Annotated in this window: 54 protein-coding genes and 1 pseudogene (2 of these 55 running past the window's edge); 32 read left to right on the plus strand and 23 right to left on the minus strand. The window is 71.6% G+C overall.

Annotated elements, in window-relative coordinates; genetic code table 11:
- Together ligD and ACFYO9_RS02170 are read left to right on the plus strand one after the other, a co-directional pair.
- Positions 1-65, plus strand: partial view of a non-homologous end-joining DNA ligase gene (ligD, locus tag ACFYO9_RS02165; protein ID WP_358776831.1) — the end only. 820 nt of this gene lie to the left of the window's left edge; 65 of the gene's 885 nt are visible here — the last part of the coding sequence; the start codon falls outside the window, past its left edge; the stop codon is at positions 63-65.
- Positions 66-181: 116 nt separating this feature from the next.
- Positions 182-610: a DUF4440 domain-containing protein gene (locus ACFYO9_RS02170; protein WP_358776832.1), complete on the plus strand. Its 429-nt coding sequence runs from the start codon at positions 182-184 to the stop codon at positions 608-610.
- A 24-nt stretch (positions 611-634) separates the two neighbouring features.
- Here the strand turns inward: ACFYO9_RS02170 and ACFYO9_RS02175 are convergent, their stop codons facing one another.
- Positions 635-1,444, minus strand: coding sequence for a nuclease-related domain-containing protein (locus tag ACFYO9_RS02175; protein ID WP_358776833.1), 810 nt, complete (start codon positions 1,442-1,444; stop codon positions 635-637).
- A gap of 277 nt (positions 1,445-1,721) precedes the next feature.
- Between ACFYO9_RS02175 and ACFYO9_RS02180 the strand changes: the two genes are divergently transcribed.
- From ACFYO9_RS02180 to ACFYO9_RS02210, 7 genes are all read left to right on the plus strand, one after another.
- Positions 1,722-2,108 carry a sortase-dependent protein gene (locus ACFYO9_RS02180; RefSeq protein ID WP_358776834.1) on the plus strand — a complete coding sequence of 129 codons (387 nt, stop codon included), beginning with the start codon at positions 1,722-1,724 and terminating at the stop codon, positions 2,106-2,108.
- Positions 2,109-2,225: 117 nt separating this feature from the next.
- Positions 2,226-2,816, plus strand: a complete 591-nt coding sequence (locus ACFYO9_RS02185) for a class F sortase (protein WP_388665991.1) — start codon at positions 2,226-2,228, stop codon at positions 2,814-2,816.
- 68 nt (positions 2,817-2,884) lie between these two features.
- Positions 2,885-3,679, plus strand: coding sequence for a hypothetical protein (locus tag ACFYO9_RS02190; RefSeq protein WP_358776836.1), 795 nt, complete (start codon positions 2,885-2,887; stop codon positions 3,677-3,679).
- 80 nt (positions 3,680-3,759) lie between these two features.
- The gene (locus tag ACFYO9_RS02195) at positions 3,760-5,013 is read left to right on the plus strand and encodes a HAMP domain-containing sensor histidine kinase (RefSeq protein WP_358776869.1); all 1,254 of its coding nucleotides are present in this window, start codon (positions 3,760-3,762) and stop codon (positions 5,011-5,013) included.
- A 94-nt stretch (positions 5,014-5,107) separates the two neighbouring features.
- The gene (locus ACFYO9_RS02200) at positions 5,108-5,455 is read left to right on the plus strand and encodes an SH3 domain-containing protein (RefSeq protein WP_355802835.1); all 348 of its coding nucleotides are present in this window, start codon (positions 5,108-5,110) and stop codon (positions 5,453-5,455) included.
- A 75-nt stretch (positions 5,456-5,530) separates the two neighbouring features.
- Positions 5,531-6,895, plus strand: coding sequence for an FtsW/RodA/SpoVE family cell cycle protein (locus ACFYO9_RS02205; RefSeq protein ID WP_358776837.1), 1,365 nt, complete (start codon positions 5,531-5,533; stop codon positions 6,893-6,895).
- Between the two features lie 25 nt (positions 6,896-6,920).
- A complete protein-coding gene (locus ACFYO9_RS02210; RefSeq protein WP_358776838.1) occupies positions 6,921-8,381 on the plus strand; it encodes a penicillin-binding transpeptidase domain-containing protein in 1,461 nt (486 codons plus the stop codon).
- Between the two features lie 20 nt (positions 8,382-8,401).
- On the opposite strand, the gene ACFYO9_RS02215 is transcribed toward ACFYO9_RS02210, so the two are convergent.
- Positions 8,402-9,508 carry a ferritin-like domain-containing protein gene (locus ACFYO9_RS02215; protein WP_355802839.1) on the minus strand — a complete coding sequence of 369 codons (1,107 nt, stop codon included), beginning with the start codon at positions 9,506-9,508 and terminating at the stop codon, positions 8,402-8,404.
- Positions 9,509-9,633: 125 nt separating this feature from the next.
- On the opposite strand from ACFYO9_RS02215, the gene ACFYO9_RS02220 reads away from it, so the two are divergent.
- The 4 genes from ACFYO9_RS02220 to ACFYO9_RS02235 all read left to right on the plus strand — a co-directional run bounded on the left by ACFYO9_RS02220 (position 9,634) and on the right by ACFYO9_RS02235 (position 13,197).
- Positions 9,634-10,572, plus strand: coding sequence for a diiron oxygenase (locus ACFYO9_RS02220; RefSeq protein WP_355802841.1), 939 nt, complete (start codon positions 9,634-9,636; stop codon positions 10,570-10,572).
- Positions 10,573-10,655: 83 nt separating this feature from the next.
- Entirely contained in the window at positions 10,656-11,381 is a 726-nt protein-coding gene (locus ACFYO9_RS02225) for a TetR/AcrR family transcriptional regulator (protein WP_355802843.1), read from the plus strand.
- A 35-nt stretch (positions 11,382-11,416) separates the two neighbouring features.
- A complete protein-coding gene (locus ACFYO9_RS02230; protein ID WP_358776839.1) occupies positions 11,417-11,689 on the plus strand; it encodes a hypothetical protein in 273 nt (90 codons plus the stop codon).
- A gap of 350 nt (positions 11,690-12,039) precedes the next feature.
- Positions 12,040-13,197 (plus strand): C40 family peptidase, encoded by a 1,158-nt coding sequence (locus tag ACFYO9_RS02235; RefSeq protein WP_358776840.1) that lies wholly within the window; start codon positions 12,040-12,042, stop codon positions 13,195-13,197.
- Here ACFYO9_RS02235 and ACFYO9_RS02240 read toward each other — a convergent pair.
- From ACFYO9_RS02240 to ACFYO9_RS02260, 5 genes are read right to left on the minus strand one after another with little or no spacing between them, the layout of a single operon-like run.
- Positions 13,167-14,405: a styrene monooxygenase/indole monooxygenase family protein gene (locus ACFYO9_RS02240; protein ID WP_358776841.1), complete on the minus strand. Its 1,239-nt coding sequence runs from the start codon at positions 14,403-14,405 to the stop codon at positions 13,167-13,169. The two genes, ACFYO9_RS02235 and ACFYO9_RS02240, sit on opposite strands and share 31 nt — an antisense overlap.
- Before the next feature lie 58 nt (positions 14,406-14,463).
- On the minus strand, positions 14,464-15,081 hold the full coding sequence (locus ACFYO9_RS02245; RefSeq protein WP_358776842.1) for an ATP/GTP-binding protein: 618 nt from the start codon (positions 15,079-15,081) through the stop codon (positions 14,464-14,466).
- The gene (locus tag ACFYO9_RS02250) at positions 15,062-15,475 is read right to left on the minus strand and encodes a DUF742 domain-containing protein (protein WP_355802852.1); all 414 of its coding nucleotides are present in this window, start codon (positions 15,473-15,475) and stop codon (positions 15,062-15,064) included. Before ACFYO9_RS02250 ends, ACFYO9_RS02245 begins: the two co-directional genes overlap by 20 nt.
- Positions 15,472-16,005, minus strand: coding sequence for a roadblock/LC7 domain-containing protein (locus tag ACFYO9_RS02255; protein WP_355802854.1), 534 nt, complete (start codon positions 16,003-16,005; stop codon positions 15,472-15,474). Before ACFYO9_RS02255 ends, ACFYO9_RS02250 begins: the two co-directional genes overlap by 4 nt.
- Positions 16,006-16,013: 8 nt before the next feature.
- The gene (locus ACFYO9_RS02260; protein WP_355804138.1) at positions 16,014-18,734 is read right to left on the minus strand and encodes a nitrate- and nitrite sensing domain-containing protein; all 2,721 of its coding nucleotides are present in this window, start codon (positions 18,732-18,734) and stop codon (positions 16,014-16,016) included.
- Positions 18,735-19,418: 684 nt separating this feature from the next.
- On the opposite strand from ACFYO9_RS02260, the gene ACFYO9_RS02265 reads away from it, so the two are divergent.
- On the plus strand, positions 19,419-20,264 hold the full coding sequence (locus ACFYO9_RS02265; RefSeq protein WP_355802856.1) for a protein phosphatase 2C domain-containing protein: 846 nt from the start codon (positions 19,419-19,421) through the stop codon (positions 20,262-20,264).
- A gap of 97 nt (positions 20,265-20,361) precedes the next feature.
- Here the strand turns inward: ACFYO9_RS02265 and ACFYO9_RS02270 are convergent, their stop codons facing one another.
- Positions 20,362-20,895 (minus strand): MarR family transcriptional regulator, encoded by a 534-nt coding sequence (locus tag ACFYO9_RS02270; RefSeq protein WP_358776843.1) that lies wholly within the window; start codon positions 20,893-20,895, stop codon positions 20,362-20,364.
- 258 nt (positions 20,896-21,153) lie between these two features.
- Here ACFYO9_RS02270 and ACFYO9_RS02275 point away from each other — a divergent pair, with 258 nt between their 5' ends.
- On the plus strand, positions 21,154-21,990 hold the full coding sequence (locus ACFYO9_RS02275; RefSeq protein WP_355802860.1) for a lysozyme: 837 nt from the start codon (positions 21,154-21,156) through the stop codon (positions 21,988-21,990).
- Positions 21,991-22,065: 75 nt separating this feature from the next.
- Here ACFYO9_RS02275 and lon read toward each other — a convergent pair whose 3' ends face one another.
- Positions 22,066-24,486, minus strand: a complete 2,421-nt coding sequence (gene lon, locus ACFYO9_RS02280) for an endopeptidase La (RefSeq protein WP_358776844.1) — start codon at positions 24,484-24,486, stop codon at positions 22,066-22,068.
- A 174-nt stretch (positions 24,487-24,660) separates the two neighbouring features.
- Between lon and ACFYO9_RS02285 the strand changes: the two genes are divergently transcribed.
- Complete coding sequence (locus ACFYO9_RS02285; protein ID WP_358776845.1) at positions 24,661-25,554, plus strand: oxidoreductase; 894 nt, start codon at positions 24,661-24,663, stop codon at positions 25,552-25,554.
- 133 nt (positions 25,555-25,687) lie between these two features.
- Entirely contained in the window at positions 25,688-26,734 is a 1,047-nt protein-coding gene (locus ACFYO9_RS02290; RefSeq protein WP_355802865.1) for a methyltransferase, read from the plus strand.
- Here the strand turns inward: ACFYO9_RS02290 and ACFYO9_RS02295 are convergent.
- On the minus strand, positions 26,652-27,707 hold the full coding sequence (locus tag ACFYO9_RS02295) for a rhomboid-like protein (protein WP_358776846.1): 1,056 nt from the start codon (positions 27,705-27,707) through the stop codon (positions 26,652-26,654). The two genes, ACFYO9_RS02290 and ACFYO9_RS02295, sit on opposite strands and share 83 nt — an antisense overlap.
- A gap of 211 nt (positions 27,708-27,918) precedes the next feature.
- On the opposite strand from ACFYO9_RS02295, the gene ACFYO9_RS02300 reads away from it, so the two are divergent.
- The 5 genes from ACFYO9_RS02300 to ACFYO9_RS02320 all read left to right on the plus strand — a co-directional run bounded on the left by ACFYO9_RS02300 (position 27,919) and on the right by ACFYO9_RS02320 (position 34,877).
- Complete coding sequence (locus ACFYO9_RS02300) at positions 27,919-28,596, plus strand: spermidine synthase (RefSeq protein ID WP_355802868.1); 678 nt, start codon at positions 27,919-27,921, stop codon at positions 28,594-28,596.
- A 65-nt stretch (positions 28,597-28,661) separates the two neighbouring features.
- On the plus strand, positions 28,662-29,402 hold the full coding sequence (locus ACFYO9_RS02305; protein ID WP_055701842.1) for a response regulator transcription factor: 741 nt from the start codon (positions 28,662-28,664) through the stop codon (positions 29,400-29,402).
- A gap of 13 nt (positions 29,403-29,415) precedes the next feature.
- Positions 29,416-30,501, plus strand: a complete 1,086-nt coding sequence (locus ACFYO9_RS02310; protein ID WP_358711667.1) for a HAMP domain-containing sensor histidine kinase — start codon at positions 29,416-29,418, stop codon at positions 30,499-30,501.
- A 268-nt stretch (positions 30,502-30,769) separates the two neighbouring features.
- Complete coding sequence (locus tag ACFYO9_RS02315) at positions 30,770-34,576, plus strand: multifunctional oxoglutarate decarboxylase/oxoglutarate dehydrogenase thiamine pyrophosphate-binding subunit/dihydrolipoyllysine-residue succinyltransferase subunit (RefSeq protein WP_358776847.1); 3,807 nt, start codon at positions 30,770-30,772, stop codon at positions 34,574-34,576.
- Positions 34,577-34,694: 118 nt separating this feature from the next.
- A complete protein-coding gene (locus ACFYO9_RS02320) occupies positions 34,695-34,877 on the plus strand; it encodes a DUF6104 family protein (protein WP_003961784.1) in 183 nt (60 codons plus the stop codon).
- A gap of 89 nt (positions 34,878-34,966) precedes the next feature.
- Here ACFYO9_RS02320 and ACFYO9_RS02325 read toward each other — a convergent pair whose 3' ends face one another.
- Positions 34,967-35,851 carry a hypothetical protein gene (locus ACFYO9_RS02325; RefSeq protein ID WP_388665917.1) on the minus strand — a complete coding sequence of 295 codons (885 nt, stop codon included), beginning with the start codon at positions 35,849-35,851 and terminating at the stop codon, positions 34,967-34,969.
- Positions 35,852-36,068: 217 nt separating this feature from the next.
- Here ACFYO9_RS02325 and ACFYO9_RS02330 point away from each other — a divergent pair, with 217 nt between their 5' ends.
- Positions 36,069-36,998, plus strand: coding sequence for a DUF4097 family beta strand repeat-containing protein (locus tag ACFYO9_RS02330; protein ID WP_358776849.1), 930 nt, complete (start codon positions 36,069-36,071; stop codon positions 36,996-36,998).
- A 1-nt stretch (position 36,999) separates the two neighbouring features.
- Positions 37,000-38,226 (plus strand): helix-turn-helix transcriptional regulator, encoded by a 1,227-nt coding sequence (locus tag ACFYO9_RS02335; protein ID WP_358776850.1) that lies wholly within the window; start codon positions 37,000-37,002, stop codon positions 38,224-38,226.
- A 226-nt stretch (positions 38,227-38,452) separates the two neighbouring features.
- Here ACFYO9_RS02335 and ACFYO9_RS02340 read toward each other — a convergent pair whose 3' ends face one another.
- The 4 genes from ACFYO9_RS02340 to ACFYO9_RS02355 all read right to left on the minus strand — a co-directional run bounded on the left by ACFYO9_RS02340 (position 38,453) and on the right by ACFYO9_RS02355 (position 41,767).
- Positions 38,453-39,145, minus strand: a complete 693-nt coding sequence (locus tag ACFYO9_RS02340; protein WP_358776851.1) for a Clp protease N-terminal domain-containing protein — start codon at positions 39,143-39,145, stop codon at positions 38,453-38,455.
- On the minus strand, positions 39,145-39,354 hold the full coding sequence (locus tag ACFYO9_RS02345; RefSeq protein ID WP_355802881.1) for a sigma factor-like helix-turn-helix DNA-binding protein: 210 nt from the start codon (positions 39,352-39,354) through the stop codon (positions 39,145-39,147). Before ACFYO9_RS02345 ends, ACFYO9_RS02340 begins: the two co-directional genes overlap by 1 nt.
- Before the next feature lie 72 nt (positions 39,355-39,426).
- A complete protein-coding gene (locus ACFYO9_RS02350) occupies positions 39,427-40,389 on the minus strand; it encodes a zinc-binding dehydrogenase (RefSeq protein WP_355802883.1) in 963 nt (320 codons plus the stop codon).
- A 154-nt stretch (positions 40,390-40,543) separates the two neighbouring features.
- Positions 40,544-41,767, minus strand: a complete 1,224-nt coding sequence (locus tag ACFYO9_RS02355) for an NADP-dependent malic enzyme (protein ID WP_358711653.1) — start codon at positions 41,765-41,767, stop codon at positions 40,544-40,546.
- A 669-nt stretch (positions 41,768-42,436) separates the two neighbouring features.
- Here ACFYO9_RS02355 and ACFYO9_RS02360 point away from each other — a divergent pair.
- From ACFYO9_RS02360 to ACFYO9_RS02370, 3 genes are read left to right on the plus strand one after another with little or no spacing between them, the layout of a single operon-like run.
- A complete protein-coding gene (locus ACFYO9_RS02360; protein ID WP_355802887.1) occupies positions 42,437-43,393 on the plus strand; it encodes an ABC transporter substrate-binding protein in 957 nt (318 codons plus the stop codon).
- 41 nt (positions 43,394-43,434) lie between these two features.
- The gene (locus tag ACFYO9_RS02365) at positions 43,435-44,376 is read left to right on the plus strand and encodes an amino acid ABC transporter permease (RefSeq protein WP_355802888.1); all 942 of its coding nucleotides are present in this window, start codon (positions 43,435-43,437) and stop codon (positions 44,374-44,376) included.
- Complete coding sequence (locus ACFYO9_RS02370; RefSeq protein WP_358776852.1) at positions 44,373-45,134, plus strand: amino acid ABC transporter ATP-binding protein; 762 nt, start codon at positions 44,373-44,375, stop codon at positions 45,132-45,134. The genes ACFYO9_RS02365 and ACFYO9_RS02370 overlap by 4 nt, the downstream gene beginning before the upstream one ends.
- Before the next feature lie 115 nt (positions 45,135-45,249).
- On the opposite strand, the gene ACFYO9_RS02375 is transcribed toward ACFYO9_RS02370, so the two are convergent.
- On the minus strand, positions 45,250-46,035 hold the full coding sequence (locus tag ACFYO9_RS02375) for a class I SAM-dependent methyltransferase (RefSeq protein ID WP_358776853.1): 786 nt from the start codon (positions 46,033-46,035) through the stop codon (positions 45,250-45,252).
- A 92-nt stretch (positions 46,036-46,127) separates the two neighbouring features.
- On the opposite strand from ACFYO9_RS02375, the gene ACFYO9_RS02380 reads away from it, so the two are divergent.
- Positions 46,128-46,778, plus strand: coding sequence for a CGNR zinc finger domain-containing protein (locus ACFYO9_RS02380; RefSeq protein WP_355802894.1), 651 nt, complete (start codon positions 46,128-46,130; stop codon positions 46,776-46,778).
- On the opposite strand, the gene sodX is transcribed toward ACFYO9_RS02380, so the two are convergent.
- On the minus strand, positions 46,661-47,095 hold the full coding sequence (sodX, locus tag ACFYO9_RS02385; RefSeq protein WP_355804140.1) for a nickel-type superoxide dismutase maturation protease: 435 nt from the start codon (positions 47,093-47,095) through the stop codon (positions 46,661-46,663). The genes ACFYO9_RS02380 and sodX overlap by 118 nt on opposite strands.
- A 144-nt stretch (positions 47,096-47,239) precedes the next feature.
- On the opposite strand from sodX, the gene sodN reads away from it, so the two are divergent.
- Positions 47,240-47,635, plus strand: a complete 396-nt coding sequence (sodN, locus tag ACFYO9_RS02390; protein WP_164560667.1) for a superoxide dismutase, Ni — start codon at positions 47,240-47,242, stop codon at positions 47,633-47,635.
- A 7-nt stretch (positions 47,636-47,642) separates the two neighbouring features.
- On the opposite strand, the gene ACFYO9_RS02395 is transcribed toward sodN, so the two are convergent.
- Both ACFYO9_RS02395 and ACFYO9_RS02400 read right to left on the minus strand, forming a co-directional pair.
- Positions 47,643-48,797 (minus strand): site-specific integrase, encoded by a 1,155-nt coding sequence (locus tag ACFYO9_RS02395; protein ID WP_358776854.1) that lies wholly within the window; start codon positions 48,795-48,797, stop codon positions 47,643-47,645.
- Between the two features lie 21 nt (positions 48,798-48,818).
- Positions 48,819-49,322, minus strand: a complete 504-nt coding sequence (locus ACFYO9_RS02400; RefSeq protein ID WP_358776855.1) for a helix-turn-helix transcriptional regulator — start codon at positions 49,320-49,322, stop codon at positions 48,819-48,821.
- A gap of 119 nt (positions 49,323-49,441) precedes the next feature.
- On the opposite strand from ACFYO9_RS02400, the gene ACFYO9_RS02405 reads away from it, so the two are divergent.
- Positions 49,442-49,636, plus strand: coding sequence for an AlpA family transcriptional regulator (locus ACFYO9_RS02405; RefSeq protein ID WP_019889361.1), 195 nt, complete (start codon positions 49,442-49,444; stop codon positions 49,634-49,636).
- Between the two features lie 966 nt (positions 49,637-50,602).
- On the opposite strand, the gene ACFYO9_RS02410 is transcribed toward ACFYO9_RS02405, so the two are convergent.
- Entirely contained in the window at positions 50,603-51,112 is a 510-nt protein-coding gene (locus tag ACFYO9_RS02410; RefSeq protein ID WP_388665994.1) for a TIGR02265 family protein, read from the minus strand.
- 601 nt (positions 51,113-51,713) lie between these two features.
- On the opposite strand from ACFYO9_RS02410, the gene ACFYO9_RS02415 reads away from it, so the two are divergent.
- A complete protein-coding gene (locus ACFYO9_RS02415; protein ID WP_358776871.1) occupies positions 51,714-52,319 on the plus strand; it encodes a hypothetical protein in 606 nt (201 codons plus the stop codon).
- Positions 52,309-54,002: pseudogene (locus ACFYO9_RS02420) on the plus strand (relaxase/mobilization nuclease domain-containing protein). Before ACFYO9_RS02415 ends, ACFYO9_RS02420 begins: the two are co-directional and overlap by 11 nt.
- Before the next feature lie 50 nt (positions 54,003-54,052).
- Here ACFYO9_RS02420 and ACFYO9_RS02425 read toward each other — a convergent pair.
- The 3 genes in view from ACFYO9_RS02425 to ACFYO9_RS02435 are tightly spaced (at most 27 nt apart) and all read right to left on the minus strand, a layout consistent with a single transcriptional unit that may run on beyond the window.
- The gene (locus ACFYO9_RS02425; RefSeq protein ID WP_358776856.1) at positions 54,053-54,631 is read right to left on the minus strand and encodes a hypothetical protein; all 579 of its coding nucleotides are present in this window, start codon (positions 54,629-54,631) and stop codon (positions 54,053-54,055) included.
- Positions 54,632-54,658: 27 nt separating this feature from the next.
- On the minus strand, positions 54,659-55,351 hold the full coding sequence (locus ACFYO9_RS02430) for a class I SAM-dependent methyltransferase (RefSeq protein WP_358776857.1): 693 nt from the start codon (positions 55,349-55,351) through the stop codon (positions 54,659-54,661).
- 1 nt (position 55,352) lies between these two features.
- A protein-coding gene (locus ACFYO9_RS02435) for an aminoglycoside phosphotransferase family protein (protein WP_358776858.1) crosses the window boundary here: on the minus strand, positions 55,353-55,665 show its 3' end. It continues 599 nt past the right edge of the window; the window shows 313 of its 912 coding nt (coding positions 600-912); the start codon falls outside the window, past its right edge; the stop codon is at positions 55,353-55,355.

The following is a 55,665-nucleotide window of genomic DNA, read 5'->3' on the forward strand; positions in this document are numbered from 1 at the left end:
GGCGCCACGGCGATCTGCTCGAACCGCTCCTCGACCCGGAGCTGGCCCGGCCGCTGCCCGCCTGAACCACCGCGTCCCGGTGCCGCAATGTGACCGGCGTCACCGCTAATCAAGTTTGACTAGAGGTTCGCGGAGGCATACCTTCTTCGCCAGTAGTCAAACTTGATGACAAGGAGATCGCGTGACCTTCCTTCCCGACACCGGATACGTCCCCACCGCCGAGGACCGCGCGAGCCTGACCGCCTGGTTCGCCGAGTACGACGCGCACAGCGCACGGCGTGACGTGGAGCGCATGGCCGACCTGGCCGTCTTCCCGCTCAACCTGGTCAGCGACGACGCGGCGGGGGACGGGCGCTCCGCGCAGTGGGACCGGGAGCAATTCGTGGCGACCATGACGCACGTGATGGGGAGCGGCGGCGACGACATCACCTTCGAGTCGACGCGCACGCCCGTCTTCCTCTCCCCCGCGATGGCCGTCGTCTTCACCGACTCGGTGATGACGGCGAACGGCGAGACGCAACAGCTGCGCTACGCCGACGTCCTGATCCGGCGCGGCGGGTCCTGGGCCTTCCAGACCATGATCCAGGGCGGCTGGGGCGACAACCTCTGAGCCGGCTCCGCACCGGCGGCAGGCTCAGACCTGCAGCCAGGTGCGGCGGTCCCTGGCCAGTGCGTGCAGCGCCTCCACGTCGGCCGGTTTCAGCACCCCGCCGAGGCGGGCGAGCCCCGGCAGGTCCGCCTCGCGCAGCACCCGTACGTCACGCGGGGGCGCCGCCCCGTCCGGGTCGGCGGCGCCGGTCCCGGTCAGCGCGAGGACCGGGCGCACCTCGGCCGTCAGCGCGAAGGAGGCCCGGCCCGCGTCGGAGCGGATCGAGCGCAGCAGCGGGACCGGTGCGGCGCGGCCGACGGTGACCATCGGGTCGGCGATGCGCACCCGCTGTCTGCGGACGGCGAGGGCGCCCACACAGAACAGGCCGCCGGGGCCGATCAGCAGATGGTGGATGCGGGCGCCGCCGGGCAGCGGCACGGAGTGCAGCACCCGCCAGCCGCCGCTCTCCAGGGCATCCAGGGCGTCGCCGACCGCCTGTTCCGCGGCGAGCGCGCGGTGCCGGGCGTCGGCGCGCAGTCTGCGGGCGGGCGGCGGGTCGCGGTCGAGGGAGATCCGCAGGGCCTCGCCGGGGCGGTTGGGGGCGAGGTCGTCGTCCGGGTGGAGGGCGAGCCTGGCCAGCTCGACGGGGGTCGGCACGGGCGGCGGGCCCACCGTGAACTCGCCGGTCAGAAAGGGTGCGAGGGCGTCGAGCACGTCCTCTTCGTGGTCCTCGCCGAGCAGATGGACACGGGACGCGTCGCGGTCGTACCAGGCCACGCTCCTGCCGTCCGCGAGACACACGTACAGCCGCTCCTGACCGTGCCGCCAGGCCGGTACGACGCGCAGTCCGCTCATGCGCCATCACCCCCCTCGACCATGGGAACAGCCCGTGGGCTCCCCCGGCAAGAACCTCGCGGCGGCGGCGGAGAAGTCGCGTCGTCTTTGCGCCGGGTCCGCCCGGTCCGGGTGCGTCCGGGGGCGGCGTCCCGTCGGTCCCGTAACGGCACCGCCCGCACAGCTATGGGCCGTTGTTACATAGCCGACGAATTGCCGCAATAGCGGACATCTAACGTCGTGGCTGTCCGCCCGAACGCACCGGAGCGACCAGCCGACCGACCGTAAGGAACGACCCGTGAGCACCGAACGCCGCCCCACCTTCCTCCGCACCGCCGCCCTCTCCACCGTCGTCGGCGGGGCTCTGCTCGTACCGGCCGCGAGCGCCCTGGCCGACGCGCCGGCCGTGGGCCCGACGGCCGTGCGGAGCCAGGCGCCGACACCGGACAGCGGTCCCTCCCAGCGACCGACGGAGAAGCCCACGGAGAAGCCCACGCAGCGGCCCGAGCAGGAAAAGAAGCCGCACGGCACGTCCGGCTCCCCCAAGGGCGGTGTGGCGGCCGGCGCGCAGGGCGTACGGGACGCCGGCGATCCCGTCTTCCTGGCGGCCGGCGGCGGGATGGCCGCGGCCGGTGCCGCGGGGCTCGGCTACGCGATGATGCGCCGCGGCCGCACCGGCTCCTGAACCCGTCCCCACACCCCTCCCTCTTCCCTGCCCCCTGGAGTCCCCGTGACCACTCCCACCGGCTCCGAGCCCGACGCGGCGCGGACCCCCGCCCCCCGGCGCCCGTACACCGCCCGCATCGCGGCCGCCGCCGCGCTCACCGCCGCGCTCGGCATCGGTCTGATCGCCTGTGGTCAGGGCGGCAAGGGCGACCCGGCCCCCGACGTCACGGTGAACAACGCGGCCACCGCCCCCGCCAAGCGCGCCGTCGCCCCGCTGAAGGCGTCCGAGCCGACCGGTCTGCGCATCCCCGCCGCCGGTGTCGACGCGCACTCGATGCTCGACCTGAACATCGGCGCGGACCAGGAGCTGGAGGTGCCGCCCGCGGACAAGGCCGACGAGCCCGGCTGGTGGGCCGGCGGGGTGACCCCGGGCGAGAAGGGCGCCGCGGTGATCGTCGCGCACTACGACACGGCGAACGGTCCCGCGCTGATGAAGAACGTCGCCGAGGTCAAGGTCGGCGACACTGTCGAGGTCCCGCGCGCGGACGGCAGCACGGCGACGTTCGAGGTCCGCGAGATCCAACAGGTCGACAAGGAGGACTTCCCCACCAATAAGGTGTACGGGACGACCGACCGACCCGAGCTGCGGCTGCTGACCTGCGGCGGGCCCATCGTCGGCGGTCACCGGTCGGACAACATCATCCTCTACGCCGATCTGGTGTCGTGACAGCCCGCCTGTCGTGACAGCAGGCCTGGTGCCACGACAGGCCGCGCCCCGCGGCAGGCAGGAGTGCAGTGAACCGCAGCCGGCGCGCGGCCGCCGCCTTCGCCGTCCTCGCCGCGCTCGCCGTGGCGGGTTGCGGCGACCCCGGCGGGCTGCGGGACGCCGGCGCGACGCCGACCGCCGAGGGCCCCACCCACCTCTGGCCCGACCTGCCCTCCCCCTCGGTGCCCGCCGAGGACTACGGCGACATAGAGAGCGTCAAGGTCAAGGGCGTCGACGTGCCCAAGGGCGACCTGCACAAGGTGGACCCGGTCGACGTCGTGCGCGCGGACTTCACCGAGAACCCGGGGTCGTACGAGCGCTCCGACCGCGCGTACAAGGAGACCGTCGAGCGGCTCGACGACTGCGCCGCGGACGACTCCGCGCCCCAGGGCCGCTGCCCGGTCCTCAAGGCCTACTACCGCGATCTGACCGGTGACGGCAGGGACGACCTGGTCGTCGGCGTCTCGACGCCCGACGACAACCTCGACATCCGCGTCTACGCCGAGGAGGGCCGGCAGCTGACGCAGATCATGGAGATGACCGACGCGGTGCTCGGCGTCGAGCTCGCCGGGCGCGACCTGATCATCCGCGCCATCTCCAGCCTCGCCGGGTACGAGTACCACACGGTCTGGTCCTGGGACTCCCACCAGAAGGCGATGCTGCCCACGAGCGACGAGATCGTCCGGGCCACCGGCGCGCCCCGGCCCAAGTCGCCCCGCCCCTCGCCGGGCAGGCCCTCGCACAGCCCGGCGCCCTCGCGCGGCGGCACGCCCTCCGGTGACGCGTCGCCCTCCGGCTCGCCCGCGGCGGGCGGCGGACGGTGAGCCGCCGTCAGCCGCGCGGGCCGCGGCTCCCCGCCTGGACGGCGACCCTCACCTGGAAGGCCGCCGTCTTCATCACCGTCATGTGCTGTGCGCTCGCCGCGCTGCTCGGCGCGCTCGTCCATGTCTCGGTGACCAACCAGACCGTGGGCCAGGCCCGCGAGCGCGCCCTGTCCCGCCTGAAGGAGGTCACCGAGCGGTACGAGGCGGGCGACCGGCTCGGCCCCGGCGCGGGCGTCGACCCGGCGGGCCTGCCCGACCGGCTGCACGACCTCGCGGCGAACGGGCGGCGCGGCACGATGGTCGCCGCCCACGAGTCCCGGCCCACCATGTGGGCGGCCGGCCCGGCCGACGGTGAGCGCGTCATCGCCGTCCAGGTCGACTACGCCCAGGGCGCCCGCACCATCGACGGCCTCGACCGGGCGATCCTCGGCTCGTCGGTGCTGGCCATCGGCGCGACGCTGCTGGTCGGCGCGTTCGCCGTGACCCGGGTGACGCGGCGGCTGCACCAGACGGCGCAGGTGGCGCGGCGGATCAGCGCGGGCGACCTGGACGCGCGGGTGCGGGACCCGCACTCCCGGCCGAGCGACACGGGGGCGCCGCGTCACCAGGACGAGGTGGCCGCGGTCGCCGGCGCCCTGGACACCATGGCGTCCACCCTGCAGGGCAAGCTCCTGAGCGAGCAGCGGTTCACCGCGGACGTGGCGCACGAGCTGCGCACACCGCTGACCGGGCTGCACGCGGCGGCCGAACTGCTGCCGCCGGGGCGGCCGACGGAGCTGGTGCGCGACCGGGTCGCCGCGCTGCGCACGCTGACCGAGGACCTGTTGGAGATCTCCCGGCTCGACGCGAAGAGCGAACGGGTGGACCTCGACGCCCACCTGCTCGCCCCTTTGGCGGAGCGGGTGGTGCGCTCTTCCGGTGAGGGCACGGAGCTCGTCGTCGTGACCGACGTCTGTGTGGAGACCGACCGGCGGCGCCTGGAGCGGGTGCTCGGCAACCTCGTCGCCAACGCGCACAAACACGGGCGCCCGCCGGTCCTGGTGACCGTCGACGGGCCGGTCGTGACGGTGCGGGACCACGGCGACGGGTTCCCCGACTACCTGGTGGAGCACGGGCCGCAGCGGTTCCGCACCGAGGGCACCTCGTCGAAGGGGCACGGTCTCGGGCTGACCATCGCGCTCGGCCAGGCGGCGGTGCTGGGCGCGCGCCTCACCTTCTCCGACGCCGTCGACGGGGGCGCGGTGGCCACCCTGCGGCTGCCGTTCGAGGAGTCCGCCGACGACGACGGCCGGCAAGGGCGGGACGAGCGGGGCGGGCCACCCGGCGCAACGTGAGCTTGCGAGGGGACAAAGGGCCGTTTTTAGTGGGAATCGCGGCATCTGAGCATCCGCCAGGCCGCACCGACCCACCCTTCCCTGAGGAGGCCTCATGTCCCCGCGGACCACCGCCACCCGGCTCGGCATAATCGCCGCCGGCGGCGCCCTCGCCGCTCTCACCGTCACCGGCCCGGCCGCCGCCCTCGACGACACCCACAACCCGCCCGTCTACAAGGGCCGCGTCACCGCCAAGAACGGGCTGCTGCTGCGCAACGCACCGACCCGCGGCAGCAAGGTGATCCGCACCGTCCCGCGCGGCAAGGTCGTCACGATCTTCTGCAAGACGCGCGGCGACCGGGTGGTCAACAACAACATCTGGTACCTGCTCACCGACGGGACCTGGGCCTGGGGCTCCGCGAAGTACATCGACAACATCGGCAAGGTCCCGCGCTGGTGCTGACACCCCGTCACTCCGCCCGGCCGACATAGTCGACATAAGCGGACTTCCGGCTGATTTGCTTGCTACGTTCCCGGCATGGCCGGAACGCGCACGGGCACCGCACCCCCCGCGGTTCCCGCTGTTCGCGTCCCCCGGCGCCGCGGCACGGAACTCGCCCTGCTGGTCGTCGCCGTCCTGCTGTCCGTGTACGGATACTGCGACGTCGGCCTCGCGAAGAACGGCACCGTCCCGCCCGGCGCCGCCGGTTACGGCGCCGGGCTCGGTGTGCTCGCCCTCCTCGCGCACCTCGCCGTCCGCTTCCGCGCCCCGTACGCCGATCCGCTGCTGCTGCCCATCGCGGTGCTCCTCAACGGCCTCGGCCTGGTGCTCATCTACCGGCTCGACCTGGAGACGCCGAGCGACGAGGCCGCGCCCGCACAGCTGATCTGGTCGACCATCGGCGTGGGCCTCTTCATCGCCGCCGTCCTCTTCCTGCGCGACCACCGCGTCCTGCAGCGTTACGCCTATCTCTCCGTCGTCGCCGCGCTGGTCCTGATGATCGTGCCGATCTTCTTCCCCGCCGTGAACGGCGCCCGGATCTGGATCAGGGTCGGCGCCTTCTCCATCCAGCCCGGCGAGTTCGCCAAGATCCTGCTCGCCGTCTTCTTCGCCAGCTACCTCGCCGCCAACCGCAACGCGCTCGCCTACACCGGACGCACCCTGTGGCGGTTCAAGCGCCTCCAACTGCCCACCGGGCGCGTCCTCGGCCCGATCGTGGCGATCTGGCTGCTGAGCGTCGGCGTCCTGGTCCTGGAGCGCGACCTCGGCACCTCGCTGCTCTTCTTCGGGCTCTTCGTGATCCTGCTGTACGTGGCGACGGGCCGCACCGGCTGGATCGCGGTCGGCCTGCTGCTCGCCGCCCTCGGCGCGTTCGCGGTCGGCTCGCTGGAGCCGCACGTGCACAGCCGGGTGGAGGACTGGCTGCACCCCTTCGCCTCCATCGACGCGGGGCAGGGGCCCAACCAACTCGCCCAGTCCCTCTTCGCGTTCGCGGCCGGCGGGATGCTCGGCGCGGGGCTCGGGCTCGGCCACTCCATCCTCATCGGCTTCGCCGCGAAGTCCGACTTCATCCTGGCGACGGCCGGCGAGGAGCTGGGGCTCGCCGGGCTCTGCGCCATCTTCCTGCTCTACGCGCTGCTCGTGGAGCGCGGTTTCCGCTCCGGGCTCGCGCTGCGCGAACCCTTCGGACGGCTGCTCGCGATCGGGCTCGCCTCCATCGTCGCGCTGCAGGTCTTCGTCATCGCGGGCGGCGTCACCGGGCTCATCCCGCTCACCGGCATGGCGATGCCCTTCCTCGCGCAGGGCGGCTCCTCGGTCGTCACCAACTGGATCATCGTGGCGCTGCTCATCCGGATCAGCGACTCGGCGCGCAGCCAGCCCGTCGGCGAGGAGGCCGTGTGACCGGGCACGCCCGCGAGGAGGCCGTGTGACCAGGTACATCCGGCACGCCGCCGCCTTCTGCGCGCTGCTGCTCGTGGCCCTGCTCGTCAACGCGACCCGCGTCCAGGTCGTCCAGTCCGCGTCCCTCGACGCCAACCAGGCCAACCGCCGCAACACCATCGTCCGGTTCGCCCAGCCGCGCGGCGACATCCTGGTCGACGGCCGGCCCGTCACCGGCTCCAAGGACACCGGCGAGCAGCTCCGCTACGAACGCACGTACAGCAACGGCCCGTTGTACGCCCCGGTGACCGGCTTCGCCTCGCAGGTGTACGGCACGACGTTCCTGGAGCACGCCGAGGACGCCATCCTCTCCGGCACCGACCCGATGCTCGCGCCCTTCCCCCTGTGGAACGACATCACGCGTACGCAGAACCCCGGCGGCGCCGTGCGGACCACCCTCAAGGCGGCGGTGCAGCGGGCCGCCTTCGCGGGCCTGGGCGGGAAGCGGGGCGCGGTCGTCGCCCTGGAGCCGTCGAGCGGCCGGATCCTCGCGCTGGTCAGCGCCCCCTCGTACGATCCGGAGCGGCTCTCGGGGACCAGCCGGGGGGTCACGGGCGCCTGGGCGGAGCTGAACCGCGCCCCGACCAAGCCGATGCTGAACCGGGCGATCCGCCAGACCTATCCGCCGGGGTCGGCGTTCAAGGTGGTCACGGCGGCGGCGGCGCTCGACGCGGGCACGGTGACGGACCTGGACGCGCCGACCAAGTCGCCCAGCCCGTACACGCTGCCCGGCACCACCACCCAGCTGACCAACGAGGTGGACGGCTGCACCAACGCCTCGCTGCGCTACGCCTTCCAGTGGTCGTGCAACACGGTCTTCGCGAAGCTCGGGGTCGACACCGGGCTCGGGCCCGTCTCCGGGACGGCGCGCGGCTTCGGCTTCAACGACCGCGATCTGCGGATCCCCTCGTCCGTCGCGGCGAGCAACTTCGACACCTCGATGGACAAGGCGCAGCTCGCGCTCTCCTCCATCGGGCAGTACGACACCCGGGCGACGCCGCTGCAGATGGCGATGGTCTCGGCGGCGGTGGCCAACGGCGGCTCGGTCAAGTCCCCGCACCTGGTGGACCGTACGACGACCGACGACGGCGACGTGCTCGACACCTCGGGGGCCAAGTCCCTCGGCCAGGCGATGAATCCGGCCACGGCGATGCAGCTGCGGGAGATGATGACGGACGTCGTGGAGAAGGGCACCGGCACGAACGCCGCGATCCCCGGCGTGACCGTGGGCGGCAAGACGGGCACGGCCCAGCACGGCATCGACAACAACGGTACGCCGTACGCCTGGTTCATCTCCTGGGCTCAGCCCGCGGGTGAGGCGGAGCCCTCGGTGGCGGTCGCGGTGGTCGTCGAGGACGCGTCAGCGGACCGCGGGGACATCAGTGGCGGCGGCAGCGCGGCGCCGATCGCGAAGGCCGTGATGGAGGCGGCGATCGGCGCCCGCTGAGTTGCCCGTGGGGGCGGCGCTCAGCCCGTACCGCCGGACGCGATGGCGTCCCCCACCTCCGCCACCCGCTCCCGCTCCTCGGCCGCGAACCGCTCCGCGTCCAGCTTCTCGGCGATCTCCTCGTCCTGCGCCATGAGCTGGTCGAGGTTGGCATCGCCGAGCTCGAAGACGCCCATGTCGACGTAGGCCTCCTGAAGGCGCTTGCCCCACAGGCCGATGTCCTTGACGCACGGCACGATGCGCGAGAAGAGCAACTGCCGGAAGAGCGCCAGGTATTCGGACTGCTCGCTGTACTCCTCGGCCTGCGCCGTGGGGATGCCGAAGTTCTCCAGGACCTCGACGCCGCGCAGCCGGTCGCGCATCAAGTAGCAGCCCTCGATGACGAATTCCTCGCGCTCGCGCCGTTCGGCGTCGGTGAGCTGCTTGTAGTAGTCGCGCAGCGCCATCCGGCCGAAGGCCACGTGCCGGGCCTCGTCCTGCATGATGTAGGCGAGGATCTGCTGGGGCAGCGGCTTGTCCGTGGTGTCGCGGATCATGCCGAACGCGGCGAGCGCGAGGCCCTCGATGAGTACCTGCATGCCGAGGTAGGGCATGTCCCAGCGGGAGTCGCGCAGGGTGTCGCCGAGCAGCGCCTGCAGGTTGTCGTTGACCGGGTAGAGCATCCCGATCTTCTCGTGCAGGAAGCGGCCGTAGATCTCCGCGTGCCGCGCCTCGTCCATGGTCTGGGTCGCGGAGTAGAACTTCGCGTCCAGGTCGGGGGCCGACTCGACGATGCGGGCCGCGCACACCATCGCGCCCTGTTCGCCGTGGAGGAACTGGCTGAACTGCCAGGAGGCGTAGTGCTTGCGCAGTTCGCCCCGGTCCCGTTCGGTCATCTTCGCCCAGTGCGGGGTGCCGTAGAGCGTCATCGCCTCGTCGGGGGTGCCGAGGGGGTCGAGCGGGTCGACCTCGAGGTCCCAGTCGATGCGTTTCGCGCCGTCCCACTGCTTGTCCTTGCCCTTCTGGTAGAGGGCGAGGAGGCGCTCGCGTCCCTCGTCGTACTCCCAGCTGAAACGGGCCGAACCGGCGGACGGGACTTGCCAGTTGAGACCATTCGGTGGACTGGTGTAAAGCTCACTCGTCGCCATGACGGCAGGCTCACACGCTCCTGGACAAGGGGTCAACAAGTCGTGCGCAAGGGATTGACGGCCTTGCTGACAAGCAGTCTCATAAGAGGTGACCGCCGGTAACCCGCGACAAGGCAGGAACAGTCATGACGACCGTGACGGAAGACGTTTCGCTGGACGGCCTGCGGGACGCGCTCGGACTGCTCAAGGACCGGGAGCAGGTCGCCGCGCGGCTCCTGGAGTCGTCCGCCAAGCACTCCTTCGACCCGGACAAGGAACTCGACTGGGCGGCCCCGGTCGAGGAGGGCAAGTGGTTCTGGCCGCCCGAGCTCGTCTCCCTCTACGACACCCCGCTGTGGAAGCGGATGTCGCAGGAGCAGCGGTTCGACCTGGCCCGGCACGAGGCCGCCTCGCTCGCCTCGCTCGGCATCTGGTTCGAGATCATCCTGATGCAGCTCCTGGTCCGGCACATCTACGACAAGTCGGTGACCAGCAACCACGTGCGGTACGCGCTGACCGAGATAGCCGACGAGTGCCGGCACTCGATGATGTTCGCGCGGATGATCGAGAAGGGCGGGGCGCCGACCTACCCGGTCACGCGCCTCAACCACAACCTCGCGCGCGTCCTGAAGACGGTCTCCACCACCCCCGGCTCGTTCGCCTGCACCCTGCTCGGCGAGGAGATCCTCGACTGGATGCAGCGCCTCACGTTCCCGGACGAGCGGGTGCAGACGCTGGTGCGCGGGGTGACCCGCATCCACGTCGTCGAGGAGGCCCGCCATGTGCGGTACGCGCGGGAGGAGTTGCGGCGCCAGATGGTGACGGCCCCCGCGTGGGAGCGGGCGCTGACGCGGGTCAGTTGCGGGGAGGCGGCCAGGGTCTTCTCCCTCGCCTTCGTCAACCCCGAGGTGTACACGAACGTCGGCCTGGACCGCCGGGAGGCCGTCGCCCAGGTGCAGGCGAGCGGGCACCGCCGTGAGGTCATGCAGACCGGGGCGAAGCGGCTCACGGACTTCCTGGACGACATCGGGGTCATGCGAGGGGTCGGGCGACGGCTTTGGCGGAGTTCGGGGTTGTTGGCCTAGTTCTTCTCGGGCGCGGGTCGCCTGTGGCCGGTCGCGCAACTCCCCGCGCCCCTTACGGGCGCTGCCCAAGTACGCTGCGAGGCATGACCTCGCCAGCCACCACCCCCGCGTACCGCCGCCTGAGCGTCGAAGCGCGGCGGCGACAGCTGCTCGACTCCGCGCTCACCCTCTTCGCGCACCGCGCGCCCGAGGAGGTCAACCTCGACGACGTCGCGGAGGCGGCCGGGGTCTCGCGGCCGCTCGTCTACCGCTACTTCCCCGGTGGCAAGCAGCAGCTGTACGAGGCCGCGCTGCGCTCCGCCGCCGACGACCTGGAGCAGTGCTTCGCCGAGCCACCGCAGGGCCCGCTCACCCGGCGGCTCTCCCGCGCGCTCGACCGCTACCTGGCCTTCGTCGATCAGCACGACACCGGGTTCAGCGCGCTGCTGCAGGGCGGCAGCGTGGTCGAGACCTCGCGGACCACCGCCATCGTGGACGGGGTGCGCAGGGCCGCCGCCGAGCACATCCTGATCCACCTGGGCGTGACGGAGCCGGGTCCGCGGCTGCGGATGACCGTACGGATGTGGATCACCGCGGTCGAGGCGGCCTCGCTGATCTGGCTCGACGGGGACAAGCACCCGCCGCTGGACGAGCTGCGGGACATGCTGGTGGAGCAGTTCATGGCGGTGCTCGTGGCGACGGCGGGGCGTGATCCGCAGACGGCGGACGTGGTGCGGTGGGCGCTCACCCTGGAGACCCCGGACGGTCCGGTCGGCGACCTCGCGCGGCACGTGCTGCCCGTGGTGGCCGACGCGGCACACCTGCTCTGATGCCGCGCTGACCTGCGCGGTGTGACACTGGGGGCGTGAAGAGCCAAGACACTCCCTTCGTGGGCGGCCCCCTGGACGGCCGGGTGCTGCCGGTCCTGCTCGGGCCGACCGGACACCCGCCGAAGGTGTACCGCGTGCCCGTCCCGGACGACGCGGGCGGCCCGCCGACCGTCCTGGTCTACCGGCGGGTGGACGCGAGGCCCGGCGGGCGGCTCACGCTGACCCCTCAGTGGCAGTACGAGTTCTCGCCGGGGGGCGACACGGGGGGCGGCTTGAAGTGGCCCTGGTCTAAGCCGGGGGCCCGCTGACCGTCCATAGGTGCGGGCTCGTCGTGGCTGGTCGCGCCCACGCGGCGGAGCCGCCCATGAATGACACAGTCCCGCGCCCCTGAAACGCCCCTGCGGGGCGCTCAGGGCCGCGTGTCTCGCCGTGCCCTTGGGATGCCCCCGCAGGGGGCGACTCAAGGGGCGCGGGGAACTGCGCGCCCCGCCCCCACCGGCCCGCAGACGGGGACCCCGCGACGCAACCCACCACGCCGACACCCCCTGCAAGGGGGACTCAAGTTGCGCCGACCGCCCCCGCCGGGAGGCGGCCCCGCGCGGCGCGTCGGATGCTCACCCTGCGCGCAGGAGAGCCCTCGCGCACCGGAGGTGATGACATGTCAGCCACGCTGCTGCGGTGGGTCTGCACAGGGGCCGCCCTCGGCACCCTGTGCACCATCGCACCCCCCGCCCACGCGGCACCCGAGGCCCCGGGGCCGGAAGCCCGCCCCGTTGCCCGTCTCCTGACGGACCTTCAGCGGCTGTACCGGTCGGCGGAGGAGGCCACGGAGACGTACAACGCCACTGCGGAGAAGCTGAAGGCGCAGCGCGCGAAGGCGGCGGAGCTGGACCGGAGGCTGGCCGGGGCCCGGGCGTCGGTGCGGGACAGCCGGGGCGACGCCGGACTGTTCGCCCGGCGGCAGTACCAGGGCACCAGCGACCTCTCGCCGTATCTGCGGCTGCTGCTCGCCCGCGATCCGCAGCGCGCCCTGGAACAGGGCCACGTCATCCAGCGGGTGGCCGCGGGGCGGGCCGCCACGATGCGGCGCCTCGTCGGCGGCGAGCGGCAGGCGGACGGCCTCGCGCGCGCGGCGAAGAAGGCCCTGGACACCCAACGCGCCCTCGCGGCACGGCAGAAGAAGCAGCGGGACAAGGTCGACGGACGGCTGCGCGAGGTCGAGCAGCTGCTCTCCGCCCTCACCCCCGACCAGCTCACCGCGTTGCGGGACGCGGAGACGGCCGACACCGAGCAGGCGCAGCGGCAGTTCATGGCGTCCGGCGCGCTCGGCGGCAGCCCCGCAACGCGGCCGCCCTCCCGGCAGGGCGACAAGGCCCTCGACTACGCGGTGCGGCAGATCGGGCGGCCCTACCGCTGGGGCGCCGAGGGCCCCAAGGCGTTCGACTGCTCGGGGCTGACCCAGCGGGCCTGGGCGCACGCGGGCCGGGAGATCCCGCGGACCAGCCAGGAGCAGTGGGCCGAGCTGCGCCGCATCCCCCTGGCGAAGCTGCGCCCCGGCGACCTGGTCGTGTACTTCCCCAAGGCGACCCACGTGGCGATGTATCTGGGCGACGGCAAGGTCGTCCAGGCGCCGCGCCCCGGCGCCCGCGTCAAGGTCTCCCCGATCGCGGCGAACCCGGTGCTCGGCGCCGTGCGGCCCGACCCCCGGGGCCGGGCCATGCGCGGCTACACGCCGCCGAGGCTGCCCGCGGGCGCCACCTCGGGCAGCGACCTCGGGTACGACGGTCAGGCGCCCGGCGCGACCGACTCCAGGTAGGCGGCCGTTTTGTCCGGGTCGAAGAAGAAGTTCTCCAGGTCGGCCGGGTCGTCGAAGCCGTTGACGAACCGGTCGGCGACCTCCTGGAACTGGCCCGCCGCTCCCAGGAGGTTCAGGACGTGCTCCGGCGGCGGGCCCAGCATCGCGTTGGTCCACTTGGTGACGTGCTGCGCCGTGTTCCAGTAGCGGTCGAAGGCCGACTGCATCCACTCCTCGTCGAACGGCTTGTCGCCGTGCTCGACGATGGAGGAGAGGTAGGAAGCGGCGCACTTGGACGCCGAGTTGGAGCCCTGCCCGGTGATCGGGTCGTTGGCGACGACCACGTCGGCGACGCCGAGGACCAGACCGCCGCCGGGCAGCCGGCCGATGGGCTTGCGGACCGTGGGGGTGTAGCGCCCGGCCAGCGTGCCGCCCGCGTCGGTCAGTTCGACCTTGGTGGCGCGCGCGTACTCCCAGGGCAGGTAGCGCTCCAGGAGTTCGAGGGTGAGCGCCAGGTGCTCCGAGGGGTCCTTGACGCCCTGGAAGACGTCGAGAGGACCACCGGGCAGGCCCTCCCAGAAGAGGATGTCCGCGCGGCCGGAGAGGGTGAGCGTCGGCATGACGAACAGCTCGCCGACCCCGGGCACGAGGTTGCAGCGCACCGCGTCGAACTCGGGGTGCTCGGGGCGCGGCCCGAGGCCGTGCACGTACGCCACCGCGAGCGCCCGCTGCGGCTCGGTGAACGGGGAGCGGGACGCGTCGCGCTCGAACATCGAGACGAGCTCGCCCTTGCCCGCGGAGACCAGGACCAGGTCGTAGGTGCGCGCGAAGTAGTCGAGGTCGCCGACCGCCGCGCCGTGGATGACCAGCTGACCGCCGCGCTGCGCGAAGGTGTCCATCCAGCCGGCCATCTTCACGCGCTGGTCGACGGATTGCGCGTACCCGTCGAGCTTGCCGACCCAGTCGATGACCCGGGAGGAGTCGGGTCCCGCGACGGAGATGCCGACGCCCTCGATCCTCGGGGCCTGCGGCTCCCAGAAGTTGACCTCGATGTCCCGCTCGTGCTGGAGCGCGGTGTGGAACATGCACTGGGTGGACATGACCCGGCCGGACCGGATCTCGTCCGCCGTGCGGTTGGACATCAGGGTGACCTCGTACCCCTGTCCCTGCAGGCCGAGGGCGATCTGGAGACCGGACTGACCGGCTCCGACGACAAGTATCTTCCGCATGGGGGCACTTCTCCTACGTACGTTCTTGAGCGGCCGGAGCCGTGGGGGATGGCGTCGGCTATTCGGGGGTGACGTCCAGCGCGTGGCCGACCAGGGCGAGCAGCGACTCGACCACCGAGATCCGCTGCCGGGCGTCCATGATCAGCACCGGGATGTGCGGAGGCACCGTCAGGGCCTCGCGCACGTCGGCCGCCTCGAACCGCTCGCTGCCGTCGAAGTGGTTCACGGCCACCACGTACGGCAGGCCGCAGCTCTCGAAGTAGTCGAGCGCCGGGAAGCAGTCGGGGAGGCGGCGGGTGTCGGCGAGCACGACGGCGCCGATCGCACCGCGCACCAGGTCGTCCCACATGAACCAGAACCGCTGCTGGCCCGGGGTGCCGAAGAGGTAGAGCACGAGGTCGTCGTCGAGCGTGATGCGCCCGAAGTCCATGGCGACCGTGGTGGTCGTCTTCTCCGGGGTGTCGCTCAGGTCGTCGGTGTCGGCGCTCGCCTGCGTCATCAGCGCCTCCGTCTGGAGGGGCGTGATCTCGGAGACGGCGGTCACCAGCGTCGTCTTGCCGACGCCGAAACCGCCCGCCACCACTATCTTCGTGGCGATCGGGGCACGTGACCTGTCCGTCTGCCAGGCCTGCAACTGACCCTCGTTCTCGAGGAGTTCAGAGACGGCGGAGTCCACTCAGCACCCTTTCCAGCAGTGCGCGGTCGGGCTGGCCCGGGCCGTGGCCCGTTCCGTACACCCGGATCTTTCCCTGGTCGGCGAGGTCGCTGAGCAGTACGCGGACCACGCCCAGCGGCATCTTGAGGAGCGCGGCGATCTCCGCGACGGTGCGCATGCGGCGGCAGATCTCGACGATCGCCCGCATCTCCGGCATGACCTTCGACAGCGTGCCCTTGGGCAGTTCGAGGCGCTCCTCGGGCGCTTCGAGCGCGGCCACGAACGTCTCGACGAGCAGCACGTGCCCGAACCTCGTGCGGCCGCCGGTCAGCGAGTAGGGGCGGACGCGGGCGGGTTTCCCGGCGCCGCGCTGCGGGAGCTTCGGCGTCGTACGGCTGCTGCTCCTGCTGCTCATCGGGGGCTCTCCATCGACTGACGCAGTTCGCTGCGGAGTTCGGGGGTGAGGACGTGCCCGGCGCGGCCGACGAAGAGCGCCATGTGGTACGCGACGACGCTCATGTCGCAGTCCGGCGTTGCGTGCACGCCGAGCAGCGAACCGTCGCTGATCGACATGACGAAGAGGCTGCCCTCCTCCATCGCGACCATGGTCTGCTTGACCGCGCCGCCGTCCATGAGCTTGGCGGCGCCGATGGTGAGGGAGCCGAGCCCCGACACGATGGTGGCGAGATCGGCGCTGGAGCCCCTGGGACCGGTGGGGTTCGCGGCCGGGCGCTCGGCGTTCCTGCCGGGGTCGGAGGAGAGCAGCAGGAGCCCGTCGGAGGAGACCACCGCGACCGAGAGGAGGCCGGGCACCTCCTCCACGAGGTTCGTCAGCAGCCAGTGCAGGTTGCGGGCCTCGCTGCTGAGTGCGTGCGCGGCGGGTCCGGCGGATGCAGCGGGTTCGGCGGATGCGGTGGGTTCGGCGGAAGAACTGGGCGTGCGCATGGGCGCAGTCAACTGCTTGCCTCCTCGACTGAGTCCCCCATTACTTCTGCGGCTTGTGTGTTCTTTTCGTTACGTTGCGGCGTTTCCCCCGGCCCCCCGGGGACGGCGTCGGCGGCGAGCTCCGCCTCCACATCCCGGCGGCCGCTCTGCGCGCCCTGGTGGAACCCGCCGAGGCGGCGGCGGAGCGCGTCGGCGTCCACGGATCCGCTGCGCGGCTTGGGCGGCGCGGCCGGCGCGGTGATCTTCGGCGTCCGCTTCGGCAGCCCCTTGTCGGTGACACGCTCCCACTTGGGCGGGGCGGGGGCGGAGGCGGCGGGGGCCTCGGGTGCGGGTGCGGGCTCCGCCTTCGCTGCGGGTTCGGGTTCCGTCAGCTCGGGCTCGGTGGCCTCGGGCTCGGTGGCCTCCGGCTCCGTGGGCTCCGGCTCCGTCGGCTCGGGCTCCGTGGGCTCCGGTTCCGGTGCGGACGGTGTGGGCGGCGCGGCCAGCTCCATCGTCCGCTCGGCCGCGGCGATCAGCGGATCCGGGTGCTCACCCTCGCCGGAGGCGGAGGCGGACGCGGACACGGCCCCGGAAGACCCGGCGCCCGTCAACCGCCCCGGAATGACGTTGGAGTTGGCCTCGGCCTCGGAGCCCGGCAGGTGGACGAGGCCGGTGTCCCCGCCCCGCCCCGGGGCCACCGTGGCGGCCGGCACCCCCGGCGAAGGCGCCTCGGCGAGCAGCCCGGCGGGCAGCACCACGACCGCGGCGACGCCGCCCTGCTTCTGCTCCCGCAGCCGTACCCGCACCCCGTGCCGGGCCGCGAGCCGCGCGACGACGTAGAGGCCGAGGCCGAGCCCGTCCCCGCTCTCCTGGTCGTACGTGTCGTCCGGGTCGAAGTCCGCGAGGCGGGCGTTGAGCTCGCGCATCCGGTCCTGGGTGACCCCTATCCCCTCGTCCTGGACGGAGAGCATGACCTCGCCGTTCTCCAGGAGCCAGCCGGAGACCTCGACCGCGGCGTCCGGCGGCGAGAACGAGGTGGCGTTCTCCAGGAGTTCGGCGGTGAGGTGGCTGAGGTCGTCCGCGACGAACCCCGCGACGTGCGCGTGCGGCGGCAGGGTGGCGATGCGGACCCGCTCGTACCGCTCGATCTCGGAGACGGCCGCGCGCACGACGTCCACGAGCGGGACCGCGCCGGGGTGCTGGTGGCCGTGTTCGGCGCCGGCGAGGACCAGGAGGTTCTCGCTGTGCCGGCGCATGACGGTGGCCAGGTGGTCGAGCTTGAAGAGGGTGGCGAGCCGGTCGGGGTCCTGCTCGCGGTCCTCCAGGTTCTCGATGACGGCAAGCTGGCGCTCCACCAGGCCGAGCGTGCGCAGGGCGAGGTTGACGAAGGTGCCGTGGATGGACCGGCGGACCCGCTCCAGGTGTGCGGATGCCTCGGCGAGCTCCTCGCGCAGCGCCGCGCGCTCGTCGGCCATCGACTGCCGCTGCCCGATGAGGTGCTTGCGGTCGGTCTCGAGGGTGCCGAGGCGCTCGGTGAGGGCGGCCGCGTGGCCGTGCAGCGCGTTGACGGAGCGGACGACCTGGGCGAACTCGTCGTCGCGGCCCGTGAAGCGGATCGGCTCCTGGGGCGCGGGCTCGCCGGCCAGGCGGGCCGAGCCGAGGCGCAGGACGGCGAGCGGGCGGGTCAGCGAGCGGGCCGCGCCCATGGCGACGCCGACCGCGACGAGCAGACAGACGCCGACGAGGGCGATCCGGATCTCCAGCGCCGTGACGTCGTCGTCGCGCAGCTGGGCGAGGTGCTTGGTGCGCTCGACGCCGAGCGCGGACTCGGCGCCGCGCATCGTCTCGATGCGGGCGGAGAGCGCGGCGTCGACCTTCTTCCGGTCGTAGCGCCGCTCGGCCGCGGAGAGCGTGGGCCGGTCGGTGAGGCGCTCCAGGTACTTCTCCGCCGCGGTGACCTCGGCGCCGGTGACGGTCGACACGTAGGTGGCGCGGGCGGGGTCGTCCGCCGCGTCCCGGAAGTCGGCGAGGGCGGCGAGCTCGCGGACGCGGGCCTGCTGGGCGGCGCCGCTCAGCTCGTCACGGCGCCTGGTAGCGGCCGGTGACTCCTCGGTGCCGGTGGCGGGCAGGCCGGTGATCGGGTCGACGGCGGGGGTGCCGGTGGTGGGGTCGGGCAGGGCGAGGGCGGCGAGAAGGAGGCCGCGGGTGGCGGCGGCCTGCTCGACGGCGTGGTCGAGGTCGGTGAGGGCGAGCGCGCCCCGGTTGGCCTCGGGGGGCAGCTTCTCGGCCAGGTCGCGGGTCAGGCCGTGCAGTTCGGCGATGACCTTGCTGTACGCCTCGTGGGCCTGGAGAGCACTGCTCTTGCCGGTGAGCGCCGCTCTGCGGACGGCGGCGACGTCGGCGAGGTCGTGGCGCAGCGCGGCGGGCGCGTCGGCGTCGCGGAGCTCGTCGATCTGCCGGTCCACGCGGGCGCTGCGGCTCTGCGAGAGGCCCTTGTCCTGGGGGCGTCCCGCGGCGATGAACGAGGTGACCTCGTCGCGCTCGTCGGCGAGCGAGTGGCCGAGGGAGACCGCCTGCTGGGTCTGTTCGGCGAGCGTCACCAGGCTCTGGGTGTCGCCGAGGCGGTCGGACGCGGCGATGACGGCGGGGGCGCCCGCGCCGAGGACGGCGGCGGCGACGACGGCCACGGCGATGATCAGCCGATTGCGTACGCGCGCGGTGGGCGCCTTGTTGACGAAGGGCGCCGGCACGACGGAGGACGGCGTGGGCGCGGCGGGTGGCGTGGACGCGGTGTCGGGCGCGGACGCGGCGGGTGGCGCGGGCGGCGTGCCGGTGGCGCCGGCCGTCGCGGCGTCGTCACGCGCGGAGGTGTCGTGCGTGTCCCGTGCGGTGGCTGCGTGGTCCGCGGGGGCGGGCGCGGAGGCGGGGGCCGGGTCCGCTCCGGTGCCCGGTGTCGGGTCCGTGGTCGTGCGCTCCGGCACACGCCCGGTCGGAGTGGTCGCGCCCGGCGTGGCCCCTTCCGGGGCCTTCTGCTTGCCTTTGCGCCCAGGCCGAATCTTCTGCACCGGTGCTCGCATTCTTGTTTTTCGTCTGCCTTGGGCCCGGGTGACGGCCTGTCAACACGAGCGCTCCCCCGGTACGGTTCCTGACCCTTCCAGTGCCGGTGAGTGGCGGTCGTGCATCGCCTGCCTGGCCACCCGAAGGAGTGAACATCGGCGGGGAGTTGGCGGGCAAGTCCCGCGGTGGCGACCACGCGGCCGGTGCGGTGCGCCGGTTGGACGTCTCCGGAAGGCTTTGGCAGGATGCGCCGCCACACCCCGCCGGAGTTGATCATTCCGGTCGAATTCCGGCGTGGGCCCCGCCGGTACGGGCCCGCCCCGCACCCCTTTCCCGCTCCTGGTGAGCCGCGGGCACCTCGCGGGCAGACTGACCGGATGCGCATCGAACTCGCCACCGAACCCGGTGACCCCGCACGCCCCAACGAGGACTATGCCTCGGTCGCGGTTCCCGCGTCCGGACAGGGCGGTTCGCTCGTCCTCCTGGACGGTGTGACGCCGCCCGAGGGCACGGTGGGATGTCCGCATTCCGTCCCCTGGTTCACCGCCCGGCTCGGCGGCGCGCTGGGGGAACTGTCCGTTTCACGCCGGGACATGACGCTCACTGAGGTCCTCGCGGACGCCATCTCCCGTACGGCCGAGGCCCATGGTTCAACGTGTGACCTTTCTCACCCGCGCACGCCTCAGGCAACCGTGGTGCTCGTACGGTGGGACGAGGAGCGCGTCGAGCACCTGGTCCTGTCCGACTCGGCGCTGCTCATCGGGGGGCCCGACGGCACGGTGACGGCCGTGCTCGACCGGCGCCTTGCCGAACTGCCGCCCGCCGTACAGGCCCTGCGCGACCAGGTGCGCGCCCTGCCCCGCGGCTCGGCCGAGCGGGACGTGGCGGCCCGCGCCTACGGCGTCGCGGTCGAGGCACTGCGCAACGCCGAGGACGGCTTCTTCACGGCCGCCGCCGACCCCTCGGCCGCCGGGCGCGCGGTCACCGGCGAGCTGGCGCGGGCGGACGTGACGGCGGTGGCGGCGCTCACCGACGGGGCCGGGCGGTGGGTCGAGACGTTCCGCGAGGGCGACTGGGCGGACTGCTTCGCGCTGCTGCGCAAGCAGGGGCCGCGGCATCTGGTGGAGCGGGTCAGGGAGTTGGAGCGCGCGGACCCCGACCGCCTCGCCTACCCGCGCGGGAAGCGGCACGACGACGCGGCGGTCGTGTACGCGGAGTGGTGAGGCGGGCCCGTACGCCCAGTGGTGACGCGCCGCTCCCGGGGGCCGGCGGCCCCGACAGGCGCGCGCGACGTACGCGGACGGACCGTTCCCGTACGCCTCAGGCGTCCGCGCTGTCGTTCAGCCGGCCGAGCAGCCGGGCCAGTTCGGAGACCTCCGTGCGGTCCCAGCTCGCGAGCCGGCGCACGTACTGCGCGCGGCGCGCGGCCCGCACCGTGCGGAAGCGGGTGCGGCCGTCCGGGGTGAGCCGGATGAGCCAGGCGCGCCCGTCGGCCGGGTCGGGCTCGCGGGAGACCAGGCCGAGCTCCTCCAGGGCACGCAGCTGGCGGCTCATCGTGGCCTTGCCGACGCCGATGTAGGCCGCGAGTTCGGTGGCCCGCCGCGGGCCGGAGTCGTCCAGGCAGACGAGCAGGCCGTACGCGGCGGGCTCCAGGTCGGGGTGGACCTGGCGGGCCATCTCGCCGGAGGACGCACGCGCGCGGCGCAGCAGGAGGGACAACTCCCGTTCGAGGGACAGGAACTCCCGGTCCTCGCCCTGCTCCACCGCGTCCTGTTCCACTACGTCCTGTTCCCGCTCGCCCTGCTCCGCCTCGTCCCGCGCGCCGCTCTCCGCACCCTCTTCTGCAGCACCCATGTCCCGCTTTCCCGATTCTGAAAGTTGTCGCCGACAGGCCCTCGTGCCGCGGCCGTGGCGCCGGCGGCCTGACCAGTATTTCGCAAGGTGGCGACCGTGCCGCCCGGCCGGTGCCGTCACAGGAGTGGACCAACGGCAGAAGTCCGGACCTCTTCCCTGGCGCCGGTCTACGTGCGTAGCTTTTCAAGTGACATGTTCACACCAGAGCATGTCGACAGGTCCCCACCGAGCACCACCGAGGCCTTCGGAGGCACGCCCATGCCCGTGCACAGACCCGGAACGGCCCGCCGCTCGCGCTTGTCGCCGGCGGGGGTCCTCCTCGCAGCACTCTCCGCTCTCTCCCTCCTCCTGACGCTCCCCACGGCGGCCAGGGCGGACGACGACGTCCCGCAGCGCGGCTCCGCCCGCCTCGGCCAGGGCGTCGTCGCACACGACGGCCAGGGCGGCCGGCCCACGGGCGGTGACGCGACCCAGACCGAGGGCGTCGACGTCAGCGGCCACCAGGGCAACGTCGCCTGGCAGACGCTCTGGAACAGCGGCGTGAAGTGGGCCTACGTCAAGGCCACCGAGAGCACCTCGTACAAGAACCCCTACTTCACCCAGCAGTACAACGGCTCGTACAACGTGGGCATGATCCGCGGCGCGTACCACTTCGCGACGCCGGACACCTCGTCCGGCGCCACCCAGGCCAACTACTTCGCGAGCAACGGCGGCGGCTGGTCGCGCGACGGGCGGACGCTGCCGGGCGCGCTGGACATCGAGTGGAACCCGTACGGGGCGGCCTGCTTCGGCAAGTCGCAGTCCGCGATGGTCAGCTGGATCCGCGACTTCCTGACCACCTACAAGGCGCGCACCGGGCGCGACGCGGTCATCTACACCGCCACCAGCTGGTGGAAGGACTGCACGGGCAACTACAGCGGCTTCGGCGCGAGCAACCCGCTGTGGATCGCCCGCTACAACACCGGCCCCGGCGAACTCCCGGCCGGCTGGGGGTTCCAGACGATGTGGCAGTACACCTCGTCGGGTCCGACGGTCGGCGACCACGACAAGTTCAACGGCGCGCTCGACCGGGTGGTCGCGCTCGCCAACGGCTGAGCGCGGCACCGCCCGTACGCGGACGGCGGCCACCCCGGGTGGGGTGGCCGCCGTTTCCCTGTGCCGTCCCGGGCCCTACGCGGCGACCGGGACGCGCATCTCGGCCTCCGTCAGGGCCAGTTCGAGCACCTGACGTACGTCCGTGACCGCGTGCACGTCGAGCTTGTCCAGGACCTCGGCGGGGACGTCGTCGAGGTCCGCCTCGTTCCGCTTCGGGATGATCACCGTGGTGATCCCGGCGCGGTGCGCGGCGAGCAGCTTCTGCTTGACGCCGCCGATCGGCAGCACCCGGCCGGTCAGCGAGACCTCACCGGTCATCGCCACGTCCGTACGGACGAGCCGGCCGCTGAGCAGCGAGGCGAGGGCGGTGGTCAGCGTGACGCCCGCGCTCGGCCCGTCCTTGGGGACCGCGCCGGCCGGGAAGTGGACGTGCACGCCGCGCTCCTTCAAGTCGGCGACGGGCAGCTCCAGTTCGGCGCCGTGCGCGCGCAGGAAGCTCAGCGCGATCTGCGCCGACTCCTTCATGACGTCGCCGAGCTGGCCGGTGAGCGTGAGCCCGGAGGCCCCGGTCTCGGGGTCGGCGAGCGAGGCCTCCACGAACAGGACGTCGCCGCCCGCTCCGGTGACCGCGAGCCCGGTGGCCACGCCCGGCACCGCCGTGCGCCGCTCAGCCGGGTCCTGCGCCGACTCCGGCACGTGGTGCGGGCGTCCGATGAGCGCGCGCAGGTCGGCGTCGGTGACGGTGAACGGCAGCTCCCTGTCGCCCAGTTCGTGCTGCGCCGCGACCTTGCGGAGCAGCCGCGCGATGGAGCGCTCCAGGTTGCGCACGCCCGCCTCGCGGGTGTACTCGCCGGCGAGCTTGCGCAGTGCGCTCTCGTCGAGCGTCACCTCGTCCCGCTCCAGGCCGGCCCGCTCCAGTTGGCGCGGGAGCAGGTGGTCGCGGCCGATGGTGACCTTCTCGTCCTCGGTGTAGCCGTCGAGCCTGACCAGCTCCATGCGGTCGAGCAGGGCCTCGGGGATGGCCTCCAGGACGTTCGCCGTCGCGAGGAACACGACGTCGCTCAGGTCGAGTTCGACCTCCAGGTAGTGGTCCCGGAAGGTGTGGTTCTGGGCCGGGTCGAGGACTTCGAGGAGGGCGGCGGCCGGGTCGCCCCGGAAATCCGAGCCGACCTTGTCGATCTCGTCGAGGAGCACCACCGGGTTCATCGACCCGGCCTCCTTGATCGCCCGCACGATCCGTCCGGGCAGCGCCCCCACGTACGTACGACGGTGGCCGCGGATCTCCGCCTCGTCGCGGACGCCGCCGAGTGCGACGCGCACGAACTTGCGGCCCATGGCGTGCGCGACGGACTCGCCGAGCGAGGTCTTGCCGACGCCGGGCGGGCCGACCAGGGCGAGCACGGCGCCGCCGCGGCGCCCGCCGACCACCCCGAGGCCGCGGTCGTTGCGGCGCTTGCGCACCGCGAGGTACTCGGTGATGCGCTCCTTGACGTCCTGGAGCCCGGAGTGCTCGGCGTCGAGGATCTCCTGGGCGCCCTTGATGTCGTACTCGTCCTCGGTGCGTTCGTTCCAGGGCAGTTCGAGGACGGTGTCGAGCCAGGTCCTGATCCAGGAGCCCTCGGGCGACTGGTCGCTGGACCGCTCCAGCTTGTCGACCTCCTTGAGGGCGGCCTCGCGGACCTTCTCCGGCAGATCGGCGGCCTCGACGCGGGCGCGGTAGTCGTCGGACTCCTCGGCCGCGTCCTTGCTGTCGCCGTTGATCTCGCGCAGCTCCTTGCGGACGGCGTCGAGCTGGCGGCGCAGCAGGAACTCGCGCTGCTGCTTGTCGACGCCTTCCTGGACGTCCTTGGCGATGGACTCGGCGACGTCCTGCTCGGCGAGGTGCTCGCGCAGCTGCTCGGTGGCGAGCTTGAGGCGGGCGACCGCGTCCTCGGTCTCCAGGAGCTCGATCTTCTGCTGGACGGTCAGGAACGGCGAGTACCCGGAGTTGTCGGCGAGCGCGGCGACGTCGTCGATCTGCGTCACGCGGTCCACGACCTGCCAGGCGCCGCGCTTCTTCAGCCAGCTGGTGGCGAGCGCCTTGTACTCCTTGACGAGCTCGGTGACGGAGCCGGGCAGCGGCTCGGGCACGACGTCGTCGACCTTCGTGCCCTCGACCCAGAGCGCGGCGCCGGGACCGGTGGTGCCGGCCCCGATCCGCACCCGGCCGCGACCGCGGATGAGCGCGCCGGGGTCGCCGTCGGAGAGCCGGCCGACCTGCTCGACGGTGCCGAGGACGCCGGTCGCGGCGTACGTCCCGTCGACGCGCGGAACAAGCAGCACCTTCGGCTTGCTGTCGCCACTGGACCGCGCGGCGGCCTGCGCGGCCTCGACCGCGGCCCGCACGTCCGCGTCGGACAGATCGAAGGGCACCACCATCCCGGGCAGAACGACCTCGTCGTCGAGCGGCAGCACCGGCAGGGTGAGCGACGTGTACGTGGTGGACTCAGCAGCCATGATCTCCCCTTCGGCATTCAAGTTGAGCTATACCGACTCAATGCAACTGAGCCCCGGGATGTTCCCCAATCGGCGTTCGCTGTGAGCGATCACCCGAAAACCGTTCGCCGTCCCGCGTCCCGCTCCCTAAGGTCCTCGACGGTGCCGGGACCGGTGCCGGTGAGGTTCGCGCAGGTGAGGAGCACGGTGATGGGGCGGCAGGGGCAGCGAGGGGTGGCCGGTGGGGCGGGGCGCGAAGAGGGGCCGCGGGTCTGGTTCGTGACCGGGAGCAGTTCGGGGCTCGGGCGGGCCCTGGTCCGGGCCGCCGTCGCGCACGGGGACCGGGTCGTGGCCACCGCGCGGGACGTGTCCGCCCTCGACGAACTCGTCGCGCTCGCGCCGGAGCGGGTCAGGGCGCTGCGTCTCGACGTGACCGACGTGGAGTCCGTACGGGCCGCCGTCGCGGGCGCCGAAGAGGCGTTCGGGCGGATCGACGTGCTGGTGAACAACGCCGCGTACGGGCTGCTCGGTGCCTTCGAGGAGCTCGGGGACGACCAGCTGCGCGCCAACTTCGAGACCAACGTCTTCGGCGTCATGACGGTCACCCGCGCCGTCCTGCCCCTCATGCGGCGGCGCCGCTCGGGGCACATCGTGCAGATGTCGTCCGTCAACGGCGTGGTGCCGGGGCCCGGCGGCGCGGCGTACGTCGGCACGAAGTACGCGCTCGAAGGGTTCTCCGCCGCGCTCGCCGCCGAGGTCGCGCACCTCGGCATCCGCGTCACGATCGTGGAACCCGGCCCGTTCCGCACCGACTTCGGCGGGCGCTCGCTGCGCTGGGGCACGCCGATGGCGGAGTACGCGGAGATCATCGCGCCCGCCCGCAAGGCCCTGGAGGCCTCGCACGGCAGCCAGTCCGGCGACCCCGCCCGCGGCGCCGAGGCGATCGTCGCCGCGGTGGGCCTCGACGAACCGCCGCTGCGGCTGCCGCTGGGCGCCGAGGCGTTCGGCTGGATCAGGGCCCATTTCCAGTCACGTATCGAGGAGCTGGACGCGGTGGAGGAGCTCGGGGCCGACACGGCTTTCCGCTGATCACTCCCCCACCGGCCGTCGCCGGACCGGCCGTACGCGATCAGGCCGGTCCCCGGGGGTGGCCGCCGGGCGGCGTTCCCCTGCGGCCGTTCCGTTGGGACCGTGGACGCTCCTACTCCTCAGGAGGGCACCCATGGTGGACACACCCGGGACCGGCGACGACGACGTGCGGGACGAGCAGGACGTCGCCGGCCAGATCGTGGAGCACGCGCTGGGCCACCTCTTCTCCGCGGCGCTGCGCACGGCGGTCCGGTGCGGGATCGCCGACCGGCTCGCCGCGGGTCCGCGCACCGCGGGACAACTGGCCGAACCGACCGACACCGACCCCGGCCACCTCCGCCGCGTCCTGCGCTACCTCGCCACGCGCGGCATCTTCCGCGAGGACGGGACGGGCGCGTTCCACCTCACGCCGCTCTCGCAGGCGCTGCGCACGGACGTGCCGGACTCGATGCACGCCGCGGTCCTGCTGATGACCGACCCCGCCTTCCAGCGGACCTCGGCGGGTCTCGAGGAGACGGTGCGCCGGGCCGGCGCGTCCTTCGAGCGTCTCTTCGGCAAGCCGCTCTTCACCTATCTGGCGGAGGATCCCGCCCTGCGGGAACTCTTCGACCGCGGCATGGCCTCGATCTCGGGTCCGGTCGACGCGGTGATCGCCGGCACGTACCCCTTCCCGGAGAAAGGCACCGTGGTGGACGTCGGGGGCGGCCGCGGCGGCCTGCTCCGCGCGGTGCTGCGCGGGCGCCCCGGCCTGACGGGCGTCCTCTTCGACCAGGAGCCCGTGATGCACACCCACGTGCTCGCCGACGACGAGACGGTACGGGGCCGCTGGCGGGCCGAGCCCGGCGACTTCTTCACCGAGGTCCCCGAGGGCGGCGACCTCTACGTGCTCAAGCACGTCCTGCACGACTGGCCGGACGAGGCCTGTCTGCGGATCCTGCGCAACTGCCGCGCGGTGATGACCCCGGAGGCCCGCCTCCTGATCGTGGACTGCGTCCTGCCCTCCGGCAACGCACCGCACCTGGGCAAGACCCTGGACGTGGCGATGGCGGCGGTCGTGGACGGCCAGGAGCGGACGGAGGACGAGTTCTCGGCGCTGCTCACGGGGGCGGGGCTGCGCCTGACGCGGATCCTGCCGACGGAGACGTATCCGTCGATCGTGGAGGCGGAGGCGGCGTCATGAGGTGGCCGGTCCCCCACCCGACGGGCGGGGGGCCGCCCTGGAGTCGCCGGCGCCGGAGCAGCGGCCAGGTGGAGACGCCGATCACCAGCGCGAGCAGGTGGCCCCAGTTCGTCATCGGGTCGGTGAACGCGATCAGGTCCTCGATCAGCATGCACCCGAACCCGCCGAGGACGACCCAGCGCAGCCACGGCGTCAGCAGACCCGCGAGCGCGCCGACGCTGGCGGCCACGCCGAAGCTGATGCCGTAGTCGAGGCGGTGCAGCGAGCTGTCGGGCAGATGGCCCGCGAGGACCGACAGGCCGACCGGGACCTCGGTCACGAGCGTGGCGACGACGTGGCCGAGGAGGAAGACCCCGGCGGTGCGCAGCCCTCTGATGCGCCGCTCCAGCGCGGTCAGCACCAACAGGAAGCCGATCGCGTACGGGGACGTGATGCCGCCCGCGACCCACAGGGCGCTGGCGAGGAGGACGAGGACGGGGGTGTGCGAGAGGTGCGCCACGTCGGTGCTCGACCCGCGCAGCAGCGCGGAGACGAGGTCGGGGTCCGCGTGGGCGGCGACCACCGAGGTGACGGCGAGCACGAGGGCGTACCCGAAGGTGAAGGGCGTGCCGGTGGGGGTGGGCAGCAGGCGCCAGGGGCGGAGCCGGGCGATTCTTCCGGGCGCGGCTCCCCCTGCTGCGGGGCTTCCGGTGGCGGAACTCCTTGCGGCGGCGGCACTCCTGCCGCCGCGCGGGACGACGGCCCGCCGCTCCGGTACGAGCGGCTCCGGTACGGGCGTCCGCGGTACGGGCGTCCGCGGTACGGGCGTCCGCGCCACCCGGGACCGGCGCGCCGACTGCCGCGGTATGCCGTTCAGGCCGGCCGACGCCCCACCGTCCGACATCACCGGGTCCGGCGTCCGCGTCTGCGGCCGCCCCTCGGTCACGGTCTCGGCGGGCCGCACGGCCTCCGCGGGCTGCACGCTCTGGTTCACGGGTGAGGCGCTCCTTCCGTCCTGCCCCACCCTTTGCCCTCTTTTCCGGCGTTGTCTATGACAGGCGCCACGTGAGGTACGTCTCACAGGCAACCCGCGGGTCACATTCTGCGTCGCGCGACCCCCCGACGCAGGCCGCGCCGCCCACTCCGCACGCCCCACCCGCGAAAATCACCCGCGCCCACGGCCACCCGCAAATACCCTGGCGCCCATGCGCACCCCCACCGCCGCCCCCGTCGTCATCGACCGGCGCGAGGGTCCTTACGGCGAGGTCGTCCTGCGGCGCCACGGCGAACTGCTGCAGATCATCGCCAACGGCTGTTTCCTGATGGACACCTCCGACGGCCGCTCCGAGCGACTGCTCGTCGACGCGGCCCGCGACGCCCTCGACGACCGCCCGTCCCCCGCCGTCCTCATCGGCGGCCTGGGAGTCGGGTTCTCCCTGGCCCACGCCGCCGCGGACCCCCGCTGGGGCCGCATCGACGTGGTGGAACGCGAGCAGGCCATCATCGACTGGCACCGCGAGGGGCCGCTCGCCGAGCTGTCCGCCGCGGCCTTCGCCGACGCACGTTCGCAGATTCTTCACACCGACCTCGTCACACACCTCTCCGCGGCCACCCGGACGTACGACGCGCTCTGCCTGGACATCGACAACGGCCCCGACTGGACGGTGACGGAGGGCAACAACTCCCTTTACTCAGCAGCCGGTCTGACGGCGTGCAAAGCACGTCTGAACCCCGGCGGAGTGCTCGCCGTATGGTCCGCCCAACCCTCGTCCGCTTTCGACGACGCTCTACGGAATGCCGGATTCCAGAGGGTACGGACGGAAGAGATCCCCGTTGCCCGAGGCGTCCCGGACGTGGTCCATCTCGGCGTCAGGGCTGCGTAGCCGAGGGCCCTTCGCGACCCGTACTCTGCTGACCGAACACAAGCGATCAGTGTCAGGGGCGGGCGATGGAGCAGACACACACCTCCCACAACGGCGCCACGGCGGCGACGCCGGGCGCACAGCGCCGGGTGCTGGTGGTCGAGGACGACCCGACGATCGTCGACGCCATCGCCGCCCGGCTGCGCGCCGAGGGTTTCGTTGTGCAAACGGCGGGCGACGGCCCGTCGGCGGTCGACACCGCCCAGGCGTGGCAGCCCGACCTGCTGATCCTCGACATCATGCTGCCGGGCTTCGACGGCCTGGAGGTGTGCCGCCGGGTGCAGGCGCAGCGGCCCGTCCCGGTCCTCATGCTCACCGCGCGTGACGACGAGACGGACATGCTGGTCGGGCTCGGGGTCGGCGCGGACGACTACATGACCAAGCCGTTCTCGATGCGCGAGCTCGCCGCCCGCGTGCACGTGCTGCTGCGCCGCGTCGAGCGGGCCGCGCTCGCCGCGACCACGCCCCGCAGCGGCATCCTGCGCCTGGGCGAGCTGGAGATCGACCACGCCCAGCGGCGTGTGCGGGTGCGCAGCGAGGACGTCCACCTGACGCCCACCGAGTTCGACCTGCTCGTCTGTCTGGCGAACACCCCGCGCGCCGTCCTCTCCCGCGAGCAGCTGCTCGCGGAGGTGTGGGACTGGGCCGACGCGTCCGGCACCCGGACCGTCGACAGCCACATCAAGGCGCTGCGCCGCAAGATCGGGGCCGAGCGGATCCGTACGGTGCACGGCGTCGGGTACGCGCTGGAGACCCCCACTCCGTGAGGCGGTTCGTGTGATGAGCGGACCCTTCGGAGGGCTGCGGCCCTTCTCCATCAAGACGAAGCTCGGCGCTCTCGTGGTCGTCTCGGTGTTCATCACCACAGGGCTGCTCCTGGTGGCCACGAAGACCGAGACCGAGCTGCGCTTCATCACCGTCTTCTCGGTGATCGCCACACTCCTCATCACGCAGTTCGTCGCGCACAGCCTCACCGCGCCGCTGGACGAGATGAACGCGGTGGCCCGCGCCGTCTCGCACGGCGACTACACGCGCCGGGTGCGCGGCGCCGACCGGCGCGACGAGCTGGGCGACGTGGCCTCCACGATCAACGCCATGGCCGACGACCTGGAGGCGCAGGACACCCAGCGCAAGGAGCTCGTCGCCAACGTCTCGCACGAGCTGCGCACCCCCATCGCGGCGCTGCGCGCGGTCCTGGAGAACGTGGTCGACGGGGTGTCGGCCGCCGACCCGGAGACGATGCGTACGGCCCTGAAGCAGACCGAGCGCCTCGGACGGCTCGTCGAGACGCTCCTGGACCTGTCCCGCCTGGACAACGGCGTGGTGCCGCTCAAGGCCCGCAGGTTCGAGGTGTGGCCCTATCTGTCGGGCGTCCTGAAGGAGGCCAACATGGTGGCCTCCGCGCGCGCGGGCATCGCGTCGGGCTCCGGCAGCCACACCCGTACGGACGTCCATCTGCACCTCGACGTGTCGCCGCCGGAGCTGACGGCCCACGCGGACGCGGAGCGGCTCCACCAGGTCGTGGCCAACCTCATCGACAACGCGGTCAAGCACAGCCCGCCGCACGGACGGGTGACGGTACGGGCCAGGCGCGGCCCCGGCCCCGAGTCGCTCGACCTGGAGGTGCTCGACGAGGGTCCCGGCATTCCGGAGTCGGAGTGGCACCGCGTCTTCGAGCGCTTCAACCGGGGCAGCCACGCCGGCGCCCCCGGAAAGGGGGCGGGGAACGACGGCGGCACGGGTCTCGGACTGGCCATCGCGCGGTGGGCGGTGGACCTCCACGGCGGCCACATCGGGGTGGCCGAATCCCCTCGCGGCTGCCGGATCCAGGTCACTCTTCCGGGCCTGACCGAGGCCCGAAGTTGACGTAGGGTTCGAGTACAAGCGTTTCACGGTGCTGGTCACGGGCACTCGGGAGCCGCTACCGCGCGTAGACGTCCCTCAGGCGTACCCGCGCGGCCATCTGGCGTTGCAGAACCTCGCTTGTTTCCCGCCATTCAGTGCGCCGAAACCATCGATCCAGTGTGACTTACGCGACGGATGCCGGGCCCGGTCTGCATCTCACGCCCGGAGAGGCGTAGCCTTTATTTCCGCTGTCCATCACCTTGTGAAGCGGAAGAGGGCGGTTACCGCCGTGTCGTCACAGTCCCCCAGTAGCTCGAGCATCTCGACCGACCAAGACGGGCAGGGCAAGGACCCTGCCGCTGCCTTCGGTCCCAATGAGTGGCTCGTAGACGAGATCTATCAGCAGTACCTCCAGGACCCGAATTCGGTCGACCGAGCCTGGTGGGACTTCTTCGCCGACTACAAGCCGGGCGCGGCCGCTGCCGCCGCCCCGGCCGAGCCGGCGGGTGACGCGGCCGCGGGGGCCGCGGCCACCAGTGCTCCCGCCGCGCCCGCCGCCCCGGCGAAGCCCGCGGCCCAGGCCGCGCCCGCCGCCGCTCCGGCCGCTCCCGCGAAGCCCGCGGCCGCCGCCCCGGCCCCCGCCGCGAAGCAGGCCGCCAAGCCCGCCGAGGCCAAGCCGGCCGCGAAGCCCGCCGCCAAGGCGGAGCCCGCGACGGAGGCCCCGGCCGGACCCGAGTACGTGACGCTGCGTGGCCCCTCGGCCGCCGTCGCGAAGAACATGAACGCCTCGATCGAGGTCCCGACGGCCACGTCGGTCCGCGCGGTCCCGGTGAAGCTGCTCTTCGACAACCGCATCGTCATCAACAACCACCTCAAGCGCGCCCGCGGCGGGAAGATCTCCTTCACGCACCTCATCGGGTACGCCATGGTGCAGGCCATCAAGGCCATGCCGTCGATGAACTACTCCTTCGTGGAGAAGGACGGCAAGCCCACCCTGGTCAAGCCGGAGCACATCAACTTCGGCCTCGCCATCGACCTGGTGAAGCCCAACGGCGACCGCCAGCTGGTCGTCGCGGGCATCAAGAAGGCCGAGACCCTGAACTTCTTCGAGTTCTGGCAGGCCTACGAGGACATCGTCCGGCGCGCCCGCGACGGCAAGCTCGGCATGGACGACTTCACCGGTGTGACGGTCTCGCTGACCAACCCCGGCGGCCTCGGCACCGTCCACTCCGTGCCGCGTCTGATGCCCGGCCAGTCGGTCATCATGGGCGTCGGCTCGATGGACTACCCCGCGGAGTTCCAGGGCACCTCTCAGGACACCCTGAACAAGCTCGGCATCTCGAAGGTCATGACGCTCACGTCGACCTACGACCACCGGGTCATCCAGGGCGCCGCCTCCGGCGAGTTCCTGCGGATCGTCGCGAACCTCCTCCTCGGTGAGCAGGACTTCTACGACGAGATCTTCAAGGCGCTGCGGATCCCCTACGAGCCGGTCCGCTGGCTCAAGGACATCGACGCCTCGCACGACGACGACGTCACGAAGGCCGCCCGCGTCTTCGAGCTGATCCACTCCTACCGCGTCCGCGGCCACGTCATGGCCGACACGGACCCGCTGGAGTACAAGCAGCGCAAGCACCCCGACCTGGACATCACCGAGCACGGCCTCACCCTGTGGGACCTGGAGCGGGAGTTCGCGGTCGGCGGCTTCGCCGGCAAGTCGATGATGAAGCTGCGCGACGTCCTCGGCGTGCTGCGCGACTCGTACTGCCGCACCACCGGCGTCGAGTTCATGCACATCCAGGACCCCAAGCAGCGCAAGTGGCTGCAGGACCGCATCGAGCGCACGCACGCCACCAAGCCCGAGCGCGAGGAGCAGCTGCGCATCCTGCGCCGGCTGAACTCGGCGGAGGCCTTCGAGACCTTCCTGCAGACGAAGTACGTCGGCCAGAAGCGCTTCTCCCTGGAGGGCGGCGAGTCCGTCATCCCGCTGCTCGACGCTGTGCTCGACAGCGCCGCCGAGTCGCGCCTGGACGAGGTCGTCATCGGCATGGCCCACCGCGGCCGCCTGAATGTCCTCGCCAACATCGTCGGCAAGTCGTACGCCCAGATCTTCCGCGAGTTCGAGGGCAACATGGACCCCAAGTCCATGCACGGCTCCGGCGACGTGAAGTACCACCTGGGCGCCGAGGGCACCTTCACCGGCCTGGACGGCGAGCAGATCAAGGTCTCGCTGGCCGCCAACCCGTCCCACCTGGAGACGGTCGACCCGGTCATCGAGGGCATCGTCCGCGCCAAGCAGGACATCATCAACAAGGGCGGCACGGACTTCACGGTCCTGCCCGTCGCCCTGCACGGTGACGCGGCCTTCGCGGGCCAGGGTGTGGTCGCCGAGACGCTCAACATGTCGCAGCTGCGCGGCTACCGCACGGGCGGCACGGTCCACATCGTCATCAACAACCAGGTCGGCTTCACCGCCGCCCCGGAGTCCTCGCGCTCCTCCATGTACGCCACCGACGTGGCCCGCATGATCGAGGCGCCGATCTTCCACGTGAACGGCGACGACCCCGAGGCCGTCGTCCGCGTTGCCCGCCTTGCCTTCGAGTTCCGGCAGGCGTTCAACAAGGACGTCGTCATCGACCTCATCTGCTACCGCCGCCGCGGTCACAACGAGTCGGACAACCCGGCGTTCACGCAGCCGCTGATGTACGACCTGATCGACAAGAAGCGCTCGGTGCGCAAGCTCTACACCGAGTCCCTCATCGGTCGCGGCGACATCACCCTGGAAGAGGCCGAGCAGGCGCTGCAGGACTTCCAGGGCCAGCTGGAGAAGGTCTTCACCGAGGTCCGCGAGGCCGTCTCGCAGCCGGCGCAGGCCGACGTGCCCGCGCCGCAGGCCGAGTTCCCGGTGCACGTGGAGACCGCGATCTCCCAAGAGGTCGTCAAGCGGATCGCCGAGTCCCAGGTCAACATCCCCGACCGGGTCACCGTCCACCCGCGTCTGCTGCCCCAGCTGCAGCGCCGCGCGACGATGGTCGAAGAGGGCACGATCGACTGGGGCATGGGCGAGACCCTCGCCATCGGCTCGCTGCTCCTGGAGGGCACCCCGGTCCGCCTGTCGGGCCAGGACTCCCGCCGCGGCACGTTCGGCCAGCGCCACGCGGTCCTCATCGACCGCGCGACCGGCGAGGACTTCACGCCGCTGATGTACCTCTCCGAGGAGCAGGCGCGCTACAACGTCTACGACTCGCTGCTCTCCGAGTACGCGGTGATGGGCTTCGAGTACGGCTACTCGCTGGCCCGCCCCGAGTCCCTCGTCATGTGGGAGGCGCAGTTCGGCGACTTCGTCAACGGCGCGCAGACGGTGGTGGACGAGTACATCTCGGCCGCCGAGCAGAAGTGGAACCAGCACTCCGGCGTCACGCTGCTGCTGCCGCACGGCTACGAGGGCCAGGGCCCGGACCACTCGTCCGCCCGCATCGAGCGCTTCCTCCAGCTGTGCGCGCAGAACAACATGACGGTCGCGATGCCGACCCTGCCGTCGAACTACTTCCACCTCCTGCGCTGGCAGGTGCACAACCCGCACCACAAGCCGCTGGTGGTCTTCACCCCGAAGTCGATGCTGCGCCTGAAGGCGGCGGCCTCGAAGGCGGAGGAGTTCACGACGGGCGGCTTCCGTCCGGTCATCGGCGACGCGTCGGTCGAGGCGTCGGCGGTCCGCAAGGTCGTCTTCTGCGCGGGCAAGCTGTACTACGACCTGGAGGCCGAGCGTCAGAAGCGCGGCGCCACGGACACGGCGATCATCCGTATCGAGCGCCTGTACCCGCTGCCGGGTGCGGAGCTCCAGGCGGAGATCGCCAAGTACCCGAACGCCGAGAAGTACCTGTGGGCGCAGGAGGAGCCGGCGAACCAGGGCGCGTGGCCCTTCATCGCCCTCAACCTCATCGACCACCTGGACCTGGCGGTCGGCGCGGACATCCCGCACGGCGAGCGCCTGCGCCGCATCTCGCGGCCGCACGGCTCGTCCCCCGCGGTCGGTTCGGCCAAGCGTCACCAGGCCGAGCAGGAGCAGCTGATCAGCGAAGTCTTCGAGGCGTAGTCCTCGACGGTTCTCCGCACAGGGGCCCGCCCCCGGGTTCAGACGAACTCGGGGGCGGGCCCTTCGGCGTCGGCGCCTACCATGAAGGCGAAGAGTCCCACCCCACCAGGAGCATGAGTTGTACTTCACCGACCGTGGCATCGAGGAACTGGAGAAGCGGCGCGGCGAGGAGGAGGTCACCTTCGAGTGGCTCGCCGAGCAGCTCCGCACCTTCGTGGACCTCAACCCCGACTTCGAGGTCCCGGTCGAGCGCCTGGCGACGTGGCTGGCGCGGCTGGACGACGAGGACGAGGACGAGTAGGCGGGGCTGGGGGCTGTCGGGGCGGGCGCCCCGCCGGGACACCTCAGCTCCACCCTGAGGGGTGGCTCAGCGCTGCCCTGAGGGGTGGCTCAGTCCCGTGCCCGCATCCGGTCGTACGCGAGGCCCGCGACGCCCTGAGACAGCAGCAGGGCGGCCGCCGTGGCCCAGCCGCCGCTGCGCAGCCGTACCGCGCGCGCCGCGAGCGGCACCCCCGCGACGATCTGCGCGGTGGCCAGCAGCCGCGCCCGGGGCCCGCGTAGCCAGGGGCCCAGCGGGCTCCGCTCGACGGCGACGATCTCCGCCCGCACCGCGTCCCGCCAGCCGGGCCACTCCACCTGCCGTACCCCCTCCAGCACCCGCGCCACCTCGCGCAGCCGGCCGGCCGGTGCGCCGGGGGTGAGGCCGGGCGGAAGGGTGAGCCCCGTGCGGGAGAGGACCGCGAGGAGGCCGAGCATCCGGGCGCGGGCGTCGGCCGACCGGTCGGGGCGGGTGAGGGCTTCCAGGGACTGCATGTCCAGTACGGGGTCGAGGCCGAGCCGCGCGGCCAGGGTCCGCATCGCCTCGTCCTCCCCCACCGCCGTGCCGTTCGCGAGCCATTCGTAGCCGACGGTCCGCCGGAAGCCCACGGCGAGGATGCAGCCGGACCAGTCGCGGTCCCACCACAGGGCGAGCACCGGGCGGCCCGAGCCGACGGCGAGCGCGGTGGCCCACCCGGTGAGCACCCGGTCGACCGCCTCCTCGCCGTGCAGCCACGGGCTGCCCTCGGGCACCAGCACGCTCCAGCCGTAACCGGCCTCGGCCAGCAGCATCCGCTCGCGCAGCAGCTGGGCCGAGGGCTCCACGGTATCGGGCGCGGCCCGGCAGAGCAGGAGTGCGCCGGCGGCTGCGGCGGTCCCTGCGGCTCCGGAGACCCCGGAGGTCCCGGAGGTCCCGGAGGTCCCGGAAGTGCGGGGCATGGATGGATCGGACGACATGTGCCCACGCTAGGACAGATCGACACATTCGGCGCAGAGACCGGGCGGGCGGGCCGTTCGCGGGCAGGCCAGGCGGCCGGGCCGGCCGACGGATGGGGGCCGGGCGGTTCACCCTCTCGTGTGTCTTGACTTCCGGGATCCGCGATATATCGTGAATGGCAGAGAACGCGATATGGCGCGTTGCTGTCCCGTGAGGGCCCGCCAGGGAGGTCAGGTCATGTCAGAGTGGTCCGTCGCCGAGCCACAGAAGCTCACGTTCGACGCCCCCGTGACGGCACTTCACGTACGGGTGGTCAACGGAACGGTGAACGTGGTGGGCACCGACGAAGGTTCCGCCCGCCTGGAGATCTCCGAGATGACGGGCCCGCCCCTGCGGGTCACCCAGGAGGACGGCGTCCTCACCGTCGCCTATGACGACCTGCCCTGGAAGGGCTTCCTGAAGTGGCTCGACCGCAAGGGCTGGCACCGCAGCGCGGTGGTCTCCCTCGCCGTCCCCGCGGGGACCCGCGTCGAGGTGGGCGTGGTCGGCGCGGGCGCTGTGGTCTCCGGCATCGAGGGCCGCGCCGAGGTGAAGGGCCTCACCGGTGACACGACCCTGCTCGGCCTCTCGGGTCCGGTCCGCGCCTCCACGGTCTCCGGCAGCCTGGAGGCCCAGAGCGTGACCGGCGACCTCCGCTTCAACTCCGTCTCCGGCACCCTGACGGTGGTCGAGGCGTCGGGCCCCTCCGTCCGGGCGGACTCGGTGAGCGGCTCGATGATCGTGGACCTGGCGCCGGCGGGCGGCCCGACGGACGTCGCCCTGACGAGCGTCTCGGGCGAGATAGCGATCCGGCTGCCGCACCCCGCGGACGCCGAGGTCGAGGTGGACACGGCGAGCGGCACGGTGTCGAACGCCTTCGAGGACCTCCGGGTCGGCGGCCAGTGGGGTGCCAAGCGGATCACCGGCCGGCTGGGTACCGGCCGCGGACGGCTGAGGGCGACGACCGTCTCGGGTTCCATCGCGCTCCTGCGCAGGCCGCAGATGGAGGAAGATCAAGACGACGAGGTCCCCTTGGACGTCGCCCCGGCGGACGCCGCCCCCACCGAGGCCGCCGCCACGCCGCCGGACGGCCCGAACGACGACCCGACCCCCAAGAAGGTGCTCTGACATGCCCCCCGTGTTCGCCCACGGCCGCCTGCGTCTGTATCTGCTCAAGCTGCTCGACGAGGCCCCCCGCCACGGCTACGAGGTGATCCGCCTCCTCGAAGAGCGCTTCCAGGGGTTGTACGCGCCCTCGGCAGGCACCGTCTACCCCCGCCTCGCGAAGCTGGAGGCCGAGGGGCTGGTCACGCACACCACCGAGGGCGGCCGGAAGGTCTACGCCATCACGGACGCCGGCCGCGCCGAACTGGCCGACCGCAGCGGCGAGCTGGCCGATCTGGAGCTGGAGATCCGCGACTCGGTCGCCGAGCTCGCCGCCGAGATCCGCGACGGCGTCCAGGGAGCCGCGGGTGAGCTGCGCCGCGAGATGCGGGCGGCCGCGAAAGAGGCACGCGCCGCGGGGGGTGCCGGGCCGAGCGGTGCCGGGTTCGGCGGTTCGGCCCAGGAGGGCTCGGCCACGGGTGGCGCGGCACAGGGTGGCTCGGCGCAGGGCCGGTCCTTCCCGGACCCGGGCGACTTCTTCGACGGCGTCTGGGGCGACAAGGAAAGCCTGCGGCTGGCGAAGGAGGAGTTCAAGCGGGCCAAGCAGGAGTGGAAGGAGCAGGCCCGCCGCGCGAAGGACGAGAGCCGCCGCGCCCGCGAGGAGGCCCAGCGCGCCCGCCGCCAGGCCAAGGAGGCGCAGGAGAAGGCCCGCACCCAGGCCAGGGAGGCCCAGGAGGAGGCCCAGCGCATCGCGCGCCGGGTGCAGGAACAGGTTCAGGTCCACTTCGCTCGGGGCGACTGGCCGACGGGCGTACGCGAAGGCATGGCGGAACTGGCCAAGGAGTTCGGCGAGTTCGGCATGGGGTTCGGCCGGGACTTCGGCAAGAACTTCGGCGCTCGTTCCGACAGGACGGAGGCGGAGGCGGGGACTCAGGCCGGCGCCGCCGCCACCGGGGCGGAGAAGTCGACCCGGGCGTCGGCTCGGGACGCCGGCGCGGGCGCCGGGCCCGTGTTCACCTCGGCCTCCGAGGATCTCCCCGTCGAGTACGTGCCGGAGTGGGCCCGCGAGGATTCCACCGGTGACCCCGGCCGGGACCTCGACCGACTCCTGGACCGTTTCCGGGACGACATCCGCGACGCGGCCCGGGACCACGGGGTGACGGAGGACCAACTCCGCGAGTCCCGCCGTCACTTGTCCCAGGCGGCGGCCCACATCGCGGCGACGCTGCGCACGCCGGGGCGCACGCCGTGACGTCCGCCGGACCCATGGGCCCCCTGGTCACCCTGGTCACCTGAACCCGCGGGGCGCTTGGGTCGGGCGCGAACAGGGGCCGCTCGCCTGCCTGCTGGGCCTACCCGGCCGGCCCGCGCGGCCCGGTGTGGGTCCGGGGCCGGGGCCGGTGTGGGCCCGGGTCCGGGCCGAGCGCGAACTGCCCGTACGCCCCTTCCGCCCCGTCCGCCCCATCCGCCCCGCGAGGTCAGGCGGCCTCGCCGTAGAGGACCCGTTCCAGGTTCGCGTACGTCACGCCGTGGTCCGCGAGGATCTCCGAGACCACTCCGGGTCGGACGCAGAGGGACAGGAGCAGGTGCTGTCCGCCGATGCTCCGGTCATGGCGTGCGGTCGCGAGCCGGAGGGACTTCACGAGGACCTCCTTGGCGTCCCGGCCGAAGGGCACCCGGCCGAGCCGCTGCCGCCAGCCCCGCCGTCCAGCACCGGCACCGGCGCCGGCACCCACACCGCCACCCGCAAGGGTGCCCGCACCCGCCAATGCCCCGACCCCGTGCGCCTCTTCCACGCGGGAGACGATCTCGTCGACGTCCACGCCCAGGTCGGCGAGGGCCTGCGTGTCGGCGCGCGAGAGCCCGCCGCGACGCCGCGCTTCGGCGAGGGCCCGCTCGATGGACGTACGCCGGTCCGCCGCGCTCAGAGCCCGCAGCGCGAACGCGGCCCGACCGACCACCGGCCGCACGACGCCCTTGCCCGCACTCTCCCCCGTACTCGCCCCCGCGCCCGGCGCCGCGCCCTGCTCGTCGTTCGAGCTCTCGTCGAGCAGGGCCAGGAGGGCGAGCAGTACGTGGCCGTCGTCGACCGATGCCGCGCCCGCCCGTTCCGCCTGGCCGATCGCGCCCACGACCACCGCGCGGGCCTCGTCCGTGAACTTCTCGAACATCACTGCCTCCCGTACTTCTTGTGCACGGCCTGCCTGCTGACGCCGAGCTCGGCGGCGATCTCCTGCCAGGACCAGCCCTGCAGGCGGGCGCTGCGCACCTGCACGGCCTCCAGCTGCTCCACCAGCTTCCGCAGCGCGGTCACGGCGCGGAGCCCGATCCGTGGGTCGCGGTCGCCCGCGCGCTCGGCGAGATCCGTTGCTTCGGTCATACGTGTCAACTTACGTTGACATGCATGTGGGCGTCAACCCCAGTTGACACGAAGGAGGGGAGGAGCGTGCGCTCAGACCTCCAGGACGATCTTGCCGAACTGGTCGCCCGACTCCAGCCGTTCGAAGCCCTCCCTGGCGCGGTCCAGGGGCAGCACCTCGTCGATCACCGGACGTACGCCCGTGGCCGCGCAGAAGGCCAGCAGGTCCTCCAGCTCGTCCTTGGTGCCCATCGTCGAGCCGACCACCTTGAGCTCCAGGAAGAAGATCCGGGTGAGTTCGGCGTGCGCGGGGCGGTCGCCGCTGGTGGCGCCCGAGATGACCAGCGTGCCGCCCGGCTTGAGCGACTTGACCGAGTGGGACCAGGTCGCCGCGCCCACCGTCTCGATCACCGCGTCCACCCGCTGCGGAAGGCGGGCGCCCGCCTCGACGGCCTCGACCGCGCCCAGTTCGAGCGCCCGCTTGCGCTTGGCCTCGTCCCGGCTCGTCGCGAAGACGCGCAGGCCGGCCGCCTTGCCGAGCACGATCGCGGCCGTGGCGACACCGCCGCCCGCGCCCTGCACGAGGACCGAATCACCGGGCCGTACCCCGGCGTTGGTGAAGAGCATCCGGTAGGCGGTCAGCCATGCGGTCGGCAGGCAGGCCGCCTCGGCGAAGGAGAGCTCCTTCGGCTTGGGCAGCACGTTCCAGGTGGGGACGGCGACCCGCTCGGCGAAGGTGCCCTGGTACTTCTCGGTGAGGATCGAGCGGCCCTCGCGGGGCCCGACGCCGTGTCCGCTCTGCCCGATGACGGAGTGGAGCACCACCTCGTTCCCGTCCTCGTCGATCCCGGCGGCGTCACAGCCGAGGATCATCGGCAGCTTCTCCTCGGCCAGGCCGACCCCGCGCAGCGACCACAGGTCGTGGTGGTTGAGGGAGGCGGCCCTGACGTTCACGGTCGACCAGCCGGGGCGCGCCTCGGGGGCGGGCCGCTCCCCCAACTCGAGGCCGGCGAGCGGCTGGTCACGGTCGATACGAGCAGCGTAGGCAGCGAACATGAGGTGACCCTAGGCTTCACATCGGCCCGGACGGAACCACGTACGGCTGTGACACGCGCCGCGCTCGCCCCCGGGCGCCGCACGCACCGCGCCCCCGGCCGCACGAGGTGCACGGCAGGGGGCGCGGGTCAGCACAGGCCGGGTCAGGCCCGGGTCAGGCGCGGGCGACGCCCTCCGCGCGGGCCGCCGCGGCGACCGCCGCCGTGACGGCCGGGGCGACCCGCTCGTCGAACGGCGAGGGGATCACGTAGTCCGCGGAGAGCTCGTCGCCGACGACGTTGGCGAGGGCGTCGGCCGCGGCGATCTTCATGCCCTCGGTGATGCGCGAGGCACGCACCTGGAGCGCACCGGCGAAGATGCCGGGGAAGGCGAGCACGTTGTTGATCTGGTTCGGGTAGTCCGAGCGTCCGGTCGCCACCACGGCCGCGTACTTGTGCGCGACGTCGGGGTGGACCTCGGGGTTCGGGTTGGCCATGGCGAACACGAAGGAGTTCGGCGCCATCGAGGCCACCGCGGGCTCGGGGACGGTGCCGCCCGAGACGCCGATGAAGACGTCGGCGCCTTCGAGGGCCGCCTCCAGCGAACCGCTGATGCCGGCCTTGTTCGTCAGCTCGGCGAGCTCGCGCTTGACCGGGGTGAGGTCGTCCCGGTCGCGGCTCACGACGCCCTTGCGGTCGGCGACCGCCACGTCGCCGAGTCCCGCTTCGAGGAGGAACTTGGCGATGGCGACCCCGGCGGCGCCGGCGCCGGAGATGACGGCGCGCAGCTCGCCGAGCGTGCGCCCGGTCAGCTTCGCCGCGTTCCGCAGCGCGGCCAGCGTGACGACGGCGGTGCCGTGCTGGTCGTCGTGGAAGACCGGAATGTCGAGGCGCTCCTGCAGCTTGCGCTCGATCTCGAAGCACCGGGGTGCCGAGATGTCCTCCAGGTTGACGCCGCCGAAGGACGGCGCGAGGCGCACGACGGTCTCGACGATCTCGTCGGCGTCCTTCGTCGCGAGCGCGATCGGCACCGCGTCCACGCCGCCGAACTGCTTGAACAGGATGGCCTTGCCCTCCATCACCGGGAGGGAGGCCTCGGCGCCGATGTCGCCGAGACCGAGCACGGCGGTCCCGTCGGTCACCACGGCGACGACATTGGATTTCCACGTGTAGTCGTGGACGAGCTCCGGCCGCTCGGCGATCGCGCTGCACACCTTCGCGACGCCGGGCGTGTAAGCCAGGGACAGGTCGTCCTTGTCGCGGACCGGCACGGTGGCCTGCACGGCCATCTTGCCGCCGCGGTGCAGCGCAAAAGCCGGATCGAAGGGCTCGGCCGCACCCGCGGGGCCCTCGTGATCCGTGCTGCTGTCGCTGCGAGGATTGACGATCTCCGCTGCCACTTGTCTGACCCCTTAAGTCTTATTCATCAGTTGAGGGTGTCCACTCCCGGTTGAGAAGTGGGCGGGCACCGCGTCCGTTCCCCGCCTGTCGGCGGAGGGAGGTACGGACACGCGGGCGCGCCGCACACGCGCCCTGGGCCCCGGATGAGGGGTGTAGCCAACCTTTGTACCCGAAGGCGGCGGGCACGGGCGAGTGACATTGGTTGCAGCCAGCTCCGCAGACGTCCCTCGAGGCAGGGACGAGTGTCACTGGTCCGGGCGGATGACCTGTGCGACGGCACTGGGTGCCACCTTCGGCAGCGCCCATTCCGCGATCAAGAACCTCGTAACCGGCCTTTTCCGACATGGCACTGCTCGCCCGGAAAGGGCGTATGCCCAACCGGCCCCGAACAGCCAATGTCCGAATTCTCCGAATAGTGCATGCCAGCGGTCCGCATAGCGAGATTCACCGGATATTCATCGGTTAACGGCGATTCGCTCCCGCCCCCATACGCCCGTGCCGTACCGGGATGGAGTGATTCGAGGCTGGCCCGTTATCCGATTTTGACATCTCCGGCACCCAGAATCGGACGGTCCGAATGGCAAGATGCCGTCATCACACGAGGTCGCGACACCCGAAGGTGTGTGCCCGACCCATCGGCAACTCCCTCATCCGCCGGAGGACCCACCATGACCGCCAGCTCCATTTGTCGTAGGACCGCAGCGAAGTCCGCTAAGTCACGGATTACGGCGGTCGGCGCGATCGCGGTCGCGGGCACGCTGCTGCTTTCCGGCTGCGGCGACCAGACCAACGACAAGGGGAGCGACTCGGTCAGCAATGCCCCGCTCGCCGACAAGCTTCCGAAGGACATCCGCGACAAGGGCGTCCTCAAGGTCGGGTCCGACATCGCCTACCCGCCGGTGGAATTCAAGGACAAGTCCGGCAACACCGTGGGGATCGACCCCGATCTGGGCGAGGCGCTGGGCAAGCAGCTCGGGGTGGAGGTCCAGTTCGACAACGGCACGTTCGACACCCTCCTCGGCGGCCTGCGCTCCAAGCGCTACGACATCGCGATGTCGGCCATGACCGACACGAAGAACCGCCAGGAAGGCGTCGACGAGGAGACCGGCAAGAAGGTCGGCACCGGCGTCGACTTCATCGACTACTTCACCGCGGGCGTATCGAACTACACCAAGAAGGGCCGGACCCAGGGGATCAAGACCTGGGCGGACCTCTGCGGCAAGAAGATCGTCGTCCAGCGCGGCACCGTCTCGCACGACCTGGCCAAGGCCGAGTCCAAGAAGTGCAAGGGCGGCAAGAAGATCTCGATCGAGCAGTACGACAACGACCAGCAGGCCCAGGCCCGGCTGCGCTCCGGCGCCGCCGACGCGGGCTCGTCCGACTTCCCCGTGGCCGCGTACGCGGTGAAGACCTCGGGCGGCGGCAAGGACTTCGAGCTGGTCGGCGAGCAGGTCGAGGCCGCCCCGTACGGCATCGCGGTGTCCAAGAAGAACCCCGAGCTGCGGGACGCCATCAAGGCCGCGCTCGACGCGATCATCAAGAACGGCGAGTACGGAAAGATCATCAAGAAGTGGGGCGTCGAGGACGGCGCGGTCAAGGAAGCCAAGGTCAACGGCGGCAAGTGATCCACCTCCCCCTCCCTCCCCGTCGCTGAAAGGCCACTCACGTGACCCCCGACATCTCCAAGAAGGGCCCTGCGGACGACGTCCCCACGGCCCGCCCCGCGGAGGCCATCAAGGCCATCCCGGTCCGGCACTTCGGCCGGTACGTAGCCGCCGTCCTGGCGATCGGCGTCCTCGCCTCGATCGTCTTCGCCTTCGCGCAGGGCGACATCAACTGGGGCGCGATCCCCGACAACTTCTTCGACGAGCGCATCCTCAAGGGTGTCCGCGAGACGCTGATCCTCACCTTCCTGTCGATGCTCATCGGCGTGGTCGGCGGTGTGCTGCTGTCGATCATGCGGCTGTCGAAGAACCCGGTGACCCAGTCGATCGCCTGGTTCTACATCTGGTTCTTCCGCGGTACGCCGGTCCTGGTCCAGCTCTTCGTCTGGTTCAACCTCGGCTTCGTCTTCGACTACATCAACCTCGGTCCGATCTACAAGGACGAGTGGTCGGACTTCATGACGCCGATGCTGACGGCGCTGCTCGGCCTCGGCCTCAACGAGGCCGCGTACATGGCGGAGATCTGCCGCGCCGGTCTGCTCTCGGTCGACGAGGGCCAGACCGAGGCGGCGCACGCGCTCGGCATGAGCCACAACAAGACGCTGCGCCGCGTGGTCCTTCCGCAGGCGATGCGCGTGGTCGTCCCGCCGACCGGCAACGAGTTCATCAACATGCTGAAGACGACGTCGCTGGTCGCGGCCGTCCAGTACTACGAGCTCCTCAAGTACGCCCAGGACATCGGCACCTCGTCGGGTGCGACGGTGGAGACGCTGCTGCTCGCCGCCTGCTGGTACCTGATCATGACGTCGATCCTCAGCGTCGGTCAGTTCTACCTGGAGCGGTACTACGCCCGCGGCTCGTCCCGCTCCCTGCCGGACACCCCCTTCCAGAAGATCAAGGCCAACATGCTGTCCCTGAACAGCCCGCGGGGAGGCACCGCATGACCGCCATGGTGAAGGCCGAGGGCGTCCACAAGTCCTTCGGCAACGTAGAGGTCCTCAAGGGCATCGACCTGGAGGTGGAGTCGGGTGAGGTGTTCTGCCTCATCGGCCCGTCCGGCTCCGGCAAGTCGACGTTCCTGCGCTGCATCAACCACCTGGAGAAGGTCAACGCCGGCCGGCTGTACGTCGACGGCGATCTGGTGGGCTACCGGCAGAAGGGGGACAAGCTGTACGAGCTCAAGGACAGCGAGGTCGCCCTCAAGCGCCGGGACATCGGCATGGTCTTCCAGCGCTTCAACCTCTTCCCGCACATGACGGCGCTCGAGAACGTCATGGAGGCGCCGGTCCAGGTCAGGGGCGTCGCCAAGGCCCAGGCCCGGGAGCGCGCCGGTCAGCTCCTGGAGCGCGTGGGCCTCGCCGACAAGGCGGGCAACTACCCCTCGCAGCTCTCCGGCGGCCAGCAGCAGCGCGTGGCGATCGCCCGCGCGCTCGCGATGGACCCGAAGCTGATGCTGTTCGACGAGCCGACGTCGGCGCTCGACCCCGAGCTGGTCGGCGACGTGCTCGACGTGATGCGCGACCTCGCGGAGTCCGGCATGACGATGGTCGTCGTCACGCACGAGATGGGCTTCGCCCGCGAGGTCGGCGACAGCCTCGTCTTCATGGACGGCGGCGTGGTGGTCGAGTCCGGCCACCCGCGCGACGTCCTGACCAACCCGCAGCAGGAGCGCACGCAGTCGTTCCTGTCCAAGGTGCTGTAACAGCGCCCCGTAAGGGGCGCGGGACCTGCGCGGGCAACCGCGGAGGCGCCGCGCCCGAAGAACCGCGGAAGGGGCGGTACGGATCACGCATCCGTACCGCCCCTTCGCGCGCAGGTCACTTGAGGCCGAGAACCATCGCGTCGGAGGGCGACGCCCACACCGTCCGCGCCTCGGCGAAGCCCGCCTCGCGCAGCGTCCGCGCGTGCCACTCGGGCGGCGGCGTGTCGCCGTCCGCGTGCTCGCCGTAGATCTCGAACCGCTTGGCGGTGGGCTCGGCGAGCACCGGGTCCTTGGCGGCGAGCTGCCACCACTCCTTCCAGTCCACGGCGCCCTCGGCCTTGGCGCGGTCCATCCGGGCGTGGCGCTGGGCGCGGTCGGCCTCGTTCAGGCGCGGCGTCGCCGGGTCGGGCATGTGGTCGGCGTTCATGAAGACGCCGCCGTCCCGGACGAGGCCGGCGACCTGGCCGTAGAGGGCGGCCAGCGGCTCGCTGAAGAGCCAGTGCAGGGCGGTGGCGGTGAGCACGGCGTCGTAGCTGTCGTGCGGCAGCGCGGCGGTCCAGCCGGGGTCCTTCAGGTCGGCGGTGACGAAGGTGACCCGGTCGTCCCCGGCGAAGGTGCCCTCGGCGATGGTGAGCAGCGCGGGGTCGAGGTCGACGCCGACGCTGGTGGCGTCCGGGAACCTCTGGAGCAGCCGGTCCGTAATACTTCCCGTACCGCACGCCAGGTCCAGGACGCGCGGCGCGGTTCCCACCACGGCCTCGACCATGTCGAGCATGATGCGGAAGCGTTCCTCGCGGTCGGGCAGGTACCACTGCTGCTGCCGGTCCCAGCTGTCCTGCCAGGCGCGCCAGTCGGTGCCCGGCCCGGCGGTCGCGCCTGTACCCGTCCTCGTATCCGTCATCGGAACCCCTCCGCTTCGTAATACCCTGGTACCGCAATCGGCCATTACCGGCCGACGAGAAGGACCATAGCCCGCCCTCGTAAGGACTACAAGTGGAACTGGCCTATTACTCGGACTACGCCGTACGCCTGGTCAACAGCGAGGAGCCGGGCCGCAACAAGGACACGCTGACGTCCGTCGAGGCGATCAGGGAGCTGTTCGGGCCGAGCACGCAGATGGCCCGCCGTGCCACGGACTCGGACGTGACGCGCTTCCGGTCCGTGCGGGGCAGGCTCAGGTCGGTCTTCGAGGCGGCGGACGGCGGCGACGAGACGCTCGCGGTCGACCTGCTGAACTCACTGCTCCTGGAGTTCCCGGTCAGCCCGCAGATCTCGGGCCACGACCACCGGGACGACGACGGGCGCCCGCTGTGGCACATGCATCTGGCGGACCACCCCTCGAACGCGACGGCGGGGTACGCCGCGATCGCCGCGATGGGCCTCGCCTTCCACCTCACCGAGCACGGCGTGGACCGGCTCGGCCTGTGCGAGGCCGCGCCGTGCCGCAACGCCTACCTCGACACGTCGACGAACCGCTCCCGGCGCTACTGCTCGGACCGCTGCGCGACCCGCGCCAACGTCGCCGCCTACCGCGCCCGCAAGCGCCTGGAGACGGAGCGTTCGGCCGGCACCGGTCGTACGGCGCCCAGCGCCCAGCGCGCCAGCGCCAGCGGTGAGCGGCGCCCCGCCGCCGGCGGGCGGTAGCGGAACCGCACCTTCCCGAGGACGAGTTCCTCGGGCACGACCCCGTAGTCCGTGCTGTCCCCGCCCGCGAAGGCGTTGTCACCGAGCACCCACCAGCCGCCTTCGCGCCGCTCCTTGGCCCGCTTGACGACCAACAGGTCCTGCTGGAACGGATGACACAGGATCACCACGTCACCCGGACGTACGCGCGCGCCCCATCGCACCAGCAAGCGGTCCCCGTGCCGGAGCGTGGGCACCATCGAAGGGCCCGTCACCTCCGCCGCGCCCCACGGCACAAGGGCCCTTCCGCGCTCGCTCTCCTGCGACAGTTCCGGCATCACCGGCACCTCCCCGGTCCTATCCTCCACCAGTCCCAGTCTGGACCCGGACTTTTGTCCTAAGCCCATGGGGGCACTCGCGAAAACCCGCCTCTCACGGAGTAATGTCCCACCTGAGAAGACGATCACGAGGAGGACAGCACCATGCTTTCCCGCCTGTTTGCCCCCAAGGTGAAGGTCAGCGCCCACTGCGACCTGCCCTGCGGTGTGTACGACCCGGCCCAGGCCCGCATCGAGGCGGAGTCGGTCAAGGCCGTGCAGGAGAAGATGGCCGGCAACGACGACGCGCACTTCCAGGCGCGCGCCACGGTCATCAAGGAGCAGCGCGCCGAGCTCGCGAAGCACCACGTTTCGGTTCTCTGGAGCGACTACTTCAAGCCGCCGCACTTCGAGAAGTACCCGGAGCTGCACCAGCTGGTCAACGACACCCTCAAGGCCCTCTCGGCCGCCAAGGGCTCGACCGACCCGGCCACCGGCCAGAAGGCGCTGGACTACATCGCCCAGATCGACAAGATCTTCTGGGAGACCAAGAAGGCTTGATCTATGGCTAGGCCGTCTGACCTGCGGTTACGCGGGTCGCATCGCCTACCTGTCCGCACCCGGTCCGCAGGCCGCCGAGAACGGCGTCCATGACGGTCCGGGTGCGGTCTTCTTCGCTGGGCCAGAGGTGCGCGTAGATCCGCAGCGTGATGACGGCGGACGCGTGACCGAGGACCAGCTGGACCTGCTTGACGCTCGCTCCGCCGGCGATGAGGGCGGAGGCGTAGAAGTGGCGCAGGTCGTGGGTCACCATGTGCGGCAGCTCGACGGGCTTGCGGCCCTCGCGCTCGGCCGCCTCGTTCTCCGCTGCTTGGAGCGTCCTGCGGGCGCAGTTCCACTCCGTCTTCCAGCGGCGGTAGTTGAGAGGCTCGCCCTCCTCCATCGTGAACAGCCACTCCTTGGAGGGGCGTGCCGCGAGGTGCGTGAGGAGAGCGTCCGTGACAACCTCGCCGACCGGGACCGTGCGCCGGGACTTGGCGGTCTTCGGCGGGCCGACCTTCCCGGACTGAAGGCGCTGCCGCTCGACGCGAATGGTGCTGGCCTTGAAGTCGATGTCCGACACCTTCAGGCCGAGCAACTCGCCTATTCGCAAGCCTGATCCGGCGAGTGTGACGACCGCAGCGCGGATGTACGGCGGCATCACGCGGGCCATGGCTTCGACTTGGGCAACCGTGGGCGGGGTGACCTCCTCGTCCGGCATGGGCGGCAGGGTGATTCGGCGGCACGGGCTGGACGCGATGACCTTGTCCTCGACGGCCGCGGTCATGACGCGCACGAGGACGTCGTAGACGTTGCGCACGCTGCCGGGGCCGAGCTGTTCGGACAGCCCCTTGAACAGCACCTGGATGTCGTTTCGGCGTATCGCCGCCATGGCGCGCGATCCGAGTGCCGGGACCAGGTGCAGCCGCAGCGCGTTGTCAGTGATGCGCTCGGCCGCCTCGCCGACGATGAGCGACGCCTCCCACTTCGTGGCGTACTTCTCGAACGAGATCCGCCCGGCGCGCGGATCGACGTACTGCCCGGTGACGACGCTGGCCGTGACCTCGTCGAGCCAGCGCTGGGCGTCGATCTTGCGGTCGAAGTGGCGGGCGTGCTCCTTACCGTCGAGGTCTCGGTAGCGGGCCCGCCATTTGCCATTGGGGCGCTTCTGAATGTTCGCCAAGTGGCTTCTCCCTTGGGTTGGTTATCGGTGGTAGCCGCCGCCCTCGATGTGCTCGGTGAGGGTGCGGGCGTCGCGCTCGTCGCCCATGAGGCGAAGGCACTGTTCGTGGATGGCCCGTGAGCTCTCCGGGTGGGCCTGGATGTGCTCTGCGATGCCGACAACGGCATGGTGCAGGCGGTCTTCTGCGTCGCGTGTCTCGTAGTACGCCTCGACGGCTTCCTGAACGAGCCGTCTGCTGTTGAGGTCCAGCCCTTCCAGCGGCGGGGACATCAGCTCTTCGAGGGGCAGTTCGAAGACGCGGGCGAAGGCGAGAGCCTCGTCGACGTTGATGCGGCGCCGCGGAGTGCCGTTCTCGATGCGCCAGACAGCGGTCTGGTTCATCTTGACGCCGGCCGTAGATACCCGGTCCGCCAGCTCGGTCGTGCTCCACCCTCTGACCTCGCGCTCCAGGGCCACCCTCGCAGCGATGTTGCCCTCGCTATAGAGCAGTGGCACCTCGCCACCGTCGTGCTTCTCGCCTGCCATCACACCTCCGTCGCGACCGTCGCTATCCAAATTGAAACACACTCTATCCGATTTGGTTTACCGGCGATCGTCGGGTACACCTATGCAGAACGAATTGCCACCTAGCCGAATTAGAACGCATGCGATACCTGACCACCGCCGAGGTCGCCGAGCGCTACCGCACAGCGGAGAGCACCGTCCGCTACTGGCGCCAGATCGAGAAGGGGCCGCGCGGCATCAAGATCGGCAAGCGGGTGCTGTACCCCGAGGCCGAGCTGCTGCGCTACGAGCGGGCGCTGATCGAGGGCCGAGACGAGTGGGGTCTGGCCTCCTGAGTCGCCAGAGGCCCGGGACACGGAAACGGCCCTCGGCGTGCCAACGCCGAAGGCCGGAGAGTCCCCCGCACACCGCCCATCCCTGAACGAACAAGCCGACGAGGGGCTGGACCTTGCCCGTCCTGCCCCTCGTCTGAGAGGAACGTCTATGGAGGACTCTACGTCCCCCACCAACCCGAACACGGTCCCCAAGGTCAACTGGCCCGAGGTCGCGGTCCCCGGCCAAGGCGTCCCCGGACGCCGCGGGGACGAGCATTCTGCTGATGCGGTATCAGGGGACCGTCCCCGCGATACATCCGGTCCCCTGTCGGCGCGAACCACGGTCCCCATACCCAAAGACGTTGGAGACGTGCAGGTCAGCGGCATCGGCGCGCCAACGGGGACCGGTCCCCAAGACTCTGGAGTTGCACCAGGGGACCGCAGTGGGGACGGGGACAGCGGCCGTCGCCTGTCGCCGGGGACCGACGTCCCCGCGGAGCGGGCCGAGCAGCAGGAGATCGCAGCCACCGATGGCAGGACACGCGCCGGCGGCCATGAAGGCGCCGGCGCTCAGGTAGCCGCTGACGGGGTCACGCTGCTGGACGAGTTTCGGGCAGCGATCGGCAAGTACGTGGTACTGCCCAGCGAGGAGGCGCTGACCGCTGTCACCTTGTGGGTGGCGGCCACGCACATCCAGACGGCTCTGCAGCATGCTCCGCGTCTGGCGGTGGTGAGCCCGACGAAGGGGTGCGGCAAGTCCCGGGTTCTGGACGTGCTCCACGAGACCGTGCACCAGCCGATGATGACGGTGAACACCTCCCCGGCGGTCATCTTCCGGGTCATCGGCAAGAACCCTCCCACCCTGCTGGTGGACGAGGCGGACACCATCTTCGGCCCCAAGGCGAGCGGTGACAGTGAGATCCTGCGCGGCCTGCTGAATGCCGGGCACCAGCGCAACCGGCCCGCGTGGCGGATCTCCGGTCCGGATCACAAACCGACCCCGTTCCCCACCTTCGCCATGGCTGCCATCGCGGGGATCGGCGACCTGCCGGACACGGTCATGGACCGGGCAGTCGTGCTGCGAATGCAGAAGCGCAAGCCGGGCGAGAAGGTCACCCCGTTCCGCTCCCGGTATTCGGTGCCGGAACTCAACGCGCTGCGTGACCGGCTGACCGCCTCGTTGGGTCCGCTGCGCGGGCAGGCTGCCCGAATGGTGCCGCAGATGCCGGTGGAAGACCGGGCGGCGGACACCTGGGAGCCGCTGGTCATCATCGCCGACCTGGCAGGCGGCCAGTGGCCCGCCCAGGCTCGTGCCGCCTGCTTGGCCATAACCCGCCACGAGGCGGCCCAGGACGAGCAGAGCAGCCTGAAGACGCGGCTCCTGCGCGACATCCACCGCAACTTCGCGCAGGCGGACAACCCCGAGGCCCTGGCTACCCAGGATCTGGTCGCCGCTCTGATCCAGGACGCCGAGGCCCCGTGGGCGGAGCACGGCACCAAAGGGCTGAACGCCTACCACCTGAGCAACCTGCTGCGGGACTTCAACATCAGCCCGGCCAACTACCGGTTCGACAAGGGCAGGCAGGCCAAGGCGTACATGCGTAACCGGTTCCTGGACGCCTGGGCCCGCAACTGCCCGGACCTCGTCGAGGCGGCACCCGAGCGCGAACACGGCGCTGCCCCTGCACGCGTGGCCCAGGGCAGGCCGCCCGCCGCCCCGGCCGGGACGCTGCCTGTCGGCCCGCCCGGTGGCCCCGCCGGGCCGACGCGCGCTCTCTGATCCCACCGGGGCCCGTATCACTTCGTCGCATCCGTCCCCGCGCAGGTCAGCGCGGGGACGGACTCTCTCGCCGGGACGGAGTTCTCCGTACCTGCCCGCGTCTCCGTACCTGTGTTGACCAGGCATGCGACGGATGCGACGGACGTGACACAGCCCCATCCCCCTCTCCTTCGGAGCACCGCCATGCACACCGAGAACGACACGAACTCCTCTTCGTCCCGCCGCTGGGTTTGGTTCAGCCGGGACCGACGAACAGCAGCAAGCTGGAGCGAACGAGCCCCTAAAGAGGCTTCGTCCGCGCTTGCCCCCGCCTCTGGGGTGGCGGAGGGAGAGGGGGCCGGGCGCCAGCAGGCGCCCGAGCCTGAGGAGGGGGTGAACGAGCCCCGCACCGCGTCTCCCGCCGACAGCGCCGAGCAGCCCATCGCCGACTCCAACACCCCACTCGCCGAGCCGTCTGCCCGTCAACCGCCCGCCGCCGTTGAGCAGCCCTCGTGGCGTGAGCCTGACGCCCCCGCGCTGCCCGCGCGGATAAACCGCAAGCGCACCATTGAGAAGCGCGACCAAGAGAAGAAGATCCGCTTCACGCCGACCGCAGTCCGCCTCATCGACGCCGAGGCCAAGCGGCGCCACCAGAAGTTCGCAGGCTTTGTCGGCGACGCCGCGCTCGCCGTCGCGCTCGGCAAGGCGGGCATGGTCGGCAGCCCGGAGGACGACCCCGTCCGCCCGCTTGTGGAAGCCATCGAAGCGCACACCAAGGCGCTGAACCGGATCGGCACCAACCTCAACCAGGTCACGACAGCCATCCACTCCGGCGCGATACCCGAGCGCGCCGAGGCCGTCCTCGACCGCATTGAGCATGCCGCCCAGGCCAGTTACGCACTCATGGACCGGCTCCTGGCGGAAGGAGCCGGTCATGGTGCCTGACGTCTCCACCGGCTCCAGCACCCTCGGCCTGATCAACTACCTCTTCGGCAAGGGGCGGCGCGACGAGCACACGGACCCCCACACCGTGGCTGCCTGGGACATGGCCGGCGCCCCGGACCCCGGCCGCGACCCCACCGCCACCTACGCCCAGCTCGCCCGGCGCTTGGACCACCACGTCGACCTCCGCACCCGGGAGCTCGGCGGGAAGCAGCCTCCGCAGCATGTGTGGCACTGCCCCGTACGCACCGCGCCCGGCGACCGCTACCTCACCGACGCTGAGTGGGCCGAGGTTGCCCGCCGCGTCGTAGCCGCCACGGGCATCGCCCCGAGGGAGACGACAAGGCGTGTCGCTGGATCGCAGTCCGGCACGCCGACGACCACATCCACATCCTCGCGACCACCGTCCGCGCCGACGGCCGCCGCCCCCGAACGAACCGGGACGGCTGGCGGGCCCAGCGGGAATGCCGCAAGATCGAGGCCGAGTTCGGGCTGCGCCGCTTGAAGTCCGGCGACCTCACCGCCCCGCGTACCCCTACCGGCGCCGAGCGGGCGAAGGCAGAACGCCAGGGCCGGGAGGAGACCGCGCGGGAGTGGCTGCGCGAGCAGGCGTACGCAGTCGCCGCCGTCGTACGCAGCATCGACGAGTACTTCACCGTGCTGCGCTCCCTCGGCATCCAGGTCAGGCCGCGCATCGGCCCCGAGGCCGGCGAGGTGACCGGCTACAGCCTGGCCGCGCCCGGCGATACGGCCAACGGCGAGCCGGTCTGGTACGGCGGCTCGAAGCTCGCCCCCGACCTGTCCTACAACCGGCTCTGCGAACGCCTGCCGACCCAGGACGTGGCCGACCGCCCTCAGCAGGTGGCGGACTCGGCCGAACCGTGGCATCGCGCCGAGACCGCCATCCGCGATGCCCAGACGGTCCTCGACTCGGGCGACGACGAGGTGGCCCAAGGCCATCTGGATGCCTTCGGCGACGCCCTCCACAACCTGGCCCTCGTCGCCAACGGCGAGCACCGGGCCGAACTGCAAGCCGCCGCAAGGGCGTTCAACCGCGCCCGCCGCTCGGCGATCCGGGCCGACCACCAGGCCGCCACCGCCTTCCGGGAAGCCGCCAAGGAACTCGCCTACGCCACACACGCTCCGGGCGGACTCGCCATTGCCCTGATCTTCGCCGCGCTCCATCTGGCGCGGGCAGCCGCCAAGTGGCACGAACAACGCGGCCGCGAGCAGCAGGCGGCAGCAGCCGAGGCAGCCTTCCGCCATCTGCAGGCGGGTTACCAGCAGGCCGGGGAGCCGGTACTGGCGGATCTCAGCCGCCGCGCCCCACGCGGCGCCACCGTCCGCCGCTTCGAGCAGGACCTGCGCGCAGCCCTCCCAGACCACGCCGACCGCATCCTCGCCGACCCCGCCTGGCCGGCCCTGACCACAACCCTCGCCCGCGCCGAGACCGCCGGCCACAACCCCCGGCGCCTCTTGGCCGAAGTCGCCGCCCAGCGAGAACTCGACACCGCCGAACAGCCCGCCGAAGTCCTCAACTGGCGCATTACCGTCCAACCGAACAAGCGAGCACAGGCGGCACGCAGGCGAAGCAGCATGCCCGGAGCGTCCTTTGCGCCCATGACGCCCCAGCCCTCGGTGACGGCGCTGACCTCCAAGTCCGAGGAACGCGGACGGCATCGATAGACGAACCCGTTGGCTGTCGGCCGGTGCTGACGTCCTGCTCCGTGATCGCGTCAGGCTGCTTCGGCTCCGGACGCAGGAGAGGGATCGCTGGCGCGCAGGTCCGAAAGCCGACCAACCCATCCCATGACCTCAGCCAGGTGCTCGGTCAACAACCCGACGTGGGGATCGGGCTGGACCAGGAGAGTCGCCGCTCCACGCGCCGTGCGCTCTGCTGCCCAGGCGTGGTCGAGGGCGGTGAAGTCATCGTCGACCCAAGCAACAGGTGCGTCGCCCAACCAGACATCGACATGGTCTCGTTTCCAGAGATAGCCGTTCGGGTGGCTGGTCGTAATCTGCGGACGTGGGAGATCGACGTAGGGCAGAGACGGGAGACCGAGGAGCGGCCCGATCAGCGTGGTGGCGTCCTGGCGCCAGCTGGTGCACCAGGCGGGGGCGACCAGGCCGGTTCGGATCACGTGCACGAGCAGGGGGCCGTGTGCGAGGTTGAGCCAGATGGTGACCGGGTTGTCGGCACTGCGGCCGGCAGGAACGACATTGTGGCGGTCGTGGGTGGCCGGGGTGCTCCCATCGGCAGCGGGGAAGGGTATGAGGACGCCGTCGACGTCGAGAAGCAAATAGGGCTGGCGCATGGGTTCTCCCTCTGGGTGGGGTGGGGGTCAGAGCTTGCGCGCGGTGATCAGCAGGGTGGTGGGCCAGAGGCCGTGGCGGGCGTCGTGGAACTCCTGCGCCGAGATGAGCCAGAGGCCGGCGCGGTCGAGGTGTTTCTCCCAGCGATTGGCGTCGAAGTCCCAGCGGGCGATGGGCAGTCGGGTGCGGTCAGGGAGGGTGACGTAGTCCCGGCGGGGCCGGTCGTCTGTGGTGGGACGCAGGCCGCCGCGCTGGGGGTGTGGGACGGAGAAGGCGAGGGTGCGCCCGGGTTTGAGGTGCTGGGCGATGGCCGGGAGCAGAAGCTCGGGGGCTACCAGGCCGATGGCTCCGAAGACGGAGTAGACGGCGTCGAAGTGTTCGTCGGAGGCTTGCAGGTAGTGCAGGGCGTGGCCTGCGACGAAGGTCAGGTTGTTCAGCCGGCCGTAGTGCGAGCGGGCTCGGCGGACCTGAAGGCCGACCAGGTCGACGCCGGTGACCTGGGCGCCGTAGCGGGTGGCGAGGTGGGCGGCGTTGTGGCCAGGGCCGCAGCCGAGTTCCAGCAGCCGCTTGCGGCGCAGGTCCGTGCCGAAGATCTCGGCGCCGGGTCCACTGCCCGGCCGCGTGGTCCATTCCATCCGCGCGGGTACCGACAGCGGCTCGGCGGGGCTGGCCGTGGTGCGCTGGAGGGCGTGGACGTACCAGGGGGATGCCTGGGCGAGCACGTCAGACCTCCAGGAGGTGGAGGACGTCGGTGAGATGGCGGCGTACGGCCTTGATGTAGGCGGGGTCGGTGGCCGGGTCGTTGATCCAGCGGACGGACTGCTCCATGAACCACTCGACGGCCCACACGCGATGCCAGCCCAAAGCCCAGTTCTCGGCGGTCAGTCCACCGCGCCGGGCGAGAGCATCGGGGGTGCCGCCGGCGGTGACGTACTGCTCCAGGAAGACCTGCAGGCGTAGGGGGTCCGGGGTATCGAGGGTGCCGTGCCAGCTGGCGAGGTCGAGCAGGCCAGGGCCAGTGAAGGCGCGGGCGAAG

Origin of the sequence: Streptomyces sp. NPDC005863 (assembly GCF_042871345.1) — a bacterium.
GTDB lineage: Bacteria > Actinomycetota > Actinomycetes > Streptomycetales > Streptomycetaceae > Streptomyces.

What these genes read in the sequence shown, in the direction of transcription:
- ACFYO9_RS02340 (WP_358776851.1), bottom strand. Translation starts at nt 39,145, where the DNA reads ATGTTCGAGAAGTTCACGGACGAGGCCCGCGCGGTGGTCGTGGGCGCG.
- ACFYO9_RS02375 (WP_358776853.1), bottom strand. Translation starts at nt 46,035, where the DNA reads ATGACGGATACGAGGACGGGTACAGGCGCGACCGCCGGGCCGGGCACC.
- ACFYO9_RS02400 (WP_358776855.1), bottom strand. Translation starts at nt 49,322, where the DNA reads ATGGCAGGCGAGAAGCACGACGGTGGCGAGGTGCCACTGCTCTATAGC.
- ACFYO9_RS02275 (WP_355802860.1), top strand. Translation starts at nt 21,154, where the DNA reads ATGCCCGTGCACAGACCCGGAACGGCCCGCCGCTCGCGCTTGTCGCCG.
- ACFYO9_RS02225 (WP_355802843.1), top strand. Translation starts at nt 10,656, where the DNA reads ATGACCTCGCCAGCCACCACCCCCGCGTACCGCCGCCTGAGCGTCGAA.
- ACFYO9_RS02265 (WP_355802856.1), top strand. Translation starts at nt 19,419, where the DNA reads ATGCGCATCGAACTCGCCACCGAACCCGGTGACCCCGCACGCCCCAAC.
- ACFYO9_RS02215 (WP_355802839.1), bottom strand. Translation starts at nt 9,508, where the DNA reads ATGGCGACGAGTGAGCTTTACACCAGTCCACCGAATGGTCTCAACTGG.
- ACFYO9_RS02360 (WP_355802887.1), top strand. Translation starts at nt 42,437, where the DNA reads ATGACCGCCAGCTCCATTTGTCGTAGGACCGCAGCGAAGTCCGCTAAG.
- ACFYO9_RS02200 (WP_355802835.1), top strand. Translation starts at nt 5,108, where the DNA reads ATGTCCCCGCGGACCACCGCCACCCGGCTCGGCATAATCGCCGCCGGC.
- ACFYO9_RS02290 (WP_355802865.1), top strand. Translation starts at nt 25,688, where the DNA reads ATGGTGGACACACCCGGGACCGGCGACGACGACGTGCGGGACGAGCAG.
- ACFYO9_RS02350 (WP_355802883.1), bottom strand. Translation starts at nt 40,389, where the DNA reads ATGTTCGCTGCCTACGCTGCTCGTATCGACCGTGACCAGCCGCTCGCC.
- sodN (WP_164560667.1), top strand. Translation starts at nt 47,240, where the DNA reads ATGCTTTCCCGCCTGTTTGCCCCCAAGGTGAAGGTCAGCGCCCACTGC.
- ACFYO9_RS02305 (WP_055701842.1), top strand. Translation starts at nt 28,662, where the DNA reads ATGGAGCAGACACACACCTCCCACAACGGCGCCACGGCGGCGACGCCG.
- ACFYO9_RS02300 (WP_355802868.1), top strand. Translation starts at nt 27,919, where the DNA reads ATGCGCACCCCCACCGCCGCCCCCGTCGTCATCGACCGGCGCGAGGGT.
- ACFYO9_RS02325 (WP_388665917.1), bottom strand. Translation starts at nt 35,851, where the DNA reads ATGTCGTCCGATCCATCCATGCCCCGCACTTCCGGGACCTCCGGGACC.
- ACFYO9_RS02370 (WP_358776852.1), top strand. Translation starts at nt 44,373, where the DNA reads ATGACCGCCATGGTGAAGGCCGAGGGCGTCCACAAGTCCTTCGGCAAC.
- ACFYO9_RS02195 (WP_358776869.1), top strand. Translation starts at nt 3,760, where the DNA reads ATGTGCTGTGCGCTCGCCGCGCTGCTCGGCGCGCTCGTCCATGTCTCG.
- ACFYO9_RS02330 (WP_358776849.1), top strand. Translation starts at nt 36,069, where the DNA reads ATGTCAGAGTGGTCCGTCGCCGAGCCACAGAAGCTCACGTTCGACGCC.
- ACFYO9_RS02255 (WP_355802854.1), bottom strand. Translation starts at nt 16,005, where the DNA reads ATGCGCACGCCCAGTTCTTCCGCCGAACCCACCGCATCCGCCGAACCC.
- ACFYO9_RS02220 (WP_355802841.1), top strand. Translation starts at nt 9,634, where the DNA reads ATGACGACCGTGACGGAAGACGTTTCGCTGGACGGCCTGCGGGACGCG.
- ACFYO9_RS02310 (WP_358711667.1), top strand. Translation starts at nt 29,416, where the DNA reads ATGAGCGGACCCTTCGGAGGGCTGCGGCCCTTCTCCATCAAGACGAAG.
- ACFYO9_RS02405 (WP_019889361.1), top strand. Translation starts at nt 49,442, where the DNA reads ATGCGATACCTGACCACCGCCGAGGTCGCCGAGCGCTACCGCACAGCG.
- ACFYO9_RS02270 (WP_358776843.1), bottom strand. Translation starts at nt 20,895, where the DNA reads ATGGGTGCTGCAGAAGAGGGTGCGGAGAGCGGCGCGCGGGACGAGGCG.
- ACFYO9_RS02345 (WP_355802881.1), bottom strand. Translation starts at nt 39,354, where the DNA reads ATGACCGAAGCAACGGATCTCGCCGAGCGCGCGGGCGACCGCGACCCA.
- lon (WP_358776844.1), bottom strand. Translation starts at nt 24,486, where the DNA reads ATGGCTGCTGAGTCCACCACGTACACGTCGCTCACCCTGCCGGTGCTG.
- sodX (WP_355804140.1), bottom strand. Translation starts at nt 47,095, where the DNA reads ATGCCGGAACTGTCGCAGGAGAGCGAGCGCGGAAGGGCCCTTGTGCCG.
- ACFYO9_RS02235 (WP_358776840.1), top strand. Translation starts at nt 12,040, where the DNA reads ATGTCAGCCACGCTGCTGCGGTGGGTCTGCACAGGGGCCGCCCTCGGC.
- ACFYO9_RS02335 (WP_358776850.1), top strand. Translation starts at nt 37,000, where the DNA reads ATGCCCCCCGTGTTCGCCCACGGCCGCCTGCGTCTGTATCTGCTCAAG.
- ACFYO9_RS02205 (WP_358776837.1), top strand. Translation starts at nt 5,531, where the DNA reads ATGGCCGGAACGCGCACGGGCACCGCACCCCCCGCGGTTCCCGCTGTT.
- ACFYO9_RS02425 (WP_358776856.1), bottom strand. Translation starts at nt 54,631, where the DNA reads ATGCGCCAGCCCTATTTGCTTCTCGACGTCGACGGCGTCCTCATACCC.
- ACFYO9_RS02240 (WP_358776841.1), bottom strand. Translation starts at nt 14,405, where the DNA reads ATGCGGAAGATACTTGTCGTCGGAGCCGGTCAGTCCGGTCTCCAGATC.
- ACFYO9_RS02175 (WP_358776833.1), bottom strand. Translation starts at nt 1,444, where the DNA reads ATGAGCGGACTGCGCGTCGTACCGGCCTGGCGGCACGGTCAGGAGCGG.
- ACFYO9_RS02250 (WP_355802852.1), bottom strand. Translation starts at nt 15,475, where the DNA reads ATGAGCAGCAGGAGCAGCAGCCGTACGACGCCGAAGCTCCCGCAGCGC.